General features: G+C 68.0%; 51 protein-coding genes and 2 tRNA genes (2 of these 53 only partly in view). 22 read left to right on the forward strand and 31 right to left on the reverse strand.

Annotated elements, in window-relative coordinates:
• The 3 genes from AB7P10_RS02870 to AB7P10_RS02880 form a co-directional block, all read left to right on the forward strand.
• On the forward strand, positions 1-957 hold the 3' portion of the coding sequence (locus tag AB7P10_RS02870) for a PdxA family dehydrogenase (protein ID WP_428292336.1). Its footprint begins 18 nt before the window's first position; the window shows 957 of its 975 coding nt (coding positions 19-975); the start codon falls outside the window, past its left edge; it ends in the stop codon at positions 955-957.
• The gene (locus AB7P10_RS02875; RefSeq protein ID WP_428292337.1) at positions 954-1,961 is read left to right on the forward strand and encodes a 2Fe-2S iron-sulfur cluster-binding protein; all 1,008 of its coding nucleotides are present in this window, start codon (positions 954-956) and stop codon (positions 1,959-1,961) included. Before AB7P10_RS02870 ends, AB7P10_RS02875 begins: the two co-directional genes overlap by 4 nt.
• A gap of 54 nt (positions 1,962-2,015) precedes the next feature.
• Positions 2,016-2,090, forward strand: a tRNA-Arg gene (locus tag AB7P10_RS02880).
• A gap of 13 nt (positions 2,091-2,103) precedes the next feature.
• Here the strand turns inward: AB7P10_RS02880 and AB7P10_RS02885 are convergent.
• A complete protein-coding gene (locus AB7P10_RS02885; protein WP_428292338.1) occupies positions 2,104-3,357 on the reverse strand; it encodes a nucleoside recognition domain-containing protein in 1,254 nt (417 codons plus the stop codon).
• A gap of 144 nt (positions 3,358-3,501) precedes the next feature.
• Between AB7P10_RS02885 and AB7P10_RS02890 the strand changes: the two genes are divergently transcribed.
• Positions 3,502-3,933, forward strand: a complete 432-nt coding sequence (locus tag AB7P10_RS02890) for a VOC family protein (RefSeq protein WP_428292339.1) — start codon at positions 3,502-3,504, stop codon at positions 3,931-3,933.
• 18 nt (positions 3,934-3,951) lie between these two features.
• Here AB7P10_RS02890 and AB7P10_RS02895 read toward each other — a convergent pair whose 3' ends face one another.
• The 3 genes from AB7P10_RS02895 to AB7P10_RS02905 form a co-directional block, all read right to left on the reverse strand.
• Entirely contained in the window at positions 3,952-4,506 is a 555-nt protein-coding gene (locus AB7P10_RS02895) for a glycine zipper 2TM domain-containing protein (RefSeq protein ID WP_428292340.1), read from the reverse strand.
• A gap of 82 nt (positions 4,507-4,588) precedes the next feature.
• Positions 4,589-5,044, reverse strand: a complete 456-nt coding sequence (locus AB7P10_RS02900; RefSeq protein ID WP_428292341.1) for a twin-arginine translocation signal domain-containing protein — start codon at positions 5,042-5,044, stop codon at positions 4,589-4,591.
• 52 nt (positions 5,045-5,096) lie between these two features.
• Positions 5,097-6,704: an ABC transporter permease gene (locus AB7P10_RS02905; RefSeq protein WP_428292342.1), complete on the reverse strand. Its 1,608-nt coding sequence runs from the start codon at positions 6,702-6,704 to the stop codon at positions 5,097-5,099.
• Between the two features lie 80 nt (positions 6,705-6,784).
• Here AB7P10_RS02905 and AB7P10_RS02910 point away from each other — a divergent pair, with 80 nt between their 5' ends.
• A complete protein-coding gene (locus tag AB7P10_RS02910) occupies positions 6,785-7,900 on the forward strand; it encodes an ABC transporter ATP-binding protein (RefSeq protein WP_428292343.1) in 1,116 nt (371 codons plus the stop codon).
• Here the strand turns inward: AB7P10_RS02910 and AB7P10_RS02915 are convergent, their stop codons facing one another.
• The 3 genes from AB7P10_RS02915 to AB7P10_RS02925 all read right to left on the reverse strand — a co-directional run bounded on the left by AB7P10_RS02915 (position 7,901) and on the right by AB7P10_RS02925 (position 10,353).
• A complete protein-coding gene (locus AB7P10_RS02915; protein WP_428292344.1) occupies positions 7,901-9,316 on the reverse strand; it encodes a PepSY-associated TM helix domain-containing protein in 1,416 nt (471 codons plus the stop codon).
• A 10-nt stretch (positions 9,317-9,326) separates the two neighbouring features.
• A complete protein-coding gene (locus AB7P10_RS02920) occupies positions 9,327-9,824 on the reverse strand; it encodes a copper chaperone PCu(A)C (protein ID WP_428292345.1) in 498 nt (165 codons plus the stop codon).
• Positions 9,825-9,960: 136 nt separating this feature from the next.
• Positions 9,961-10,353: a DUF2946 domain-containing protein gene (locus AB7P10_RS02925; protein ID WP_428292346.1), complete on the reverse strand. Its 393-nt coding sequence runs from the start codon at positions 10,351-10,353 to the stop codon at positions 9,961-9,963.
• Between the two features lie 103 nt (positions 10,354-10,456).
• Here AB7P10_RS02925 and AB7P10_RS02930 point away from each other — a divergent pair, with 103 nt between their 5' ends.
• Positions 10,457-11,101: a glutathione S-transferase gene (locus tag AB7P10_RS02930; RefSeq protein ID WP_428292347.1), complete on the forward strand. Its 645-nt coding sequence runs from the start codon at positions 10,457-10,459 to the stop codon at positions 11,099-11,101.
• 4 nt (positions 11,102-11,105) lie between these two features.
• Here AB7P10_RS02930 and AB7P10_RS02935 read toward each other — a convergent pair whose 3' ends face one another.
• Complete coding sequence (locus AB7P10_RS02935) at positions 11,106-13,262, reverse strand: TonB-dependent receptor family protein (protein WP_428292348.1); 2,157 nt, start codon at positions 13,260-13,262, stop codon at positions 11,106-11,108.
• Positions 13,240-15,372 (reverse strand): PQQ-dependent dehydrogenase, methanol/ethanol family, encoded by a 2,133-nt coding sequence (locus tag AB7P10_RS02940; protein WP_428292349.1) that lies wholly within the window; start codon positions 15,370-15,372, stop codon positions 13,240-13,242. Before AB7P10_RS02940 ends, AB7P10_RS02935 begins: the two co-directional genes overlap by 23 nt.
• 241 nt (positions 15,373-15,613) lie before the next feature.
• On the opposite strand from AB7P10_RS02940, the gene AB7P10_RS02945 reads away from it, so the two are divergent.
• Complete coding sequence (locus AB7P10_RS02945; RefSeq protein ID WP_428292350.1) at positions 15,614-16,846, forward strand: helix-turn-helix domain-containing protein; 1,233 nt, start codon at positions 15,614-15,616, stop codon at positions 16,844-16,846.
• A 16-nt stretch (positions 16,847-16,862) separates the two neighbouring features.
• On the opposite strand, the gene AB7P10_RS02950 is transcribed toward AB7P10_RS02945, so the two are convergent.
• The 6 genes from AB7P10_RS02950 to AB7P10_RS02975 are packed head-to-tail and all read right to left on the reverse strand — an operon-like array spanning position 16,863 to position 21,463.
• Positions 16,863-17,591 (reverse strand): lysophospholipid acyltransferase family protein, encoded by a 729-nt coding sequence (locus tag AB7P10_RS02950; protein WP_428292518.1) that lies wholly within the window; start codon positions 17,589-17,591, stop codon positions 16,863-16,865.
• A gap of 5 nt (positions 17,592-17,596) precedes the next feature.
• Complete coding sequence (locus tag AB7P10_RS02955; protein WP_428292351.1) at positions 17,597-18,922, reverse strand: dihydroorotase; 1,326 nt, start codon at positions 18,920-18,922, stop codon at positions 17,597-17,599.
• Between the two features lie 3 nt (positions 18,923-18,925).
• Positions 18,926-19,888 (reverse strand): aspartate carbamoyltransferase catalytic subunit, encoded by a 963-nt coding sequence (locus AB7P10_RS02960; RefSeq protein ID WP_428292519.1) that lies wholly within the window; start codon positions 19,886-19,888, stop codon positions 18,926-18,928.
• On the reverse strand, positions 19,885-20,403 hold the full coding sequence (gene pyrR, locus AB7P10_RS02965) for a bifunctional pyr operon transcriptional regulator/uracil phosphoribosyltransferase PyrR (RefSeq protein ID WP_428292352.1): 519 nt from the start codon (positions 20,401-20,403) through the stop codon (positions 19,885-19,887). Before pyrR ends, AB7P10_RS02960 begins: the two co-directional genes overlap by 4 nt.
• Positions 20,400-20,879, reverse strand: coding sequence for a Holliday junction resolvase RuvX (gene ruvX / locus AB7P10_RS02970; protein WP_428292353.1), 480 nt, complete (start codon positions 20,877-20,879; stop codon positions 20,400-20,402). The genes pyrR and ruvX overlap by 4 nt, the downstream gene beginning before the upstream one ends.
• The gene (locus AB7P10_RS02975) at positions 20,876-21,463 is read right to left on the reverse strand and encodes a YqgE/AlgH family protein (RefSeq protein ID WP_428292354.1); all 588 of its coding nucleotides are present in this window, start codon (positions 21,461-21,463) and stop codon (positions 20,876-20,878) included. Before AB7P10_RS02975 ends, ruvX begins: the two co-directional genes overlap by 4 nt.
• A 63-nt stretch (positions 21,464-21,526) precedes the next feature.
• Here AB7P10_RS02975 and AB7P10_RS02980 point away from each other — a divergent pair, with 63 nt between their 5' ends.
• The gene (locus tag AB7P10_RS02980) at positions 21,527-23,026 is read left to right on the forward strand and encodes a cryptochrome/photolyase family protein (protein ID WP_428292355.1); all 1,500 of its coding nucleotides are present in this window, start codon (positions 21,527-21,529) and stop codon (positions 23,024-23,026) included.
• Between the two features lie 3 nt (positions 23,027-23,029).
• Here the strand turns inward: AB7P10_RS02980 and AB7P10_RS02985 are convergent, their stop codons facing one another.
• The 6 genes from AB7P10_RS02985 to AB7P10_RS03010 form a co-directional block, all read right to left on the reverse strand.
• The gene (locus AB7P10_RS02985; RefSeq protein ID WP_428292356.1) at positions 23,030-28,999 is read right to left on the reverse strand and encodes an Hpt domain-containing protein; all 5,970 of its coding nucleotides are present in this window, start codon (positions 28,997-28,999) and stop codon (positions 23,030-23,032) included.
• Between the two features lie 47 nt (positions 29,000-29,046).
• Entirely contained in the window at positions 29,047-31,299 is a 2,253-nt protein-coding gene (locus AB7P10_RS02990; protein ID WP_428292357.1) for a methyl-accepting chemotaxis protein, read from the reverse strand.
• A 63-nt stretch (positions 31,300-31,362) separates the two neighbouring features.
• Positions 31,363-31,899 (reverse strand): chemotaxis protein CheW, encoded by a 537-nt coding sequence (locus AB7P10_RS02995; RefSeq protein ID WP_428292358.1) that lies wholly within the window; start codon positions 31,897-31,899, stop codon positions 31,363-31,365.
• A gap of 30 nt (positions 31,900-31,929) precedes the next feature.
• Positions 31,930-32,295: a response regulator gene (locus AB7P10_RS03000; protein WP_297657047.1), complete on the reverse strand. Its 366-nt coding sequence runs from the start codon at positions 32,293-32,295 to the stop codon at positions 31,930-31,932.
• The gene (locus tag AB7P10_RS03005) at positions 32,295-32,690 is read right to left on the reverse strand and encodes a response regulator (RefSeq protein WP_137919986.1); all 396 of its coding nucleotides are present in this window, start codon (positions 32,688-32,690) and stop codon (positions 32,295-32,297) included. Before AB7P10_RS03005 ends, AB7P10_RS03000 begins: the two co-directional genes overlap by 1 nt.
• Before the next feature lie 100 nt (positions 32,691-32,790).
• Positions 32,791-32,964, reverse strand: a complete 174-nt coding sequence (locus AB7P10_RS03010; RefSeq protein ID WP_066266800.1) for a rubredoxin — start codon at positions 32,962-32,964, stop codon at positions 32,791-32,793.
• A 166-nt stretch (positions 32,965-33,130) separates the two neighbouring features.
• On the opposite strand from AB7P10_RS03010, the gene thiD reads away from it, so the two are divergent.
• Complete coding sequence (thiD, locus tag AB7P10_RS03015) at positions 33,131-34,072, forward strand: bifunctional hydroxymethylpyrimidine kinase/phosphomethylpyrimidine kinase (RefSeq protein ID WP_428292359.1); 942 nt, start codon at positions 33,131-33,133, stop codon at positions 34,070-34,072.
• 10 nt (positions 34,073-34,082) lie between these two features.
• Positions 34,083-35,390, forward strand: coding sequence for a glutamate-1-semialdehyde 2,1-aminomutase (gene hemL, locus AB7P10_RS03020; RefSeq protein WP_428292360.1), 1,308 nt, complete (start codon positions 34,083-34,085; stop codon positions 35,388-35,390).
• 63 nt (positions 35,391-35,453) lie between these two features.
• Here the strand turns inward: hemL and purH are convergent, their stop codons facing one another.
• The 3 genes from purH to dusB form a co-directional block, all read right to left on the reverse strand.
• A complete protein-coding gene (gene purH, locus AB7P10_RS03025) occupies positions 35,454-37,040 on the reverse strand; it encodes a bifunctional phosphoribosylaminoimidazolecarboxamide formyltransferase/IMP cyclohydrolase (protein ID WP_428292361.1) in 1,587 nt (528 codons plus the stop codon).
• 91 nt (positions 37,041-37,131) lie between these two features.
• Positions 37,132-37,365 (reverse strand): helix-turn-helix domain-containing protein, encoded by a 234-nt coding sequence (locus AB7P10_RS03030; protein ID WP_428292362.1) that lies wholly within the window; start codon positions 37,363-37,365, stop codon positions 37,132-37,134.
• Complete coding sequence (gene dusB / locus AB7P10_RS03035; RefSeq protein WP_428292363.1) at positions 37,362-38,393, reverse strand: tRNA dihydrouridine synthase DusB; 1,032 nt, start codon at positions 38,391-38,393, stop codon at positions 37,362-37,364. The genes AB7P10_RS03030 and dusB overlap by 4 nt, the downstream gene beginning before the upstream one ends.
• Before the next feature lie 179 nt (positions 38,394-38,572).
• On the opposite strand from dusB, the gene AB7P10_RS03040 reads away from it, so the two are divergent.
• Positions 38,573-39,055 carry a YqaA family protein gene (locus AB7P10_RS03040; RefSeq protein WP_428292364.1) on the forward strand — a complete coding sequence of 161 codons (483 nt, stop codon included), beginning with the start codon at positions 38,573-38,575 and terminating at the stop codon, positions 39,053-39,055.
• Positions 39,052-40,230 carry an MFS transporter gene (locus AB7P10_RS03045; RefSeq protein WP_428292365.1) on the forward strand — a complete coding sequence of 393 codons (1,179 nt, stop codon included), beginning with the start codon at positions 39,052-39,054 and terminating at the stop codon, positions 40,228-40,230. The genes AB7P10_RS03040 and AB7P10_RS03045 overlap by 4 nt, the downstream gene beginning before the upstream one ends.
• Here the strand turns inward: AB7P10_RS03045 and AB7P10_RS03050 are convergent.
• Entirely contained in the window at positions 40,203-40,961 is a 759-nt protein-coding gene (locus tag AB7P10_RS03050; RefSeq protein WP_428292366.1) for an RNA-binding protein, read from the reverse strand. The two genes, AB7P10_RS03045 and AB7P10_RS03050, sit on opposite strands and share 28 nt — an antisense overlap.
• The gene (gene ychF, locus AB7P10_RS03055) at positions 40,961-42,052 is read right to left on the reverse strand and encodes a redox-regulated ATPase YchF (protein WP_428292367.1); all 1,092 of its coding nucleotides are present in this window, start codon (positions 42,050-42,052) and stop codon (positions 40,961-40,963) included. Before ychF ends, AB7P10_RS03050 begins: the two co-directional genes overlap by 1 nt.
• 137 nt (positions 42,053-42,189) lie before the next feature.
• On the opposite strand from ychF, the gene AB7P10_RS03060 reads away from it, so the two are divergent.
• From AB7P10_RS03060 to AB7P10_RS03070, 3 genes are read left to right on the forward strand one after another with little or no spacing between them, the layout of a single operon-like run.
• On the forward strand, positions 42,190-42,660 hold the full coding sequence (locus AB7P10_RS03060) for a (2Fe-2S)-binding protein (RefSeq protein WP_428292368.1): 471 nt from the start codon (positions 42,190-42,192) through the stop codon (positions 42,658-42,660).
• Positions 42,657-44,723 carry a molybdopterin cofactor-binding domain-containing protein gene (locus AB7P10_RS03065; protein WP_428292369.1) on the forward strand — a complete coding sequence of 689 codons (2,067 nt, stop codon included), beginning with the start codon at positions 42,657-42,659 and terminating at the stop codon, positions 44,721-44,723. Before AB7P10_RS03060 ends, AB7P10_RS03065 begins: the two co-directional genes overlap by 4 nt.
• A complete protein-coding gene (locus AB7P10_RS03070) occupies positions 44,720-45,640 on the forward strand; it encodes a helix-turn-helix transcriptional regulator (protein ID WP_428292370.1) in 921 nt (306 codons plus the stop codon). Before AB7P10_RS03065 ends, AB7P10_RS03070 begins: the two co-directional genes overlap by 4 nt.
• Positions 45,641-45,671: 31 nt before the next feature.
• On the opposite strand, the gene AB7P10_RS03075 is transcribed toward AB7P10_RS03070, so the two are convergent.
• Complete coding sequence (locus AB7P10_RS03075; protein WP_428292371.1) at positions 45,672-46,574, reverse strand: MOSC domain-containing protein; 903 nt, start codon at positions 46,572-46,574, stop codon at positions 45,672-45,674.
• Between the two features lie 129 nt (positions 46,575-46,703).
• Between AB7P10_RS03075 and AB7P10_RS03080 the strand changes: the two genes are divergently transcribed.
• The 3 genes from AB7P10_RS03080 (at position 46,704) to AB7P10_RS03090 (ending at position 50,463) form a co-directional block, all read left to right on the forward strand.
• Positions 46,704-47,885, forward strand: a complete 1,182-nt coding sequence (locus AB7P10_RS03080) for an FAD-dependent monooxygenase (RefSeq protein ID WP_428292372.1) — start codon at positions 46,704-46,706, stop codon at positions 47,883-47,885.
• Between the two features lie 62 nt (positions 47,886-47,947).
• Positions 47,948-48,664, forward strand: a complete 717-nt coding sequence (locus AB7P10_RS03085) for a DsbC family protein (RefSeq protein WP_428292373.1) — start codon at positions 47,948-47,950, stop codon at positions 48,662-48,664.
• A gap of 29 nt (positions 48,665-48,693) precedes the next feature.
• Positions 48,694-50,463 carry a M61 family metallopeptidase gene (locus tag AB7P10_RS03090; protein WP_428292374.1) on the forward strand — a complete coding sequence of 590 codons (1,770 nt, stop codon included), beginning with the start codon at positions 48,694-48,696 and terminating at the stop codon, positions 50,461-50,463.
• A gap of 15 nt (positions 50,464-50,478) precedes the next feature.
• Here AB7P10_RS03090 and AB7P10_RS03095 read toward each other — a convergent pair whose 3' ends face one another.
• The 4 genes from AB7P10_RS03095 to AB7P10_RS03110 all read right to left on the reverse strand — a co-directional run bounded on the left by AB7P10_RS03095 (position 50,479) and on the right by AB7P10_RS03110 (position 53,679).
• Positions 50,479-51,048, reverse strand: coding sequence for a hypothetical protein (locus tag AB7P10_RS03095; RefSeq protein WP_428292375.1), 570 nt, complete (start codon positions 51,046-51,048; stop codon positions 50,479-50,481).
• A 110-nt stretch (positions 51,049-51,158) separates the two neighbouring features.
• Positions 51,159-52,454, reverse strand: a complete 1,296-nt coding sequence (paaK, locus tag AB7P10_RS03100; RefSeq protein ID WP_428292376.1) for a phenylacetate--CoA ligase PaaK — start codon at positions 52,452-52,454, stop codon at positions 51,159-51,161.
• A complete protein-coding gene (paaI, locus tag AB7P10_RS03105) occupies positions 52,451-52,885 on the reverse strand; it encodes a hydroxyphenylacetyl-CoA thioesterase PaaI (RefSeq protein ID WP_428292520.1) in 435 nt (144 codons plus the stop codon). Before paaI ends, paaK begins: the two co-directional genes overlap by 4 nt.
• A complete protein-coding gene (locus tag AB7P10_RS03110; RefSeq protein WP_428292377.1) occupies positions 52,885-53,679 on the reverse strand; it encodes an enoyl-CoA hydratase-related protein in 795 nt (264 codons plus the stop codon). Before AB7P10_RS03110 ends, paaI begins: the two co-directional genes overlap by 1 nt.
• A 138-nt stretch (positions 53,680-53,817) precedes the next feature.
• Here AB7P10_RS03110 and AB7P10_RS03115 point away from each other — a divergent pair, with 138 nt between their 5' ends.
• The 4 genes from AB7P10_RS03115 to AB7P10_RS03130 form a co-directional block, all read left to right on the forward strand.
• A complete protein-coding gene (locus AB7P10_RS03115; RefSeq protein WP_428292378.1) occupies positions 53,818-54,606 on the forward strand; it encodes an enoyl-CoA hydratase in 789 nt (262 codons plus the stop codon).
• 37 nt (positions 54,607-54,643) lie between these two features.
• A tRNA-Met gene (locus AB7P10_RS03120) sits at positions 54,644-54,720 on the forward strand.
• A gap of 59 nt (positions 54,721-54,779) precedes the next feature.
• Positions 54,780-55,340 carry a YaeQ family protein gene (locus AB7P10_RS03125; protein WP_428292379.1) on the forward strand — a complete coding sequence of 187 codons (561 nt, stop codon included), beginning with the start codon at positions 54,780-54,782 and terminating at the stop codon, positions 55,338-55,340.
• A 23-nt stretch (positions 55,341-55,363) separates the two neighbouring features.
• Positions 55,364-55,490 carry the start of a class I SAM-dependent methyltransferase gene (locus AB7P10_RS03130; RefSeq protein ID WP_428292380.1) on the forward strand. Its footprint extends 515 nt past the window's final position, so the window shows 127 of its 642 coding nt (coding positions 1-127); it begins with the start codon at positions 55,364-55,366; the stop codon falls past the right edge of the window.

Genomic DNA, 55,490 nt, shown 5'->3' on the forward strand with positions numbered 1-55,490 from the left:
CCGCGTCGCCTGGCTCTGTCAGCGGGAGACCCCAACGGCATCGGCCCCGAGATCGCGCTCAAGGCGCTGGCCACGCTCGAGCAGGACCAGCGCGACCGCATCACCCTGTTCGGGCCCGCCGCGGTGCTGCAGCGGGCCGCTGCCGTCTGCGGGCTGTCGGCGCTGCTATCGCAGATCCGGCACGTCGAGGCTGGCTCGTTGCCCGACAGTGCGGCCGTGCCCGGCCGCATCGACGCCGCCGGCGGCGCATCCACGGTGGCATCGGCCACTGCTGCGCTGCAGGCCGTGCGTGCGGGGGACTTCGACGCGGTGATCGCTTGCCCACACCACGAGACCGCCATCCACCAGGCCGGTATCGCCTTCAGCGGCTACCCCTCGCTGGTGGCGCGCGTCTGCGGCATGCCGCAGGACGAGGTGTTCCTGATGCTGGTGGGCGGTGGCCTGCGCATCGTGCACGTGACATTGCACGAGAGCGTGCGCACGGCACTGAACCGCATGACGCCGACGCTCGTCGAGCAGGCGGTGCGGGCCGGCGTGCGCGCCTGCGCCCTGCTGGGCGTGAACGACCCGAGCATCGGCGTGTTCGGCATCAACCCGCACGCCTCGGAAGGCACGCTGTTCGGCCCCGAGGATCAGCAGATCGTGGTCCCCGCCATGGCCACCCTGCGCGCAGAGGGCCACCGCGTGGAGGGTCCGCATGGTGCCGACATGGTGCTGTCGCAGCGCCGGCACGACCTGTACGTGGCCATGCTGCACGACCAGGGCCACATCCCCATCAAGCTGCTCGCGCCCAACGCCGCCAGCGCCCTGAGCATCGGCGGTGACGCCCTGCTCTCCAGCGTGGGCCATGGCAGCGCCATGGACATCGCGGGCCGCGGCATCGCCGACCCCACCGCGCTGTTGCGCACGATCGCCCTGCTGTCGGGCGAGGCACGAACGCACGACCCAACGTCATGAGCCACACCATTGCCATCCAGGCGACCAACGTCGCCTTCGACAACCCGCCCGGCCAGAGCCTGCTCGACGCGGCCCTGCACGCCGGCATCGAGCTGCCCTATTCCTGCCGCAAGGGTGTGTGCGGCAGTTGCGCGGGCGGCATTGCATCGGGTGAGGTGCGCGGGTTGAACGGCGCGGCCATCCGCAACGACACCTGCGGCCCGGACCAGGTGCTCTACTGCCTGTGCGAACCCGTCACCGACGTGGTGCTGCAACCGGTGTCCTGGCAACGCATCGACCCCGCCGCGCGCAAGACCTTGACCGCCAGGGTGTACAGCAACCAGCTGGTCGCGGCCGATGTGTCGTTGCTGCGCTTGCGCCTGCCCGCCGGGCAACGCGCGAAGTTCCAGGCCGGCCAGTACCTGCAGGTCCGCCTGGAAGACGGCAGCGCGCGGTGCTATTCCATGGCCAACCCGCCGCACGAGAGCGATGGCGCCACCCTGCACATCCGCCACGTGGCCGGCGGCCAGTTCAGCGCCCGCGTGGCGCAACTTGCACCGGGCGACCTGCTCCAGATCGAACTGCCGTTCGGCAACGTGGCCCTGGCAGCCGAAGACACGCGCCCGATCGTGTTCGTGGCCGGTGGCACCGGCTTCGCACCGGTCAAGTCCATCCTGGACGACATGATGAAAAAACGCGTGCAGCGCGACATCACCCTGATCTGGGGCGCGCGCGACCTAGAAGGCCTGTATCTGCGCCCGGCGGTGGCGCGTTGGCAGAAGCAGTGGCCCGGCATGCGCTTCATCGCGGCGCTGAGCGCGGCTCCATCGGATGGCGCGTTCCCGGGTCGGGTGGACGCGGCACTGCGCAGCACCTGTGGTTCGCTGGCCGGTCATGTCGTCTACTGCTGCGGCTCGCCACCCATGGTGGCCGCCGTGCGCGCCGCGGCCACCGACAAGGGCCTGGCCCACGAAGACTTCCACGCCGACGTGTTCGTGCCGGGCCCCTCTTCCGCGCCCTCATAGCCGGAACGCGCGGTGCCCGCCCCGGGCGCGCCCGTACAATGCGGGCTCGTTTTCGCCGCCATAGTTCAATGGATAGAACGAGCGCCTCCTAAGCGCTAGATACAGGTTCGATTCCTGTTGGTGGTACCACCTGCAGGCCCGCTCAGCGCAGCATCGCGTAGCCCACGCCGATCGCCGCCGCCAGACCCACCACATCCGCGAACAGCGCGCACGCCAGTGCGTGGCGCGCGTGCTTCACGCCCACGCTGCCGAAGTACACCGCCAGCACGTAGAAGGTGGTCTCGGTCGAGCCCTGCACGATGGCCGCCAGGCGCCCGGGGAAGGAGTCCACGCCGTGGGTCTGCATCACGTCGATCATCAGGCCGCGCGCACCCGAGCCCGAGAGGATCTTCATCAGGCCCACAGGCAAGGCCGGCAGGAAGTCGGTGTTCCAGCCCATCGCGGCCACGGCCGCGCCGATGCCCGACATCAGGAAATCCATGCAGCCAGCCGCGCGGAACACGGCGATGGCGATCAGGATGGCGATGAGGTAGGGCACGATGTGGATCGCCACGCCAAAGCCCTCTTTCGCGCCGTCGATGAAAGCGTCGTAGACGTTCACACGCTGCCACGCACCAGCCAGCAGGAACAGCGCGACCACGCCCAGGATGACGCCCGCGCCCGTGGCGCCGGCCACGCGCGCCGCGTCCTCCGCGGGCAGCTGCGCCAGCGCGGTCACCGCCCAGGCCAGCACGCCCCCCACGGCCAGCACCGGCAGCAGGAAGCGCGGGCGCCACAGGGGCAGGCGCTGGCACACGGCCACCGCGAGCACACCGGCCAGCAGCGCGATGAAGGTCACGAGCAGCACGGGCAGGAAGATGTCGGCCGCGTTGAAGCCCGGGCCCAGCCCCTGCTTGAGCGCGATGCTCTGGCGGATGGCGATCACCGAGGTCGGTATCAGCGTGAGCCCGGCGGTGTTCATCACCACGAACATGATCTGCGCATTGCTCGCGGTGCCGGGCTTCTCGGTGTTGAGCGTCTGCAGCTCGCGCATGGCGGTGAGCCCCAGCGGCGTGGCCGCGTTGTCCAGGCCCAGCAGGTTGGCCGAGACGTTCATGGTGATCGCGCCCTGCGCCGGGTGGCCCTGCGGCACGCCCGGGAACAGGCGCCGCAGCAGCGGACCCGCGAGGCGGGCCAGCAGTTCGATCATGCCGGCGCGCTCGCCCACTTTCATGAGACCCAGCCAGAGCGCCATCACGCCCGCCAGGCCCAGGGAAATCTCGAAGCCCGAGCGCGCGCCGTCGAACAGGGCGGTGAGCAGCGCCTGCAGGATGCCGTCCTCGCCCAGCACCCAGCGCACCAGGGCGGTGGCGAAGGCCACGAGGAAAAGACCGATCCAGACCCAGTTGAGCGCCATGAGCAGCGATGGTAGCCGCTGATCACGGGGCGCCGCGCCGCAGGGCATGTCGAAATGGCCGCGTCCCGTTCGTCGTCCGTGTGGCAGCCAGCACACCGGGCCAGCACACCCGGGATTCATTCACCCCTTTTTCAGGAGATTCCCATGACGACGCAACTCTGCGCCTACCTGTCCTACGACGGCAACTGTGCCGAAGCCATGCGGTTCTATGCCCAGGTGCTTGGCGCGAAGCTCGAAGCGCTGATCACCTACGGCGAGATGCCCGGTGGCGACCCGGTGCCGCCCGAGCATGCCGGGCGCATCATGCACGCCTACCTGGTGCACAAGGACTTCGCCCTCATGGCCGGCGACGCGCCACCGGGCGTGCCGTTCTCGGGCATCCAGGGCTGCATGATGGCCATCACCTTCCCCACGGTGGCCGAGGCCACGCGCGTGTTCAACGCCCTCGCCGAAGGCGGCAAGGTGGGCATGCCGCTGGCCGAGACGTTCTGGGCCGACATCTTCGGCATGGTGACGGACCGCTTCGGCACGCCCTGGGGCGTGAACGGAGGGCCGCGCGACATGCCCAAGGGCTGAAGGCGACGCGCGAGGCGGCTACGACTTCGCGTCGGCGGGTGGTGGTGTCGTCACCACCTTGCCGTCTTTCACCGGCAGCGTGGCACCGGGTTTGAACGACATGCGCACCGTGCTCTCCTGCCCGTCGAGGCGGTAGGTGACGTTGTAGCCGCTGAGCTTCTGCGACTTGTCGTTCACGGTCCGGCAGCGGCGCTCGGTCGTCGTAACGACGTCCTTCTGCTGCATGTTCTTCTGCACCTGGTTGCCGGCGTAGCCGCCGGCGGCCGCGCCGGCCACGGTGGCCAGCGTCTTGCCGCTGCCGCCACCAATGGTGCTGCCCAGCAGACCACCGGCCACGCCACCGATCACGGTGCCGGCAATGCGGTTCGAGTCCTTCACCGGCGCCTGCCTCTGCACCGCCACATCCTCGCACAGCTCGCGCGGGGTCACCACCGTCTGCATGACCTCCTTGACGGCAATCACTTCGGCGGTGGCCGGCTTCGACAACGCCTGGTAGCCCGTGACACCACCGGCCCCCAGCACCACCATCGCCAGGCCCCCGACGGCGATGCCCTTCATCATTGACTTGTCCATGTGCATGCTCCTTTCGCAGGGCCCCAATCTAGCGGGGGCCTGTGTCGGGCATGCAGCCGGGTCTGTTACGGAAGGTAAGAGTTCACAACTGCCCCTCGGTCAGCGTGTCGAGCTGGAAGCGCCCGCTGCGGTCCCACAGCCAGGTGTCGACGTACTGCACCCGCCCGAAGCCGGGGGGCGAGGGAAACGGCGCGGCCAGCCGCACCAGCCGCACGATCTCGCTCATGACCTCCGGCGCATGGCTGGGCCCGCGCAGCCAGCGCAACGAACCCACGCGCCCGCCCTGATCAATCTCCGTCTCCAGCACCCCGATGGCATACAACATCGGTGGCAGCTGGCCGCGGTAGATGCGATCCGGGTACTTGCGGTAGAGATGGGTCGCGGCCTCGCGGCGGTAGGCCGCACTGGCGGGGGCCTGGCCGGGCAAGGGCCGCGAGAACGGGGCACAGCCGGCCACCAGAGCGGCGGCACCAGCGGCCGTGGCCAGCACCATGAAGTGGCGGCGTTGTTCTTTAATGGGTGGCAGGGGCAGCGGCATGGACGCATTGGAGCAGCGCAGGCCTTGCCGCACAAGCCGCCGCAACACCTGCTTACCGCTGTCGCAAAGTCCGGCTCAGCAGGATGACCGGCACCAGACCCACCAGCACCAGCGTGAGCGCCGGCAGCGCCGCCTCGCCCAGGCGCTCGTCGCGCGCGAGCTGGTAGGTCACCACGGCGAGCGTGTCGCTGTTGAAAGGGCGCAGCACCAGGGTGGCGGGCAGCTCCTTCATCACATCCACGAACACCAGCAGCAGCGCAGCGGCGGTGGAGCGCTTCAGCAGCGGCCAGTGCACGCGCGCGGCCAGGCCCAGGCCGGTGGTGCCGAGCATGCGGGCAGAGTCGTCCAGACTGGCCGGCATGCGGGCATAACCGCTCTGCACCGACTGCAGCGCCACCGCCGTGAAGCGCACCAGGTAGGCCCAGACGATGCCGAGCGCGGTCGCGGTCACCCAGTAGCCCACGCTGGACTCGGGCCGCACGGCCTGCACCCAGCCGACCGGGAGCAGCAGGCCGACCACGATCACCGCGCCGGGCACGGCGTAGCCCAGGCTGACCAGTTGCACCACGCCGCGGGTGACCTGCCCCGGGCGCGCCCGTTGCGCAAACGCCAGCGCCAGCGCGATCGCGGTCGCCAGCAAGGCCCCCAGGCTGGCCAGCCACAGGCTGTTGCGCGTCCACTGCACGAAGGCGGTCCAGGGCAGTTCGTCCCATCCACCAATGAGCGGGCGCAGCATGAACAGCACGGGCAGCACGAAGCCGAAAGCAATGGGCAGCGCGCACGCCGCCACGGCCAGCGCCGCGCGCCCCCCACGCAGGCGCACGGGCTGCGCTTCGGCGCTGCCGGCGCGCTGGCCGCGCAGCGTGGCAAAACGCATGCGGCGCTGCGCGCGGTGTTCCAGCCAGAGCAGCAGCGCCACCGTGGCCAGCAGCACGGTGGCCAGTTGCGCGGCAGCGAGGCGGTTGTCCATGGCCAGCCAGGCCTTGTACACGCCAGCGGTGAAGGTCTGGATGCCGAAGTAGCTGGCCACGCCAAAGTCGGCCAGCGTCTCCATCAGCGCCAGCGCCACGCCAGCGGCCACGGCCGGACGCGCCAGCGGCAGCGCCACCTCGCGGATGCGCCGCGCCAGCGGCGCACCCAGCAGACGGGCCGCTTCCATCAGCTGCGCGGCGCGCTCCGACAGCGCGGTGCGCGCCAACAGGTACACATAGGGATAGAGAGAGAAGGTGAACACCCAGACCGCGCCGCCGGTGCTGCGCACCTCGGGCAGCAGCCGCCCGCGCAGCCCGAAACTCTCGCGCAGCCACACCTGCAGCGGGCCGCTGAACTGCAGGAAGTCGGTGTAGGCGTAAGCCACCACATAGGCCGGCATGGCCAGCGGCAGCAGCAGCGCCCACTCGAACACGCGCCGGCCGGGGAAGTCGAACAGGGTGACGGCGCTTGCCGTGGCCATGCCGACCAGCGCCACGCCCAACGCCACGCTCGCGCACAGCACCAGTGTGGTTAGCATGTATTCGGGCAGCACGGTCTGCGCCATCTGGCCCAGCACGTCCCGCGCCGCGGCATCGAACTGCAACCACGACGCCCCCAGCGACAGCACCGGCAGCGTGAGCAACAGGGCCAGCAGGATCAACAGGGCCGGGGCAAGCCAACGCAGCATGGTCAAGGAATTCCGGGTGAAAGGGCCGTTGACCCGCGTCAACACAAATGAGAATTGTAGTTATCTACAATGAGCCTCCCATGTTTCTCGACATCTCCCAACTCAGCGTGCGCTACCCCGGTCTGCCCCATGCGGCGGTTGACGGCGTCACGCTCGGCTTGCGCGCGGGTGACATCGGCGTGCTCATCGGCCCTTCCGGCTGTGGCAAGACGACCTTGCTGCGCGCCGTGGCGGGCCTGGAGCGCGCCAGTGGGGGCAGCATCACGCTCGATGGCGAAACGGTGAGCGACGACCGGCACCACATGCCGGCCGAGCAGCGCCGCATCGGCATGGTGTTCCAGGACTACGCCCTGTTTCCGCACCTGGACGTGGGCCAGAACATTGCCTTCGGCATCCACCGCCTGCCGCGCGCCGAGCGCGACGCGCGCGTGGCCGAGGTGCTGCAGCTGGTGGGCCTGACCGGGATGCAGGCACGGTTTCCGCACGAACTCTCGGGCGGGCAGCAGCAGCGTGTGGCGCTGGCCCGCGCGCTGGCGCCGCGCCCGCGCCTGTTGCTGCTGGACGAACCCTTCTCCAACCTGGACGTGGACCTGCGCGAGCGCCTGGCGCACGAGGTGCGCGGCATCCTGAAAGCCGCTGGCGCCACCGCCCTGTTCGTCACGCACGACCAGCTCGAAGCGTTTGCCATTGGCGACCTGATCGGCGTGATGCACGAAGGCCACCTGCACCAGTGGGAAGACGCCTACGCGCTGTACCACCGCCCGGCCACGCGCTTCGTGGCCGAGTTCATCGGCCACGGCGTGTTCACGCCCGCGCAGATCCGCATGCAGGGCAACGACGTCTCGGTGCAGACACCGTTGGGCCTGCTGCACGACGTGGAGGAATGCCCCCTGCCCACTGCCTATGAAGCCGGGCTGTGCGACGTGCTGCTGCGGGCCGACGACATCGTGCATGACGACGACGCGCCGGTGAAGGCGCAGATCCTGCGCAAGGCCTTCCGCGGCTCGGAATTCCTCTACACACTGCGCCTGGCCAGTGGCGAGCTGCTGATGACGCACGTGCCCTCGCACCACAACCACGCCGTGGGCGAGTGGATCGGCATCCGCGCCGAGGTGGATCATGTGGTCACCTTCGAGCGCGGCTCCGGCGCGAGCTCGCCGCCCGCGCCGGGCGTGGCACGGGTTCCGCCAGCCTGATCAGCGCAGCGCGGCGCGCAACGCCGGCAGGCGCGAGACCACCAGCCCATCCAGCACCAGCACCGCCAGCAGCACCGCCCCCGTGAGCGGGAACGCCAGCGCCACCGCGCACATCACCAGCGCGCCCCCCTTCCACAAGGGCAGGTCCCGCGGCAGGGGTGGCGCCGCCAGGCGCGCGCTGCCACGCGGGCGGCGCTTCCACCACATCACCACACCGCTGACGCACAGGAACACGATGGCCAGGCAGAACAACAGGTTGAGCGCGGCGTTCCACAGCCCCAGGTCGCCCTGGTGCAGCGCGATGCCCACCGCCATGGCCTTGGCCAGCAGCGGGTAGTCGGCGTAGGCGGCTTGCGCCAGCACGCGGCCGCTGTAGCGGTCCACATGCACGGTGCGGTCCTGCGTGGGGTTCTTCAGATCGCCGCTCATGGTGTCGGCCGAGATGGTGAACACGCCCGTGGCACCCTGCGGCAGCTGGATGTGGTGCTGCCCCACGAAGCCAAGCCGCATCGCGAGCGCTGCCACCGTGTCCAGGTTCACGGGCTGGCCGCTCGGCACACCCGCGGCGCCCGCAGCCGACCCCGATGCCGGCAGCGGGGTCTGCTCCAGACCCCAGGGCACTTCGTGCTGACCCGGCGGGTTGAGCGAACCATGCGCGACACCGGACTGGATGGCATCGCCCCATTTCTCCGCAGGAAAGGAGCCCCAGGGTTGTACGAACTGGCCGCCCCACACACCGGACCAGGCCAGGCCTGAGAGCAGGAAGGTGAGCAGCACCGCGCTGATCCAGAAGCCCACGCTGGCGTGCAGCGAGCGCCACCAGAGCCGGCCCTGCAGGCGCAGGTCGGGCAGCAGCACCTGCGCCCAGCGGGTGCCACCGCGCGGCCACCAGAGGTAGAGGCCGGTCGCGATCATCACCACGCCAAAGCCGGCGGCGACCTCGATCAGGCGATCCCCCACGTCGCCGAGCAGCAGCGTGCCGTGGATCTTCTCGGCCCAGGAGAAGACGGTGTTGTCCTTGTCCACCAGCGTCAGCACCCGGGCCGTGTACGGGTCCACCGCAACGGCTTCGGTGACGCCGTCGCGCGCGACCACGAACCAGCTGGCGCGCCCGGGCGCGGTCGGCGCGATGTACTCGCGCAGCAGCGCACCCGCACGCAGTTCGAGCGCGGCCTCCGCCTGCGCGCCCACCGGCAGCGGCGCCTGGCCCGCCGGCACCGCCACCGTCACGACCGGCCCGAGGCGGGTCTGGAAGCCGGTGAAAAACACCATCACGGCGCCGGTGAGCGCCAGCATGAGCAGAAACGGCACCACATAGAGGCCGGCGTAGAAGTGCCAGCGCCAGGCCACAGCCTGAAACCGGGTCGCACCCGTGCCCGCGTCCGCGGCGGACGCGCCTTGTGCTTGAGCGGTCATCGTGACCGCCTCAGTGCTTGTGCTTGCCGTGCGCTTCGGCGGGCGCTGCGGCGGCCGAAGGCGCCTTGGCATTGAGGGCACGCGCGGTCGCCTTGACTTCCAGCGTCGAGCGCTGGCCGTCCTTGCCCTCGAGCACCAGCGTCACGGGCACCACGTCGCCGGCCTTCACCTGGCCCTTGAGGTCCATCAGCATCACGTGGTAGCCACCCGGCTTGAGCTCGACCGGCTTGCCCGCGGGCAGGGGCAGGCCGGTGCTGAGTTCGCGCATGCGCATCACATCCTTGTCCATGGCCATTTCGTGGATCTGCACCACGCCGGCAATGGGGGAACTGACTTCGACGACGCGGGTGTCGGTGCGGGCGGTGAGTTGCATGAAGGCGCCGGTGGCCTTTTGTTGCGCGACGGTGGCGCGCACCCAGGCGTCCTTCACGTCGACATGGGCGGCGGGCGCTTGCGCCCAGGCGCCGGCGGTGACGGCCAGCAGGGTGGAGATGAGCAGTTGTTTCATGGAAGCAGCCCTTGAAAGGGAAAGACAGGATTCGGGGGTTGCCCGGTCCGGCCACATCGGGGCGCGAACGCGAGGCGGGGAAACGGGACGGCCGCGCACCACCGGGTGGGGTGGCCAGGCGAACCGCAGAGAGGAATCAGGCCAGCGGCGGCGCGCGCGAGGGCGCTGCGGGCCAGTGCGTGGACGGTGTGGGCGCGCCAGCGCGTGCCTGCGGCCGCTCGGTGCGGGACTCCAGGGCCACGGGTTGCGAAGGGAGTGCGGGCGGCAGGCCAGCCGCTCCCTGCAGGCTGCACCATGGGCAGTGGCGCGAGGCGTCGGCCATGGGTTTCTGGCCATCGGCGTCAACCTGCGCCTCAAGCGCATCGGCCTGCACCCAGACCATGCCGCTGGCGCTGCACACCTGCACCCAGCCCTGGCCGCCCTGGGACACGACGACCGCCTGCGCCACCGTGGGCGCGAGCGCACCCAGCAGCATGGCGAACAGGGCCAGCCAGGCAGCAAGACGGTGGGTGGCGCGAGACAGGGACATGGCGGCCGATTTTACCCACCGGGCCGCGTCAACTGCGGGACGCCCGGCGGCCCGTCCCCGCGACTACGATGGCGCCACAACCCTTTCCATGGAGACACACCACATGCTCACACTCTGCGGCTTCTCGGCCAGCAACTACTACAACAAGGTCAAGCTCGCCCTGCTGGAGAAGGGCCTGCCGTTCGAGGAAGAACTGGCCTGGGTGGGCGAAACCGACAAGGCCTGCAGCCCACTGGGCAAGGTGCCCTACCTCAAGACCGACACCGGCGCCATGTCCGAATCGACCGTGATCCTGGACTACCTGGAATCGGCCTACCCGCAGCACCCGCTGATTCCGGCCGACCCGTTCGAAGCCGCCAAGGTGCGCGAACTGGTGCGTTACCTGGAGCTGCACCTGGAGCTGGTGGCGCGCAACCTCTACCCAGAGGCCTTCTTCGGCGGCAAGGTGAGCGACAGCGCCAAGGAGAAGATCGCGCCGCAGCTGGAGAAGAACATCGCGGCGTTCGCGAAGCTGGCGAAGTTCTCCCCCTTCCTGGCAGGCGAGGCGTTCACGCTCGCCGACTGCGCGGGCGCGGTGCACCTGCCGCTGGTCAGCAGCGCGACCAAGATCATCTACGGCCGCGATTTCCTGGCCGATCTACCGGTGCGCGACTACCTGAAGAAACTGGCCGAGCGGCCCACGGTGCAGAAGGTCAACGCGGACCGCAAGGTGAACACCGAGCTGATGCTCAGCAGGTCCAAGGGCTGAGCACTCAGCGAAACCGTCGCACCAGTTCCACCCCCAGGTAGACGGAGCGCCGCGCGCCCGGCTCGTAGTAACGGCCATTGCCTTCGTTGACGATCACCGAGCCGGCGTAAGCGCGGTCGGTGAGGTTGTCGACGCGCAGGAATTCGCGCCAGGTCCAGTCGCCGCGGTTCTGCTCGAAACGCACGCCGAGGTTGAACACGGTGCTGGCGGCGGCGAACTCGGTGTTGCGGTCGTTGACCGCCATGCGCCCGGTGTGCAGGGCCTCGAGCGTGAACACACTGCCTGCCCAGCCCGGCTCCCAGGCCAGTTGCAGGTAGGCCTGCTGGCGCGCCAGGCCCGGCATGCGGTTGCCGGCCGCCACCGGCACGGTGGGCGCGGCGCAAGGCGTGCCCGCGCAAGTGAGAAAGCCGTCGCGGTAGCGCGCATCCATCCAGGTGAAGGCCGGCGTCACCGTGAGCCTGCCCCACTGCAGCAGGCCCGCGACCTCCAGCCCGTGGCGGCGCGTGCGCCCCGCGTTCTGGAAGGTGGAGCGCCCGCCGCTGTTGGACAGCACCACGATCTCGTCGCGCGTGCGCGTCTCGAACAGCGTGGCGCTCCAGCTGCCCCAGCCCTGCCGGCCGCGCAGGCCGGCTTCGGCGCTCAGGCTGCGCGAGGCGTTCAGCGCGGGGTTCAGGCCGCTCAGGCCCGAGGCGCGGTACGCCACCTCGTTGAGCGTGGGCGTCTCCAGCCCGCGACCCACGCTGGCGAAGGCCTGCAGCTGCGGCGTGATTTCGCGCCGCAGGCCCAGCACCGGGCTGAAGCCGGAGAACGTCACCTCGCCGCTGTCGTCGGGATTGCCCGCAACGATGTAACGATCATCCGACGAGAAGCGCACGCGCGAATGCCGCAGGCCGGCCATGAGCGTGGTGGCCTCGGTGCGCCACTCGGCCTGCACATAGGGGTCGAGCGTGCTGGCGCGGTTGGTCTCGTCGCGCCGCAGGTTGCCCTGCACGCCCAGCGTGCCGCCGACGAAGTTCTCGTAGCCCAGGCGGTCTTCGGACTGCCGGTCGGATGCGAGGCCCGCGGCCACGGTGAGCCGGCCGCTGTCGTAGCGCCGGTCGAGCCGCCAGCGTGCGTTCAGGCCCCAGTAGTCGCGCGCGAGGTCGATCACGCCACCGCCACTGCCGGCCGGTATCTGCGCGCCCGTGGGCACGGCCAGGAACTGGCGCACCTGGCGCTGTCCGCCATAGCCCATGAGCTCGATGCGGTGGCCATCGCCCAGTGCCTGCTCCCAGGCCAGGCCCAGCTGCGTCTGCGACACGCTCTTGCGCGTGTTGAACTGCGTGGCCGCGGCCGTGGTCTGGCCCGGGTCGGCCTCGAACTCGGCGCGCGTGAGGCCGAGCGGGTCCTGCGCCACGCTGCTCTGGCGGTTGAACACGAGCACGGTGCGCCCGCCCTCGTGCGCCCGGGCCAGCTTGAGGTTGCCGGTGCTGCGCGAGGCGGCCGATTGCGCGCGCTCGCCCTCGGTGGCGAACTTGCCGGCGTCCAGCGTGTACGACCAGCCGGGCCGCTCGGCTGGCCCCGTCTGCCCGCTCAGTTGGGTGGACAGGCGCCACAGCCCATTGGCGCCGGCGGCCAGGCCGCTGCGCCACTCGGTGGGGCGCTGGCCGTCCTGCGTGTAGAGCGCGATCACGCCTCCGGCCGAGGTGCCGTACAAGGCGGAAAATGGGCCGCGAATGACCTCGATGCGGTCGGCGCTGCCGATGGGAAAGTTGGCCGCCTGGCCCTGCCCGTCGGGCGCGCTGGCGGGTATGCCGTCCACGTACAGGCGCACGCCACGCACGCCGAAGGGCGCGCGTGCGCCGTGACCGCGCATGGAGATCTGCAGGTCCTGCGCGAAGTTCTGGCGGTTGCGCACCACCAGGCCGGGCACGCGGCCCAGGCCCTCTGACAAGTTGATCTGCAACTGGCCGGCGCGCAGTTCCTCGCCGTCGACCACCTCGACCGAGCCGGGCGCCAGCCAGCGCCGCTGCCACGCACCGTCCCCGCTGACCACCACCGGCGCGAGCGCGCCGGCCGTGTCCTCGCGCTCGGTTGGCGTTTGTGAGAAGGCGATGCCGCTGGCCAGCAGCAGGCTGCCGCTGGCCAGCAGCCGCAGATCAGTTCTTCGGCCGAATGGCATCGGCCGTACCCTGGATGAATGCCTTGATCTTCTGCACATCGTCCGGGCTGAGTTTGCCCGTGAAGTCGGGCATGCCGCGCGCACCGGCCGGGCCGTTGAAGACGAACTTGTCGAGGTTCTCGATGTAGGACGCGTCCATGTAGCCCAGGTTGGGGATGTTGCCGCCGCGGTCCACCCCGGGCACGCCATGGCAGAAGACGCAGTTGCTCACGTACAGCGCGGTACCGGCGGGCACGTGGGCGGGGTCGTACTTGACGCCCGCCACCAGCTTGCCGAGCTGGTACTTCACGAAGGCCGGCGGCTCGGCCTTGCCGCCCACGGCAAAGGTGTAGACCGTGCCCGGGCCCTGGCGGTCGGTGGCGCGCTGGGCCAGGCCGTACACGCCGCCCCAGCCGACCGCGATCGACACGTACTGCTTGCCATCGACCAGGTAGGTCGAGGGTGCGGCGATCACCCCGGTGCCGGTGGGCGTTTCCCACAGCTTCTCGCCACTGGTCGCGTTGTAGGCGATGAACCGCCCGTCGGCCGTGCCCTGGAACACCAGGTTGCCGGCGGTGGTGAGCGTGCCGCCGTTCCAGGGCGAGATCTGCTCCTGCGTCCAGGCGGCCTTCTGCTTCACCGGGTCCCAGGCCACCAGGCGACCGAAGGGTTTGCTGGTGGGCGGTTCCACGTTGGCGAAGGTCGCCAGGTTCCAGCCCATGCCGCTGTGCGGCTCGCCCGGGCGCTCGGCGTTGAACTTCCAGTCCTTGTTGTCCATCAGGGTGATGGGCACCCCCTGCACCGGCATGTAAACCAGGCCGGTGGCGGGGTTGAACGACATGGAGTGCCAGTTGCGCGCGCCGAAGGCGCTGGGGATGATCTCGCGCGGGCGGTCGGCCACGCGGGCCATGGGTGTCTCGATCGGGCGGCCATTCTTGTCGTAGCCGGTGGCCCAGTTCACGTCGACGAAGTTCTTCGCGGAGATGAACTGGCCATTGGTGCGGTCGATGACGAAGAAGAAGCCGTTCTTCGGCGCGTGCAGGATCACCTTGCGTTTCTTGCCGTCCAGCGTGAGGTCGGCCAGGATCATGGGCTGGGTGGACGTGAAGTCCCAGTTGTCACCCGGGGTCTCCTGGTAGTGCCAGACGTACTTGCCGGTGTCGGGGTTGAGCGCGACGATGGAGGCGAGATACAGGTTGTCGCCGCCGGCCGGGCTGCGCTTGCTGCGCGCCCAGGGCGAGCCATTGCCGGTGCCGATGTACATCAGGTTGAGCTCGGGATCGAAGGCCATGGCGTCCCAGGCCGTGCCACCGCCGCCCGCCTCCCACCATTTGCCGGCCGGGTCCCAGGTCTTGGCCGCCTTCTCCATCGACGCGTCCTCGAAGGGCTTGCTGGGGTCGCCCGGCACGGTGAACCAGCGCCACTTCTGATCGCCGGTCTTCGCGTCGTAGGCGGTGATGTAGCCGCGCACGCCGTACTCGGCACCGCCATTGCCGATGATGACCTTGCCCTTGAAGACGCGCGGTGCACCGGTGATGGTGTAGCTGAACTTGCGGTCGATGATGGTGTCCTTCTCCCACACCTTGGCACCGGTGGCCGCGTCCAGCGCAATCAGGCGCCCGTCGTAGGCGGCGACGAACACCATGCCCTCGTGCAGCGCCACGCCGCGGTTGACCACGTCGCAACAGCCCTTGTAGCCGGCCTCGCGCGGCACCTTGGGATCAAAGGTCCAAATCGCCTTGCCGGTGCGCGCGTCCACCGCGTGCACGATGCTCCAGGAGGCGGTGACGTACATGATGCCGTCGACCACCAGCGGTGTGGATTCCACGCCGCGCTTCGATTCCAGGTTGTAGGACCAGACCAGGCCGAGATCTTTCACATTGGCGGTGGTGATCTGGTTCAGTTTCGAGTGGCGCGTCTCGGCGTAGTCCAGGCCGTAGCTGGGCCAGTCGGGCGTCTGCTTCGCGTTGCCCTTCATGAACGCCGCGTTGACCTTGCCGACCGCAGCCTTGATGTGCTGCGGGGAGCCCTTGGCGGGCGACTGCGCGACCGCGGCACCGCAAAGCGCCAGCGCGGTGATCAGACAGGCGGCCGCGCGGCACCTGGCTGAGGCGAGGGGTGTCGGTTTCATGGTGTCTCCTTGTATGACCTGCCCGTTGCAGGACCGTTGTGGGGCAGCCGCGCCAGACGCACGCCGGTACAGCTTCTGCATCTTCTTCCTCCGCGCGCCGCCGTTCACCTTCGGGATTTCCCTGTGCCCGATGTGTTCCAGCGTGGAACACCTGGCCGCCGGTCGGGCGAGGGCATACCCCCATGCCGCTCGCGCCGCGAGGGCCGGATACTGATCGGGAGACGCTTCGCAGGACGAGAACATGCCCCACGCAACCACCGGGCAGGCGAGCACGCCGCGCCAGCTTTTCTTTCAGACCACCGAACAGCGCACCGCGCTGGCACGGCAGCTTTTTTTTGACGAAGGCACACGCCCCTCGGGCCTGGTGGGCGAGGCGGTGATCCAGTCCTGGCTGCGATGCACCACGGCGCAGCGCCGGCCGACCGACACGGTGAGCTTCGAGCAGGTCTCGCGCAGCCGCGCCCACGCCAGCCTGAACCGCAACCGCCAGCTGCTGCAGGCCGGCAACCTCGAACTCAACAACATGGAGGCCGCGCTCGCCGGCACCGACTGCCGCGTGCTGCTCACCGACGCACAGGGCGTGGTGATCCACGCGACGCAGTTGCCGCAGGTCAGCCAGCAGCCGCTGCTGCGGACGGCTTCGCGCGTGGGCGTGAACATCGCCGAAGGCCAGATCGGCACCAACGCGCCGGGCGTCGTGGTGCGCACCGGCGAGGCCTGCACCGTCACCGGCGCCGAGCACTTCTTCCAGTGCCTGCAGTCGGTGCACTGCGCCGCCGCGCCGATCCGCGACATCCATGGGCATCTGGCGGGCGTGCTCGATGTGTCGATCGAAGCCGGGCGCTTTCACTTCGATGCCGCTTCGGTGGTGGGCATGTACGCCACCACGATCGAGAACCGCCTGCTGCAGCTGCAATCGGTCGAACACCTCGTGCTGCATTTCCAGGCCAGCCCCGCCTTGCTCGGCACACCCATGGAGGCGCTCGCCGGCATCGACAGCCATGGCCGGGTGCTCTGGCTCAATGGCGCGGGCCGCCGCCTCACCGGCTGCCGCATGGAGGGCAGCCCCAGCGTGGAAGAGGTGTTCGGGGCGCCGCTGCAGCACCTGCTTGCGCTGCCGCGACGGGACGAAGTGCAGACCCGGCATCTGCCCAACGGCCTTGGCGTGTGGATGAAGGCCACGCTCACCGCCCGCGACGGCACCGACTTCCGGCACGCGGTGGTGATGTCGCCTCCGGCGCAACCGGCCAGCGTGACCGACCTGCTGCGGGCCGATGCGCCTGGGCACGCAGCGGCCCTCACCACGGCGCCCGTGGCCGAGGCCGCGCCCGAAGCCACCCAGGCCACGCTGCTCGATCACAAGCAGCGGCTGATCGAATCCACGATTGCAGCGTGCGGCGGCAACATCGCCAAGGCTGCGCGCGCACTCGGCGTGTCGCGCGGCATGCTGTACCGGCGCCTGCAGAAGACCTGAAACGCCTAGCAGGCTGCTAGGGCTGGCGCAGCCGATCGACCTCGGCGCGCAGGTCGGTGGCCCAGGTGCGGCGGTCGCGGCCATGGTCCGCTTGCGGCTCGCCGTAGTGCACCACCGCGCGCAGGTGTTCGGCGTTGAGCGTGGCCCAGATGGAGCCGATCAGCCAGGTGTCGCCCACGAACACGGGCGCCGGGTGCGGTTCACCGCTATGGCTGTTCAGGAAACACAACCCCACCGGCAACACCGGCGCCCTGGCCGCGATGGCGGCCTGCAACAAATTGGCGTGAAACGGGAGCAGCGCGCTGCCGTCACCCGTGGTGCCTTCGGGAAACACCGACAGGATGTCGCCGCATTCCAGTCGCTCGGCCATGTGGTGCACCATGCGCATGGCGGCACGGCGGTTGCCGCGTTCGATGTAGAGCGTGCCCGCGCCGGTGATGAGCGAGCCCAGCAACGGCCAGTGCCGGGCATCGGACTTGGAGACGAAGCGGCTGGGCCGCGCGGCGTTCATGACGAGGATGTCCAGCCAGGACATGTGGTTGGCCACCTGCAGCAACGGCCCATGCTCGGGCGGCGTGCCCCGCACCACCAGGTCCACGCCCAGGATCACCAGCATGCGCCGCGTCCATTCGCGCACCAGGAACTGGGTCTGGGACGGCGTGAGCCGGCCAAACTCGGTGCGAATGATCCACAGGCCGCGCACGACGTGGGCGATGGCGCGCACGGCGCGCGAGAGCGCGCGCATCAGCTTCACGCGTGGGCGGCCTGTTCGCTGGCGTCCGCCTGGTAGGCCAGTTGCCCGCCCACAAGGGTGGCGCGCACGTACACCGGCAACTCGTGGCCGCCAAAGGGTGTGTGCTTGCCCTGGCTGCGCAGCGCATCGGGCCGCACCGTCCAGCCTGCGCGGGTGTCGAAGATGCAGAGATCGGCCACGCCGCCCACCGCGATGCGCCCGACGCTGGCCTGCAGCGTGCCCAGGCTGGCGCCCAGCACGGCTTGCGGGCCGCTGGTGAGCACGGCGAGCGCCTGCATCAGGCCCAGACCGTCCTGCTGCGCCCAGGTACAGGCCAGGCCCAGCAGCAGTTCGACCGCGGTGGCACCGGGTTCGGCCTCCGCGAAGGGCAGCGTCTTGGCATCGCTGTCCACCGGGTTGTGGTCGGACACCAGCGCGTCGATGGTGCCATCGGCCAGGCCGGCGCGCAGCGCATCGCGGTCGCGCTGCTGGCGCACCGGCGGCTGCAGGCGCAGGCGGCTGTCGTAGAAACCGATGTCCACGTCCGTCAGGTGCAGGTTGTGCACGCTCACGTCGCAGGTCACAGGCAGGCCCTCGGCCTTGGCCTGGCGCACCAGCGCCAGGCCGGCCGCGCTGCTGATGCGGCACAGGTGCACGCGCGCCTTGCCCTGAGCGCCGCGCATGAGTTCGAACAGGGTGTGCAGCGCAATGGTCTCGGCCGCGGCGGGAATACCGGCCAGGCCCAGGCGCGTGGCCAGCGGACCGCTGGCCGCCACACCCTTGCCGAGCCAGAAGTCCTGCGGGCGCAGCCACACCGTGTAGCCGAAAGTGGCCGCGTACTGCAGGGCGCGCTGCAGCACCTGTGCGTTGACGATGGGCACCTCGGCCTGGCCGAAACCGATGCAGCCGGATTCCGTGAGCTCGGCCATCTCGGTCAGCACCTCGCCCTGCAGGCCGCGCGTGAGCGCACCCAGCGGGAACACACGCGCCAGGTGCAGCTTCTCGGCCCGGAACTTGAGCATGTCGACCAGGCCGGGCTCGTCGAGCACTGGATCGGTGTCGGGCGGGCACACCAGCGAGGTGACACCACCGGCCACGGCCGCCGCCATTTCGCTCTCGAGCATGCCCGCGTGTTCCTGCCCGGGTTCGCGCAGGCGCACGGCCAGGTCCACCAGGCCGGGTGCGACCACGCAACCCGTGGCATCGATCATGCGGCTGGCGTGGAAATCGGGCGCCACGTTGCCGATGGCAATGACGCGCCCGGCGGCGATCGCCACATCGGCCATCTCGTCGCGTCCGGTGGCCGGGTCCATCACGCGACCGTTCTGAATGAGTATCTTCATGGTTCAGGCCTCATTGCTGGCGACGATGGACATCACGGCCATGCGCACCGCGATGCCATAGGTCACTTGCGGAAGGATCACGCTCTGCGGGCCATCGACCACGGCCGAGTCGATCTCCACACCCCGGTTGATCGGGCCCGGGTGCATGACGATGGCATCGGGTTTGGCCCAGCGCAGGCGCTCGGGCGTGAGGCCGAAGCTCTTGAAGTACTCCTGGCTCGACGGCAGCAGCGCGCCACTCATGCGTTCGTTCTGCAACCGCAATGTGATGACCACGTCGCAGTCCTTGATGCCCTCTTCCAGCGTATGGCACACACGCACACCCATGTGCGAAAGGTCGCCCGGCACCAGCGTGCGCGGGCCGACCACGCGCACATCTGGACAGCCCAGGGTGGTGAGGGCGTGGATGTCCGAACGCGCCACGCGCGAGTGCAGCACATCGCCCACGATGGCCACCGACAGATTCGTGAAATCCTGCTTGTAGTGCCTGATCGTGTACATGTCGAGCAGCGCCTGCGTGGGATGCGCGTGGCGGCCGTCGCCGGCATTGACCACATGCACGTGTGGCGCCACATGCTGCGCGATCAGGTAGGGCGCACCCGACTCGCTGTGGCGCACGACGAAGATGTCGGCCGCCATGGCGCTCAGGTTGGCGATGGTGTCGAGCAGCGACTCACCCTTGGCGGTGGAGCTGCGCGCGATGTCGAGGTTGATCACGTCGGCGGAGAGGCGCGTGGCCGCGATCTCGAACGTGGTTCGCGTGCGCGTGCTGTTCTCGAAGAACAGGTTGAACACGCTCTTGCCGCGCAGCAGCGGAACCTTCTTGACCTCGCGGCTGCTCACGCTCGTGAAGTTGGCCGCCGTGTCCAGGATCTGCGTGAGGATGTCGCGCGAGAGGCCCTCGGTGGAGAGCAGGTGAATGAGTTCGCCGTTCTTGTTGAGCTGGGGATTGCGTGGCACGGTCAGGCTTCCTTGTTTTCCAGCACGAAGCTCAGGCGGCCGCTGGTTTCGTCGCGCGCGAGCTCCAGCGAACTGCCATCGGGCACCGTCAGGCGCGCGGCACACACGTTGGCCTCGATCGGCAGCTCGCGTCCGCCACGGTCCACGAGCACCGCCAGGCGCACACTGGCCGGTCGGCCGTAGTCGAAGAGTTCGTTGATCACCGCGCGCAGCGTGCGCCCGGTGTGCAGCACGTCGTCGACAAGCAGGACATGCGCGCCATTCACGTCGAAGGGCAGCACGGTCTGCGCACTTGAGGCCAGGCCGCGCTGCGCGAAGTCGTCGCGGTGCATGCTCGACGAGATCACGCCGGCCGGACCGGGCAGCCCCAGGTCGCGCTGCAGGCGCTCGCCCAGCCAGGCACCGCCGGAGGTGATGCCCGCGAGCACCACCGGTTCGGGCGAGGTCGCCAGCAACGTCTGCACCCCGCGCAAGAGTTCGGCATAAAGCGACTCGGCGTCGGGCAATGGATCGGGCGTCAAGGCAGGCTCCTCAAGAACTGTTCCAGGATGATGCAGGCCGATGCGGCATCGGCGTCTTTCGCGCCCAGGCTGTGTGCCTCGGTCGTGCTGTAGCGTTCGTCGACTTCGAACACCGGCAAGCCATGGCGGCCGCGCAGCTGTCGCGCGAACTTCTGGGCACGTACGGTGTTCTCGTGGGCGGCACCGTCCGGGTGGAAAGGCACGCCCACCACCAGAGCATCGGGCTGCCATTCCTTCAGGCGCAATGCGATCTGCGCGAAGCGCGCGTCTCCCTCTGCCACGATGGTGGGTTGTGGTGTGGCGCTGCGGGTAAGCCGGTTTCCCGTGGCCACGCCAGTGCGCTTGAGGCCGTAATCGAATGCGAGAAATGTCTGGCAACTCGCCGGGACATCGGGCGCAGGGACATGTACTGGAATACCTTCGCCCTGCTGGCCGCGGTGCGAGCTTGCTTGGGAGCAGCCCGGCGCGGCGCTCATGCATGCCCCGCGTCGGGCGACAGCATCCAGGGCTGCAGGCCCAGCAGGGCCATGGCGCGCTCGTAGCGCTCGGCCACCGGCGTGTCGAAGATCAGGGCGGGGTCGGCTTCCACCGTGAGCCAGCTGTTCTCGGTGATTTCCGATTCGAGCTGCCCCTGCCCCCAGGACGCATAGCCCAGCGACACAAACACCCGGCGCGGCCCCGCGCCCGAGGCCATCGCCTCCAGAACGTCCTTGGAGGTGGTCATCTCCAGTCCCCCCGGGATCGACAGGGTGGACGCATACACCGATTCACCCTCGCCGGAGACCGCTTCATGCAACACGAAACCGCGTTCGGTCTGCACCGGGCCGCCCTGGAACACGGGAAGCTGCGCCAGATCGTCGCGGCCCATGGGCAGGTCAACTTTTTCAAACAGGCGGGAGAGCTGGATGTCACTGGGCTTGTTGATCACCAACCCCAGGGCGCCACGCTCGCTGTGCTCGCACATGAACACCACGCTGCGGCCGAAAAGCTCGTCGCTGAGGCCGGGCATCGCAATCAGGAAATGATTGGTCAGGTTGATGGAGGCAGAATCAGCGGACATGGCGCGATTTTAAGCCGCCGACTCTGCTGGCCTTCTCCCGGCAGGGGGAAACCCGCCCTGCCCATGAACAGCTACGACAAAGGTCTGATGTGGTTCCGCCGCGACCTGCGCTCGCAGGACAACGCGGCGCTGTACCACGCGCTCAAGGCGTGCCGGCAGGTGTGGTGCGTGTTCGTCTTCGACACCGACATCCTGAATCCACTGCTGGCACGCGGTCTCAAGGCCGACCGACGGGTCGAGTTCATCCGAGAATCCCTGGTGGAGCTTGATGGGCGGCTGCGCGAGCTGGGCCGGGAGCACGGCGTGGACGGCGCGGGCCTGATCGTGCTGCACGCGGCGGCGATGCAGGCGGTTCCCGCGCTGGCGCAGCGCCTGGGCGTGCAAGCGGTGTTCGCCAACCACGACGACGAGCCCGCCGCGGTGGCGCGCGACGCCAAGGTGTTTGGCGACCTGGCGCACGCCGGCATCATGCTGCACAGCCACAAGGACCATGTCATCTTCGAGCGGCGTGAAGTGCTCACGCAGGCCGGTCATGCATTTGGCGTGTTCACGCCTTACAAGAACGCCTGGCTCAAGGCGATCACGCCCTTCCACCTCAAGGGTTACCCCGTGGCGACGTACGCGGCGGCGCTGGCCGCCGTTCCAGCCGCACATGCGCGGCCCGTCCCGGCACTTTCCGACATCGGTTTCGAACGCAGCAATCTCGCGCAACTGCCCGTGCCCCTGGGCGCCCGCGGAGCGCACCAGCTGTTCGATGACTTTGTGGAGCGGATCGACCGCTACGACGAGGCGCGCAACTTCCCCGCCATCAAGGGGCCGAGCTACCTGAGCGTGCACCTGCGTTTCGGCACCATATCGATCCGCCAGATCGCCTCGGTGGCGTACCAGATGCACCTGCAGGGCATCGCCGGCGCGAGCACCTGGCTGTCCGAACTCATCTGGCGCGACTTCTACCACCAGGTGCTGGCCAATTTCCCGCACGTGGTGGACAAGGCGTTCAAGCCCGAATACGACCACATCAAGTTCGAGCACGGCAAACACGCCAAGGCACTGTTCGCTGCGTGGTGCGAGGGCCGCACCGGCTACCCGCTGGTGGATGCGGCGATGACCCAGATCAACCAGACCGGCTACATGCACAACCGCCTGCGCATGGTCGTGGCGAGCTTCCTCGTGAAAGACCTCGGCATCCACTGGCAATGGGGCGAACGCTACTTCGCCGACCACCTGATCGACTTCGATCTCGCAGCCAACAACGGTGGCTGGCAATGGGCAAGCTCCAGCGGCTGCGACGCGCAACCCTGGTTCCGCATCTTCAACCCGGTCACGCAGAGCGAGAAGTTCGACCCGGGTGGCAAATTCATCCGCCGCTACCTGCCCCAGCTTGCCGGCTTGCCCGATGCCGCCATCCACGCGCCCTGGAAGGCCAACGAGATCGAACTCGCGGCCGCCGGCGTGGTGCTGGGGACGAACTACCCGCGTCCGGTCATCGATCACGCCGAGGCGCGCGAGCGCACGTTGCAACGCTACGCGGTGGTGAAGTCCCCGGGCCGCACGCCCGGTTGACGTTCAGGCCTCCGCAGCGGCCTTGGCGTAGTGCCCGATCAGGGCCAGCAACTCGTCTTCCGCGTAGGGCTTGCCGAGGTAGTGGTCCACCCCGAGTTCGCGCGCGTGTTCGCGGTGCTTCTCCGCGATGCGCGAGGTGATCATGATCACGGGCAGATCAGACAGGCGCGCGTCGCTGCGGATGTTGCGCACCAGGTCGAACCCGTCCATGCGCGGCATCTCGATGTCGGAGAGCACCACCGTGGGCCGTTCCGACTGCAGCTTCTCCAGCGCCTGCAAACCGTCCGCGGCGAGCGTGACCCGGTAGCCCTCGCGCTGCAACAGGCGCTGCGTCACGCGGCGCACGGTGATGGAGTCGTCCACCACCAGCACCAGCGGCACGGCGCTCACTTCCAGCGCGTTCTGCGCCATCAATGCGTCACCCGAAGCGGCTTGCGGCGCCTGACTCTGCTGACTGGCCACCCATTCGGGCACCTGCGCTCCGTACACCGTGGCCAGCGCAACCGGGTTGTAGATCAGCGCCACAGCACCCGATGCCAGCACCGACATGCCCGCCAGACCGGGCAGCCGCGAGAGCTGCGACCCGAGGTTCTTGACCACCACTTCCTGGTTGCCCAGCACTTCGTCCACATGCATGGCCACGCGCTGCGCGGCGCTTCGGAAGATCACGACCGGTTGGGTTCGGCCTTGTGCCTCGGTCGACTGGGCCGATGACTGAAGCAGCGCGCCGGCCCAGTAGAACGGCACGTCCTCGCCGGCCACGTTGAGATGGCCAGTGGCATAGGCCTTGGCCAGGTCGTCGTTGCTCAGGCGGCGCACCACTTCGACCAGGTTGGACGGCACGCCCAGCGTGAGCGCGCCGGCGCGCAGCATCACCACCTGCGTGACAGCGGTGGTCAGCGGCAGCACCAGCTTGAAGCTGCTGCCTTGCCCGGCTTTCGTGGCGGTTTCAATCCGGCCACCCAGCGCAACAACGTCATTGCGCACCACGTCCATGCCGATGCCGCGACCAGCGAGTTCCGAGACCTCGCGCGCCGTGCTCAGCCCGGGCTCAAAGACGAGCTGCGCGGCTTCCTCGTCGCTCAGATCGCCGTCGGCTGGAATGAGGCCCTGCGCACGGCCCTTTTCCCGCAGGCGCGCCAGATCCAGGCCGCCACCGTCGTCGGTGAACACCAGCGACACGTCGTTGAGCTCATGGCCAAGCACGATCTCGATCTGGCCCTCTGCGGGCTTGCCCAGTTGCTGGCGCACTTCGGGCGACTCGATTCCGTGCACCACGCTGTTGCGCAACAGGTGCTCGAAGGCGCCCGTCATGCGGTCCAGCACGCCCCGGTCCATTTCGATGTTGCCGGTGATGTCCAGCCGCACCTGCTTGCCGGTTTCCTTGGACGCCTGCCGCACCACGCGATAGAGGCGCTCGGAAATGCCTTCGAATTCCACCATGCGCGTGCGCAGCAGGTCGCGCTGCAGTTCGCGCGTCTGGCGCGCCTGGGCGACCAGACTGTCCTCGGTGGACTCCACGGCGCGCTGCAGGTTGCGCTGCACGGTCGCCACGTCGTTGACCGACTCGGCCATCATGCGCGTGAGTTCCTGCACCCGGGTGAAGCGGTCGAACTCCAGCGGGTCGAAAGACTGGTCGGCGTCGCGCGCCTGAGCCAGGCGCGACTGCATCTGCGTCTCGGCCTGCAACTCGATGTCGCGCAACTGGCCGCGCAGGCGGTCCAGGTTGCCCGTGAGGTCCTTGAGCGAGCCCCGCAGGGTCACAAGTTCGGACTCCATGCGCGCACGCGTGATCATCACCTCGCCGGTCTGGTTGACCAGGCGGTCCAGCAGTTCCGGACGCACACGCACTGCGGCACCCGCGCGCGCCTGCACCGCGGTGGGTGCGGCGGGCAAGGTCAAGCCGGCCAGACCGGGGGCATCGGCCGTGGCCGGCGCCTCGACCGGCGTTACGGGCTGCGCAACCTCCATGGCCGGTACCGGCGCCATCACAACGGGTGCCACTGCCAGTTCGGGAGCGGTCTGCAGGACGTCCTCGATGCGGGCGTCGGCGTTGCGCAACTGATCGAAGCGCGCGCTGATCGCGTCGAACGCGCTCTGCAGGGGTTCGAGGTCGGTGCCTCGCTGCACGTCCGAGCCCAGCCGCTCGGCCGTGGTCTCCATGCGGTGCGCCATTTCACCCAATCGCAAGGCTCCGGCCAGCCGCGCGCTGCCCTTGAGTGTGTGCAGATTGCGCAGCACTTCGGCGCGGGCACTGGCGTTGTCAGGGCGCGCCACCCACTGGCGCAGCGCGCTGCCCAGTTGCGGCATCAACTCCTGCGCTTCCTCCGCGAAGATCGGGAACAGGTCCACGTCGATCGTGTCCAGCACGTCAATGTCGTCGTCGATGTCCTGCACCGGCGTGTGCACGCGGCTGGTATCGGCGTGTGGCGCCATGAAGGCGGTCGTGTGCTCGGGCTGCGCGGGCACTTCGAAACCGGTCAGCGGCAAAACGGGCGCCGCGATTTCGGCCTGCTGCAACCCGGCATCCGGCGGTGAGGGCTCAGTCTCCGTCTCGATTTCGACCGGTGCTGAAACGTCCGGCGCACTGATGTCGCCCTGCACACCCGTACCCTCGGGCAACGGGTCGTGCACCACGCGGTACAGCGCGGTCATCAGTTCGGGGTTGGCTTCCTTGAGGAAGCCGGCGGCGAACTGATGCAGCAGGCGGCGGATGTCCTCGGACGCGTCGACAAACAACTGAGCCTGCGCAGCCGTGGCCGGCTGGCCCGCCTGCTGGTGAAGGCCGACGGATTCCAACGCATGTTCCAACGCACGGGCAATATTCGACAACGACTCGAAACCGACCGTGGCGGAACTGCCTGCGAGCGAGTGCGCCAGCGCCTCGGCCTGCTCCGGCACGGGTTCGTGGCGTTCAAGCGACCATTCCGCGAGCACCGTGCTCAAGCGTCGCGACCATTCATCGGCTTCGTTGAGATAGACGTTGTAGAGCTTGAGCGCGATGCGCAGAGGGCCGATGACACGGGTCTGCTCATCTGGCGTTGCCTCGGAATCGCTTGCGGAAGGGGTCTCCGGGCCGGACGCAGGCACATCGGGCAACGTCTCAGGCACAGGAGCGTCGGCAATGGCCTCCTCGTCTGGCGTGGCAGCGGTGCTCGCCACCGACTCCACCAGTTCGGTGGGTTCCACCGGAGCTGCCGCCTCCACTTCAGAGACAGGCACGGCGCTCGTGGAAAGCGCTTCGAGGCTGCTGAAATCGATGTCAGCCAGCAGTGGCTCGCCAGACAAGGCTTGCATGGAGGAAGGCTCAACAGCCTCCTCCAGCAGTGGGAGCGCATTGGTGTTCACAAAATCGGTGGGCGGTAGCGCCTCCAAGTCGCTGTCCGCCAGCACGTCATCGGCCGAGGTTTGCGGTTCCGGATCGACGGTGGGTTCGATCTGCGCCTGCGCCGGTTCGTCCGCTGGCGGTGACACCTCGGTCAGGGAAGTTGGGCCGGACGGCACCAATGGCAAGTACTGACCCTGGTCGCGCAGCGCCTCTGCGCTGGTGCGGAAGGGTTGCGCGCGCCAGGCGTCGGCGCGGTGTGCGGCAATGTCGTCCACCCAGCGTGCAAGCTCCTGCATCGCTTCGCCCGCCAGTGTCAGCAGTGGCGGGCTCGCGGGTCGCTGTTCGGCCAGCACGGTGTTGAGCAGTTGCTCCATCGACCAAGCCGCCTCGCCAAACTCGTCCAGACCGACCATGCGCGAACTGCCTTTGAGCGTGTGGAACGCGCGCCGCAGCGTCGTGAGATGCTCGAGATCGCTCGGCTGGACCTGCAGGTGCGACACCGCCTCCTGCCCGTTGGCCACGACTTCGCGGGCTTCTTCCAGGAAGATATCGAGCAGGTCGTCTTCGTCCGTGTCCTCGTCGCTCGCAGCCTGTGGCTCCACGCTGCGCCCCGGACCCGATGACTCGGAAAGGCCCACCAGCGCCTGCGCACCGGCTGCGGCATCGTCCTTGACCACGGCCTCGGCGGCCTCGCGCGCGGCGCGCGCCACGCCCGACTGTTCGGCCAGCGAAGCCTGATCAGCCAGGGACCCAAGCTGCTCGCTCAGGTCGACCAGGCTCAGCCCTCCCTGCACACCGTCGACCACGCGTTGCACGCCCTCACTGATGGCCTGCGCCTCGTCGCGCGATGGCTGGTGCGGCGCCGTCGCGCCCACGGTACGACCCATGAGGGGGAGCAACTCGCCCTTCTCCTCATCGAACACAAACAGCTTCTTGGCCAGCGCGGGCTGGTAATTGAGCATGTCCACCAGGAAGCTCATCGCGCTGAGGTTGTTGCCCAACTGCTGGAACGTGCCGGCCTCGCGGGCCATGGCCTCGTCCACCTCGGTGTCGAGGATCTGGTCCACCGTGTTGCGCATGCGCGCAACCGCGCTCACGGCCTGATCCAGACCCAGCACCGACAGCACGCCGCGCATCTGGCCGAGTTGGGACACCGCCACATGCAGGCCGGCTTTTTCCTGCGGGGATCGGAAGAACTGGTCGAGCGACTTTTCCACTTCGCCCAGGGAAACTTTGAGCTCGCCCACCACGCTGCCCATGGTCTGGCGGTCGCTCACGCGGCGATAGAGCTGCTCCATCCATGCATCCAGCGGCCGTGCGGGCTGACCTGCGAGCACACCTTCAAGCCGTTTGGCCAGGGCCAATGTGCGCTCGGTCAGTTCGGGGGCGCTGGGGTCAAAGTCCTCGAAAGCAGCCTCCAGGTACAAGGTGGTGGTGGCGACTTCCATGGCCAGTTCGGGGCGCACCCCACCCGGTTCGTGCACCGCCTGGTCGGCGGCTTTCACCAGCGCCTGCGCCAGCGCCGTGCTGGCCGGGTGCAACTTGAGCAGGGAGTCTCCGATCAGGCTGAACTGATCCGCCACTTGCCGCGCGCGGCTGGCATCGCCACCAGCGTACAGCGACCACACCTCCTTGGCGGCATGGATGCGTTTGCGGGCCTGCGCCAGCACGGCCGGGTCGTAGCGGCCCAGCGTGGCCTGGTGGTAGTCCACCGGTGGCAGACTGCCCAAGCCGAAGGCCGCGCGCACCGCAGCCAGGTGGGGCGTTGTCGCCTCGGACACACTGACAGGTTGTGCGCAGAAAAAGAGCAGATCGTGCAGCAGGGTTTCGGAAATCTGGGGCTTGCCCTGGGCCAGATTGACGAACTGCAGCAGGATGCGGGAGGTGGCGCGCTTGACATACACGTCCGGCGGCAGGAGGCGATGCGCCACCGCCTCGAAGTAACCGGCAGCTATGCGCCAGAAGGTGCGTGCACGCGCTTCGGTCGCTCCTGCCGACAGGCCTGCGCTGAGTTTGGCCAGCTGCGTTGCCGCGGCCACGCTCTGTGTCTTGACCACCAGCAACACGAGCCGGTCGAACAGCGAGCGGATCGCCGCATTGCACTCCAACGGGGACGACCCCACCGGCGCCGCCACTTCCAGACCGCGGTGTTCGAAGGGCCAGAGGTCGGCCGGGTGGACCCGCTCGGCCGCAGCAAGCTCCTGCACATCACGGTACTGGGAGAACAGCGCCACCGGTTGCACCGGCTTGTTGTTCAACACCGATTCGAGGTATTCGACCAGCGCAAAACTGGCGCGCTCGACCTTGCCCGCCGCCTCCTCGGTGCAGGTGTTGGGCCGCTGCACGAAGCGCTGCACCGCCGCCTCCATCGCGCGCAACACCTGTGCGGGCGCACCCAAACCCACCATCTCAAGGGCCCCCACGGCCTGATGCAACTGCTGGCGCGCCAGCCGCAGGGAGCCCGGATCCACCGCCTCAAGATCGTTGTTGCGCGACTGCTCGGTTTCGCGCACGAAGCGCCTGATGGCCTTGTTGGCGCCATCGAGCGACTTGCGCAGTTCTTCAAAGACCCACGCCAGCGGGCCAAGATCGGCGACCGGCGCGTCCGTGTTCAGGCTGTCGGTGTCGGTGGCGGTGTCGAGCATGGTCTTCCAGTGGGTTTGCGCAGACAGACAGGCGCGGACCGGTTGGTTTACGCGATCTTGAATCGCGCCACGGACTGGCGCAGTTCTTCGGCCATCGCGGAGAGTTCACGCACCTGCTGGGCGGTCGAGCGCGTGCCTTCCCCGGTCTGCTCGGTCACGGCAAAGATGTGCTGGATGTTGCCAGCCACTTCGTTGGCCGAGTCGGCTTCGCGGGATGCGGCATTGGAAATCTGTTCAATCAGTTCAGCCAGTCGGCGCGACACCCGATCGATCTCAGACAGCGCAGTACCGGCGTTGTCGGACAGCTTGGCACCCTCGACCACACCCTGCGTGGAACGTTCCATGGCGGCCACGGCGTCCTGCGTGTCGGTCTGAATCGCCTTCACCAGCGCAGAAATCTGGCGTGTGGCATCGGCGGAGCGTTCAGCCAGCCGCTGAACCTCTTCCGCCACCACCGAGAAGCCGCGGCCGGCTTCACCGGCAGAAGCGGCCTGAATGGCGGCGTTGAGCGCCAGCACGTTCGTCTGCTCGGTAATGTCGGAAATCAGTTCCGTGATTTCACCAATCTCCTGCGACGACTCACCCAGCCGCTTGATGCGCTTGGAGGTCTCCTGGATCTGGTCGCGGATGGCGTTCATGCCGCCGATGGCATCCTGCACCGCCTGCAGACCCGACTCGGCGGCTTGCAGCGATGCACGCGCCACTGTCGCCGATTCCTGCGCCTGGCCCGACACCTCGTTGATGCGCTGTGCCATGTCCAGCACCGATTGGCCGGTTTCGCGGATCTCGCGCAGCTGTTCTGTGGAGGCGGCCAACAGTTCGGTGGAGGTGCTCTCCACCGCGGAAGTCGTTTGCGCCACGCGGGTGGCCGTGGCCTGCACGTTGCCCACCAGCGAACGCAGTTCTTCCACCGTGTAGTTCACCGAGTCGGCAATGGCGCCGGTAATGTCTTCCGTCACCGTGGCTTCCTGCGTCAGGTCGCCTTCGGCCACCGTCTGCAGTTCGTTCATCAAGCGCAGAATGGCGGCCTGGTTGGCGTCGTTGACGCGCTTGGCGTCCTGCTCCAGGGATTCGGCGGCAAGCCGCTGCGATTCCGCCGTCAGCTGGCGCTGGCGGCTGTCCTGCAGCTGCACATAGGCAAGGCCGGCCGCGCACAGCAGGGCGAACAAGGCAGAGAACAGCAACGCAAGGAACTCGCCGCCACCCAGGCCCGATCGCGAGGACAGATCGCCCTGCAGCTTTTCCAGACCCAGACGCAATGGCTCGCTGTCGGCAATGATGCCGGCTTGCGCCTCGCGCGCCGAAACCAGGCCTTGCAGGTTGCCCAGAATCGCCCCCGCCTCCACACGCGTGGCTTCGTAGAGCTTGAGCAAGGCGTCCAGGCGTTCGCGCACCTGCGGATCGCGCGCCGCGGCCAGTCGCAGTTCTTCGCTGCCGTTGAGCAGACCCTCGGAGATTTCCTTGAACGTGTTCAAGTCCTTGCCCAGCAGGAACACGGCCTCTGGGCTCACGCCTTCCATGGTCAGGAATTCGTTGGCGGACTTGCCGATGCGCTGGGTCAGCATCACGAGCTGGCCCGACGCAGAGATCTCGGCCGCCGGGGCGTTCTGCTGCAGTTTCAGCGACGAGATGGTTTCTGCAATCTCGAGCAGGTCCGAGGACTGACGGTTGATGGTGCGCAAGGCGTCACCCACCTGGGTCAGGATCTTCTGTTGCGCCAGCACCGCCGACGCATTGCGCTCGGCCTCATCGATCTTGGGCAGCAGCTCGTCGAGCTGGCCAGCGTAGGCCGGACCCAAGGCATTGAGCGACATCTCGGCGTCGCCCTGCTTGAGTCCGCGCAAGGCACGGGCCATCACGTCAGAGCTGTCGCGCACCTCGGGGAAGGCCTCGGGACTGCCGATCAACGCCTGCGACACGCTCTTGGCCAGACGCTGCGACTGCATCAGCGCCTGACCGCTGGCGGCCACCTGCTGCCCGACCCGTTCCGTCTGGCTCAATGCAAAGAAAGTCACCGCGCCGAGCACGACGAGGCCGAAGGCCAGCAACACCGCCAGCGAACGCTGGTGTTGATCCGCGGGACGACGCCCCAGCAGGGGCAGGGACACGAGGCCCGCCTGCGCGGCGCTGTCCTCGTCATCCTCCACCATCGGACTACCACCGTATCCGTCCACCGCGGGGTCGGGCGCCAGCCTGGCCGCAGCGATCTCCGCCACATCCTGGTCGGTGGCGTTGGAAAGGTCGGGTTCGTCGCCGGCTTTTTTCTTGAAGAGACCCTGGAATCGATCAAGCATAGCCATGTAATAACCTTCCAACTGAAAACAGAATGACAAATGGACCCATACGGTCCGCGGGTTCAACCTTCAGGCTGCAATCGCCAGAAACTCGGGCTCTGCCACGAGCGATTGCAAGTCCAGTTCCTGCCAGGTCTGACCCTGCAGGTCCACCAGAGTACGGGTGAAATAGGAAGGCGCGCCGTCAGGGTTGGCCCCGACAGCGGAAAACATGGCCGGGTTGCGCAAGCCCAGCAACCGGTCGATCCAGATCACGGCGTTCACGCCCAGGGCGGCATGCAGGCTGATCAGGCGCGATTCGGATGTCACCCGCTCGGAAGGCAAGGCAGGCGCACCGGTGGCCGTGTCAACCAGCCGTGCAAGATCGATCACGCCATGCAGTCCGCCTCGCAGACTGGCCACGCCGGCATACCAGGGCTTGGTATAGGGCACGCGCTGCAGCGGCGACCAAGGAAAGATCTCGCCCGACTGAACCAGAGGAAGCAGGTAGGGCCGACCATTGGCTTCCACGGCCAGCCAGGTCGCGGTGACGGCTTCGGTCTTGGCGGCCGTCAAGCGCTGAGCCAATCGCTCCTGGAGTTCCTTGAGTGACTGACGTTTGGCCATGCTCGATGCGTTTGAGGTCTCTTGCTGCGATCAGCCCAGCGCCCGGATCTTCGACAGAAGCTCTTCGGCGTCCACCGGCTTGGTGACGTAGTCACGAGCGCCCTGGCGCATGCCCCAGACGCGATCGGTTTCCAGGTTTTTGCTTGTGCACATGACGATGGGAATGCTCGAATACTGAGGGTCCCGCGTGATGGCACGCGTGAGCTGAAACCCATTCTGACCGGGCATCACAACGTCCATCAGGATCAGGTCGGGCTTTTCCTCGCCAAGGCGACGAAAGGCCTCGTCCGCATTCTCAGCGGTGCTCACCGTGTAGCCGTTTTTACTCAGCAGGTCGGACAGGACCATCAGCTCGGTTTTCGAGTCATCGACGACAAGGATTTTCCGGATGGGCATCACACGGCTCCAGTTAGGTTGGCGCCAAACTGCTGCACCGCGTGCAGCAACTGGTCTTTGGTGAAAGGTTTGGTGAGGTAGTCCTGCGAACCCACCATGCGCCCGCGGGCCTTGTCAAACACACCGTCCTTGGACGACAGCATGACCACGGGGATGTTGGCGAAGCGCGCATTGCGCTTGATGATTGCGCAGGTCTGGTACCCGTCCAGACGTGGCATGAGGATGTCGCAGAACACCAGATCAGGCTGATAGTCATTGATCTTGGCCAGCGCATCGAAACCATCGTCGGCCAGCAGGACTTCGTGCCCACCCTGCTTGAGGAAGATCTCGGCACTGCGCCGGATGGTATTGCTGTCGTCGACCACCAGGACTTTGAGGGCAGGCGTTGTGCTCACGGTTCACTAGCTCCAGAGGGTGGGGCAGAACAGGGAATGCGAGCCCCGCGGATACAACAGCAGGGTTCGCAACGAGACCATCAGGTGCACCGTCTCAGCATCAGATCTGCACCATTTCAAAATCTTCCTTGCGCGCGCCGCATTCAGGACACGTCCAGTTCATCGGTACTTCAGCCCAAGGGGTCCCCGCTGCCACACCATGCTCGGGAGCGCCTTCGGCTTCGTCGTAAATCCAGCCGCAAATCAGGCACATCCAAGTCTTGGTTTCGGTCATGGTTATAGGGGGCATTGTCTTAGAATGCAAGCATTGTATCGAGCCATTTGCGCAGCCCTGCACCGCTCCGCAAGCCAGTGACACCGGCTGTCGACCCTGCCGCACACCACGCCCGCACCTTTGCCCCGAACGACCGCGGCGCAACACTTATTCCCCACCTTACGACATGCCCGATACACCCGAACCCTCCGCGCGCAATGCAGTGGAGCGCCCAGGCGAGGCTTCTCTTCCCTGCGTGATGAGTTTCAACGCCAGCGACCCCAGCGGTGCGGGTGGACTGAGCGCGGACATCACCGCCATGTCCAGCGCGTCAACGCATGTGCTGGCCGTCGTGACCGGTGCGTACGTGCGTGACACCTCCGACATCCACGACCACATCGCGTTCGACGAGGAGGCAGTGGCCGACCAGGCCCGCTGCGCGCTCGAGGACATGCCAGTGCAGGCCTTCAAGGTCGGCTTCGTCGGCAGTCCGGAGAACCTCAGCGCCATTGCCGAGATCACCACCGACTACGCCGAAGTGCCGGTGATCACCTACATGCCCGACCTGTCCTGGTGGGACGAGCTCGCCATTGAGACCTACCTCGATGCATGCGCCGAACTGTTGCTGCCCCAGACCACGGTGTTGGTCGGCAACCACAGCACACTGTGCCGCTGGCTGTTGCCGGAATGGGAAGGCGACCGCCCCCCAAGCCCGCGCGAAGTGGCAAAAGCGGCGGCGGTGCACGGTGTGCCCTATACCCTGGTCACCGGTTTCAATGCCGCCGACCAGTTTCTGGAGAGCCACCTGACATCACCCGAAACGGTGCTGGCCACAGCACGCTACGAGCGATTCGAGGCCACCTTCACCGGCGCTGGCGACACGCTGTCGGCCGCGCTGTGCGCGCTGATCGCGGGCGGCAGTGACCTTCAGTCCGCCTGCGCGGAGGCACTGACCTATCTGGACCAGTGTCTGGACGCGGGATTCCAGCCGGGCATGGGGCATGCGGTTCCAGACCGCCTGTTCTGGGCGCACGACGAGGAAGGTGGCGAGGAAGAGCCTGCCGGCGAAGACGCCACCGACAGCCTGCTCGACGCTGATGACTTCCCGCTGGACACCACACGGCATTGAACACCCGACCATGACCACCATCGATCACAACCAGCGACTGTTCGACCGCGCCCGCGCGCTGATTCCCGGTGGCGTCAATTCCCCCGTGCGCGCATTCCGCGCCGTGGGTGGAACGCCACGCTTCGTGCAGCGCGCGCAGGGTGCCCACTTCTGGGACGCCAATGGCCAGCGCTATATCGACTACATCGGCTCGTGGGGGCCGATGATCCTGGGCCACGGCCATCCGGCCGTGGTCGAGGCCGTGCAGCGCGCCGTGCTTGAGGGCTTCTCCTATGGCGCGCCCACGGAGCGCGAGGTGGAACTGGCCGAGGCGATCATCGAACTTGTGCCCAGCATCGACATGGTGCGACTGGTAAGTTCAGGCACCGAGGCCGGCATGAGCGCGATCCGTCTCGCGCGTGGTGCCACGGGGCGCAAGAAGATTGTCAAGTTTGAAGGCTGCTACCACGGTCATGCGGACGCCCTGCTGGTCAAGGCGGGATCCGGGCTGGCCACGTTCGGCAATCCGACCAGCGCCGGGGTGCCACCCGAGGTGGTGCAGCACACGCTGGTTCTCGAATACAACAATGTGGCCCAGCTCGAAGCCGCGTTTGCCGAGCACGGTGCCGAGATCGCCTGCCTGATCATCGAACCGATCGCGGGCAACATGAACTTTGTGCGCGCCAGCGTGCCGTTCATGACGCGTTGCCGCAAGCTGTGCACGCAGCACGGCGCACTGCTCGCCTTCGACGAGGTCATGACCGGTTTTCGCGTCGCGCTCGGCGGCGCGCAGAGCGTCTACGCGCAACTGATTCCCGGCTTCGAACCCGACATGACGGTCCTGGGCAAGGTCATCGGTGGCGGCATGCCGCTGGCGGCGTTTGGCGCCAAGCGCGCGGTCATGGAGCAGCTCGCCCCCCTGGGCGGCGTGTACCAGGCCGGCACCCTGTCCGGCAACCCGGTGGCCACCGCCTGTGGTCTGGCCACGTTGCGCGAGATCCGCAAGCCCGGCTTCTTCGAAGCGCTGTCGGCCACCACGCGTTCGCTGGTCGACGGCCTCAAGGCTGCCGCGGCCGCCCAAGGCGTGGCCCTGTGCGGCGACAGCGAAGGCGGCATGTTCGGCTTCTTCCTGTTCGACGAACTGCCACAGAACTACGCCAAGGTCATGACCACCGACGGCCCGCGCTTCAACACGCTGTTTCATGGCCTGCTGGAGCGCGGCGTGTACATCGCGCCCGCCCTGTACGAAGCCGGCTTCGTGAGCGCGGCGCACACCGCACAGGACATCGAGACGACGGTGGCCGCAGCCCGTGACGTATTCAGGCAACTGGCAGGCTGAAACTGTTTCCATCAAAAAAGGCCGGTGACATCACCGGCCTTTTTTATTGCGTGATTGCGCCGCTCAATGCCTGAAGTGGCGAACGCCGCTGTAGACCATCACCACGCCGCGCTCATTGGCTGCGTCGATGACCTCCTGGTCGCGCATCGAGCCACCCGGCTGGATCACGCAGGTGGCGCCCGCGTCCACCACCACGTCCAGTCCGTCGCGGAACGGGAAAAAAGCGTCGCTGGCCACCGCCGTGCCCTGGAGCGACAGCTTGGCGTGACCTGCCTTGATGCTGGCGATGCGCGCCGAATCCAGCCGGCTCATCTGGCCCGCGCCCACGCCCATGGTCATGCCGTCCTTACAGAAAACGATGGCGTTGGACTTCACGAACTTCGCGACCTTCCAAGCAAACAGCAGGTCATCGATCTGCTGCTCCGTTGGCTGCAACTTGCTCACCACTTTCAGGTCAGCGCGCTGCAACACGTGGTTATCGGCGGTCTGCATGAGCAGGCCCGAGCCCACGCGCTTCACATCCATGAGGTTGAGGCCCTTGTCCCAGGCGGTGGGGCCGCCAGGAGGCAAGTCGATCTGCAACACGCGCACATTGGCCTTGGCCTTGAACACCTCCAGCGCCTCGTCCGTGTAGCCCGGCGCCATCAGCACCTCGACGAACTGCTTGCTGATCGCCTGCGCGCCCGCACCGTCGAGGGTGCGGTTGAGCGCGATGATGCCGCCGAAGGCGCTGGTGGGATCGGTCTGGAAGGCCTTGCTGTAGGCGTCGAGCGCACCCGTGCCCACCGCGACGCCACATGGGTTGGCGTGCTTGACGATCACGCAGGCGGGCGCATCGAAGCTCTTGACGCACTCCCAGGCCGCGTCGGCGTCGGCGATGTTGTTGTAGCTCAGCTCCTTACCCTGCAACTGCTTTGCCGTGACCAGCGAGCCGGGCGCTGGGTACAGGTCGCGGTAGAACGCGGCGCTCTGGTGCGGGTTCTCGCCGTAGCGCAGGTCCTGCAGCTTGACAAAGCGGCCGTTGGACTGCCCGGCGAACAGACCGCGTTGCGGCACACTCGCGCTGGCTTCGAACGCGATGCTCGAGAGGTAGTCACTGATGGCGGCATCGTAGTTGCTGATGCGGTTGAACGCGGCCACCGACAGCGCAAAGCGGGTCTCGTCGCTGAGCCGACCACCAGCCTTGAGCTCATCGATCACCGCCGGATACTGGGCCGCGTCCGTCAACACCGCGACGTCCTTCCAGTTCTTCGCGGCGCTGCGCACCATGGCCGGGCCACCGATATCGATGTTCTCGATGGCGTCCTCCAGCGTGCAGCCAACCCGGGCCACAGTGGCCTCGAACGGGTAGAGGTTGACGACCAGCAGGTCGATGGTGTCGATGCCATGGGCCTTGAGCGCGCTCATGTGCTCGGGCAGGTCGCGGCGCGCCAGCAAACCACCGTGTACTTTGGGGTGCAGGGTCTTGACACGGCCGTCGAGCATTTCGGGGAAACCAGTGACTTCCGCCACCTCGGTCACGGGCAAGCCGTTGTCCGCGAGCAGTTTGGCGGTGCCACCGGTGGAGAGCAGTGTCACGCCGAGGTCGTGCAGTGCCTGGGCAAGTTCGACGATGCCAGTCTTGTCGGAGACGGAAATAAGTGCGCGCATGGGAGGTTGGGCGTTGAACGTTGGCGAAAGGGAAGGTGCGGCGGCATGAGGAAAGGGTTCGCGCTGAACACGCAACGCCGAACGCCCCGCCTCAAAGCAGTTTGTGTTCGAGAAGTTTCTTGCGCAGCGTGTTGCGGTTCAGCCCCAGCCACTGCGCAGCGCGCGACTGGTTGTGCTGCGCCTGTTCCATCACCACTTCGAGCAGCGGCTTCTCGACCGCTTTGACCAGCATGTCGTGCAGGTTGGACGGGTCGGTGCCGTTGAGGTCGCGAAAGAAGTCTTCCATGCTGGCACGCACGCAGTCGTGCAGTTTGTTCTGTTTCATGCGGCCAGTTTCCAGTTGTCGCTTGAGGGGGGGGCGGCGCCGGCGGACCATTCGTCCAGGCTGTCGCTCACGCAGCGCAGTTGCGCCTCCACGGTGTTGAGCGCATTGACGCGCGAGCGGAACAGCGCCGCCGCGCCGGGTGGCAGCGGCAACGACTGGGCGTACCACCCCAGGTGCTTGCGCGCGCTGCGCACGCCGGTGTCCTCGCCATACAGGCTGTAATGGTCGTGCAGGTGGTCAAGCAGCCAGGCCCTGACCTCGCCCAGTGTGGGGGGAGGCAGGTGCTCACCTGTGGCGAGGTAGTGGGCGATCTCGCGAAAGATCCAGGGGCGGCCCTGCGCCGCGCGGCCAATCATGATGGCGTCCGCGCCGGTGGCGCGGAGCACATCGCGCGCTCGCTCAGGACTGTCGATGTCGCCGTTGGCCACCACGGGGATGCGCACACAGCTCTTGATGTGGGCCACGGTGTCATGCTCGGCCAGACCCTTGTAGCCCTGCTCGCGCGTGCGGCCATGCACGGTGAGCATCCGCACGCCCGCGGCTTCGGCGGCCAGCGCCAGCGTGGGCGCGTTGCGCACGCTGGCGCACCAGCCGGTGCGCATCTTGAGCGTGACGGGCACACCCCGCGGCTCGCACGCGGCCACCACAGCCTGCACGATCTCGATGGCGAGCGCCTCGTCCTGCATCAGCGCCGAGCCGGCCCACTTGTTGCAGACCTTCTTGGCCGGGCAGCCCATGTTGATGTCGATGATCTGGGCGCCGCGATCGATGTTGTAGCGCGCGGCGTCGGCCATCATCTGCGCGTCGGTGCCGGCGATCTGCACTGCAATGGGTGCGGCTTCGCCTTCGTGGTTGGCGCGGCGTGAGGTCTTCAGACTGTCGCGCAGGTCGGGGCGCGAGGTGACCATCTCGCTGACCGCATAGCCTGCCCCGAGGCGTTTGCACAACTTGCGGAATGGCCGGTCCGTCACCCCCGCCATGGGCGCGACGAACAGGGCATTGGGCAAGGTGAAAGCCCCGAGTTGCATGGCGGTGGGAGAATCGGTGTCGAGCGGTTGGACTGCCGCGATCCCGGCAAACGCGGGGCGCGAAGGAATGCGATTGTATCTGCCTGTTTTTTCAGCAGACGATATGCAGCCGCGCATCGAGCGCACGTCCAACCACCCCCCTCACCCGCCGGCCGCCGGCACCGCGCCCTTCTCCGCTCATGCCTGACTGGTCGACCCATCTGTTGCAACTGCTGGCCCTGCCCGAGTACGGCCTGAGCACAGTGTTCGTCGTCGCCTTCGTCTCTGCCACGCTATTGCCCATGGGATCGGAGCCGGCGGTATTCGGTCTGATCAAGCTCAACCCCGAACTCTTCTGGCCCGCCATCCTGGTGGCCACGGCAGGCAACACCCTCGGCGGCGCATTGAGCTGGGCCATGGGCCTGGGCACGCACAAGGTGGTGGACCGCGCACGCGGCAGTGCCACTGAGCTGCGCGCGCTGCGCTGGCTGGAGCGCTTCGGCCCCAGGGCCTGCCTGCTGGCCTGGTTGCCGGTGGTGGGTGACCCGCTGTGCGCGGTGGCCGGCTGGATGCGGTTTCCCTTCTGGCCCTGCGTGGCCTACATGGCCCTGGGCAAGTTCGCCCGCTACACCACCATGACGGCAGCGCTGCTGTGGTTCTTCCCCGGCACACTGCATCCATGAACACCACAAGCACCGCTTTGCCCCGCGCCCTCTGGGCGCTGATGGTCGGCAATTTCGTGATCGGCACCGGCGTGATGGTGGTGCCCGGCACGCTAAATGACATCAGCGCCTCGCTGGGCGTATCGATCCCGCAGGCCGGACAGCTCATCACCGCCGCGGCCATCCTCATGGGACTGGGTGCGCCCGTGTTCGCCAGTCTGGTCGCGGGCTGGGACCGCCGCCGTCTGCTCGCGCTCTCGCTGGTCTGGTACGGCGTGCTCACCGCGGCCTGCGCAATCGCGCCGAACTATGCGGCACTGTTGCCGCTGCGCGTGCTGGCCGTGATCGCGCCAGCGGTGTTCACGCCGCAGGCGGCGGCCAGCGTGGGCTTGCTGGTGGACCCGGCGCAGCGCGGGCGCGCCATTACCTTCGTGTTCCTCGGCTGGTCCGTGGCATCGGTGATGGGCATGCCCCTCTCGGCCTGGATCAGCGGCGAACTCGGCTGGCGCTGGGCCTTCGGCCTGGTGGCGGCGATGTCCTTCGCCAGCGGCGCCTGGGTCTGGCGCGAGATGCCCGACGGCATCAAGCCCGCCGCGCTCTCCCGCGAGGCCTGGGGCCGCACCATAGGCTCCGCGACGCTGATGATGGCCGTTGGCGTGACCCTGCTCTCGGCCTTCGGTCAGTTCACGCTGTTCTCGTACTTCGCGCCCTATTTCGCACAGACCCTGGGCGCGGGCGGCGCGGCCCTGTCGCTGATGTTCCTGTGGTTCGGTGTCTTCGGGCTCGCGGGCAACGTGGCCGTGACGCGCTTCATCGACCGCATCGGCACGCCCATGGCGGTGCTCGTCACCCTGGGGGCGATGGCCTTGAGCCTGCTGCTCTGGCCGCTCGGACGCCATGGCTTCTGGGCCCAGGCGCTGGTCATCATCCCGTGGGCGTTGGGCTGCTTCGCCAGCAATTCAGCGCAGCAGGCGCGGCTGGTGCAGCTCTCGCCCGTGCTGGCACCCGCCACCGTGGCCCTCAACACCTCGGCCATGTACGGTGGTCAGGCGCTGGGCGCTGCGCTCGGCGGCGTGATGATCGCGCAGGGCCGCATGCTGGACCTGCACGAGGTGGGCCTGGTGGTGATGCTGGCCGCCATGGCCTTGAGCGTGTGGGCCACGCGGCGTCAGAAGCGCTCGTGCGCGGCCACGTAGCGCCACGATCCAGCCGGCATGCCATCGAGGCCGAGGCGGCCCAGGCGCTGGCGCTTGACGGCGGCGAGCCGCAGGCCGGCGCGCTCGGTCAGGTGCGCCACCTGCCCTGGCCGCGAACCCTTGATCGCCAGCCGCAGGCGCCGCTCGCTCTGCCAGCTCGCGCGCGCCGAGGGCACCGCCCAGCCATCGAAGAACAAGGCCTTGCCCAGCGACTGCAGCACCGCCTCGCGGCGCGCGGCGTCCTCCAGCGCGGGATCGTCCTGCACCTCCACCAGCCACTCGTGCTCCAGCGGAGAAGAGGCATCGTTGATCTTGCGCGCCACGCCTGGATTCTGGGTGAACACCATCAGCCCGCTGGACGCGACCTCCAGCGGCGCCAGTGGCAGCAACTTGTGACGGTGCGCCTTCAGCGGCCGGATGCCGGAGCGGTCGCCCGTGAAGCGCGAGGCCGGTGCGAACCAGCGCGCGGCCAGCTCGTCGGGCAAGGCCGAGGCCTCGGGCAGCGCCTGATCGGCAGGCTTGTGCCAGATCAGCGTCACGGGCAGCAGCGGTTCCAGCCGGGCCTTGGGGTCGAGCGTCACGGCCTGTTCGTCGCTGACGCGGGCCATGGGCTCCTCCACCACAACACCTTCCACGCGCACCCAGCCGCCGGCAATGTAGTTTTCGGCGTCGCTGCGCGAGCACGGCAGCTGGGCCGCCAGGCGTTTGGCCAGGCGCTGGGGTTCGCCCATCAGCTGCTGAACAGGAAGTTCATCACGTCGCCGTCCTTGACGACGTAGTCCTTGCCTTCGGCGCGCATCTTGCCCGCGTCCTTCGCTCCCTGCTCGCCCTTGAAGGCGATGTAGTCGTCGAAGCCAATGGTCTGGGCGCGGATGTAGCCCTTCTCGAAATCGGTGTGGATCACGCCCGCCGCCTGCGGGCCGGTGTCACCGACGTGGATGGTCCAGGCCCGCACTTCCTTCACGCCGGCGGTGAAGTAGGTCTGCAGGCCCAGCAGCTGGTAAGCCGCGCGAATCAGCCGGTTCAGGCCGGGTTCGTCCTGGCCCAGTTCCTTGAGAAATTCGAGCCGGTCGGCGTCGTCCATCTCGGAGAGTTCGGCTTCGATCTTGGCGCAGATCGCGACCACAGGCGCGTTCTGCTTGCTGGCAAACTCGCGCAGGCGGTCCAGGTAGGGGTTGTTCTCGAATCCGTCCTCGGACACGTTGGCCACGAACATCGCGGGCTTGGCCGTGATCAGGAAAAACTGCTTGAGCTGGGCGCGTTCTTCCTTGCTGAAATCGATGGTGCGCACCGGCTGGGTGTCGTTGAGCGCGGTCTGGCACTTCTCCAGGATGGCCAGTTGCTTGATGGACTCCTTGTCGCCCGAGCGCGCGGTCTTGCTCACACGGTGAATGGCCTTCTCCACCGCGGCCAGATCGGCCAGGCATAGCTCGGTCTGGATGACCTCAATGTCGGCGATCGGGTCGACCTTGTTGGCGACATGAATCACATTCGGGTCTTCAAAGCAACGCACCACATTGACGATCGCGTCCGTCTCGCGGATGTGGGCCAGGAACTTGTTGCCCAGGCCTTCGCCCGTGCTCGCGCCCGCCACCAGGCCGGCAATGTCCACGAACTCCACAATGGCCGGCACGATGCGCTCGGGCTTGACGATCTCGGCGAGCTGCTGCAGGCGCGGATCGGGCACTTCCACAACACCGGTGTTGGGCTCGATGGTGCAGAAGGGGTAGTTCTCGGCTGCGATGCCGGCTTTGGTAAGGGCGTTGAAAAGGGTGGACTTGCCGACGTTGGGCAGGCCCACGATGCCGCATTGGAGACTCATGGAATACCTCGAAAAACAGCCGTGCAGTGTATGCGATGCCTGTTTTTTGCTGGTGTTGACGGGGTGGCGCGAATCTTCAAGACCGGGACGTCCTTCGCTGCGAAAGTGCGTTCCCGAACCCACCACGGAGCCTCGCCATGCACATCCTCGTGAACCGCCAGCGGCTGCCCGTCGCCCCCGAATGGCGGGATGAAACCCTGCTCAATGTCCTGCGAGAACACCTGGGCCTGACCGGCACGAAGTTCGGCTGCGGCGCAGGTCAGTGCGGAGCCTGCACCGTGCTGGTCGACGGCCACGCACAACGCAGCTGCCTGCTGCCGGTGAATGCCGTGGGCCAGCAGGCGGTGGAGACCATCGAAGGGCTGGCCGGTGCCGATGGCCATCTGCACCCGGTGCAACAGGCCTGGCTGGACGAGCGGGTGCCGCAGTGCGGCTACTGCCAGGCCGGCCAGATCATGGCCACCGTGGCGCTGCTGCGCCAGGATCCGGCGCCGGGCCCAGCGCGCATCGACGAGGCGCTGGCGGGCAACCTGTGTCGCTGTGGCACGCAGCAGCGCATCCGCGCCGGCGTGCAGCGCGCGGCCACGCTGACGAGGAAGCCGGCATGAAGCGGCGCGCCTTCCTGCAGACCAGCGCCGTGCTGGGTGTGAGCTTCGTCGCCGGGTGCAGCCTGCCCGTGATCCCGAAGCGGCCCGCGGCGCAGTATGAAGACGCGTTGGGCTGGATCCGCCACAGCGAGGGGCGCTGCGAGTTGCTGCTGCCGCGCGTGGAAATGGGCCAGAACATCGCCACCGCGCTCAAGCAGGTGGCCTGCGCCGAGCTCGGCATCGAATGGGAAGCCCTCACCGTGCGCCTGCCGCACACCGGCGAAATGGGTCGTGTGCGGGCCACGGTGGGCAGCGAATCGGTGAGGGATTTCGCCGTGCCGCTGGCCCAGGCCTGCGCCACCTTGCGCGATGCGCTCGCCGCCGGCCACACCCAGGGTGATCGCCAGGCCGAGCCACGGCCCTTGTCCGAACTGCGCGCCTTCCAGCCCGGTGCGCGCCATGTCGGCCGCGCCGCAGCCATCGAGCAGGCGCATGCCATCGTCACCGGCGCACCGCTCTACGTGGCCGACGTGCGCCTGCCGGGCATGCTGTTCGGTCGCGTGCTGCATGCACCCGCTTCGCCCGAGCGGACATCGACCCTCGCGTCGATCAACGAGGACGCGGCGCGGCAGGTGCCGGGCTGGGTCGCGACCGTGCGCGACGAGCGCCTGCGCCTGGGGCAAAGCGAGGGTGTGGGCATCGTGGCGCGCACGCCGGGCGCGCTCGACCGCATCGAGGCCGCGCTCGACGCGCGCTGGCATTCGCAGGGCGGCTTCACCCAGGCCGACATCGACCAGGCCGTGGACGTCGACCGCCACCTGGCGGGCGATGGCTTCAGGTACACGGTGCACGACGACGCCATCGACGCGGCGGAAGACTGGGACGTGGACCTGCGCATCGACGTGCCGCTGGCCGCGCACGCACCGATCCAGCCGCGCGCGGCCGTGGCCGCATTCGACGGCGCGGGCGCGCTGGACCTCTGGGTTGGATCGCAGGACGTGTACTACCAGCGCGACGTGGTCTGCAAGCACCTCGGCCTGGACGAGGCACAGGTGCGCGTGCACGGCCACCGCGTGGGCGGGGCCTTCGGCGGCAAGACCTTGTGCACCGTCGAACTGGAGGCCGCCGTGCTGGCCCGGGCGGTGCGCCAGCCGGTGAAGCTGCAGTGGACCCGCGCGCAAGAGTTTCGCCAGGGCTTTCACCGCCCGCCATCGAGCCACCGCATCCGGGCGCGCCTGCGCGAAGGCCGGCTCGAACAGTGGTGGCACGTGTTCGCCAGCAGCCACATCCTATTCACCAACGCCGGTCTGCCCGCGTGGATGCAGCGCATCACCGACTTCGTCAGCGACGCTGGCGTGGCACGCGGTGCACAACTGCCCTACCGCTGCGGGCACAGGCGCGCCGAATTCGCGCTGCGCCGTCTGCCGGTGTTCACCGGACCCTGGCGCGGCCTGGGCGCAGGGCCGAACGGCCTAGCCATGGAGTCCGCCATCGACGAGTGCGCGCGCCACGTCGGCGCCGACCCGCTGGCCTTTCGCCTGCAGCACGCCGAAGACCCCCGACTGGCGCGCGTGCTGCATGCGGCGGCCGACCGCGCCGGCGCCCGGCCCCACACCATCGCCGCCGGCGTGCGGCGCGGGCGCGGCGTGGCCTGCGGCATCTACAAGCAGACCAGCTATGCCGCCGTGGTGGCCGAGGTCGAGGTGGCGGCCAGCGGCCTGGTGAAGGTGACGCGCCTGGTCTGCGCGCACGACTGCGGCACCGTGATCAACCCCGACCAGGTGCGCGCGCAGTGCGAAGGCAACCTGGTCTGGGGGCTGGGCATGGCGCTGAGCGACCGGCTCGGCGTGGCCCACGCGCGCATCGCCGCCGGCAGTTTTGCCGAAGCACCGATACCATCGCTGGACCGGGTTCCGCCGCTGGAGGTGGTGCTGGTGGAGGACGGCGGCGCGCCCTCGGGTGCGGGCGAAACCGCCATCGTGGCCGCGGCTGCGGCCATCGCCAACGCCGTGCGCGACGCCACCGGTGTGCGCATCCAGCGCTTCCCGATCGATCCCGCTCTGCTCAAGGCACAGCCCGCATGAACGACTTCGCTTCCGCCGCCATGCTCAGGGTCGTGCGCGCCGGCCTGCGCATGCAGGGACTGGCCGACGACGGCCCACCCCCGGCACAGCAGGCCCATGTGCCGCTGGCGGACAAGCGCGCCTGGCTGGAACGGCTGTGGCAGGCGCATGGCGCCGACGTGGTCGTGCGCCTGGGCGAGGCGGTGCATGGCATGGACGAGGAACCGCTGCTCTTGGCCCTGTCGCCGGCGCGCGACCCGGCCGACCTGCTGCAGCGCTGGCAGCGCCTGGAGCGTTTCGTGCATTCGCGCCACCGCATGCGGGTCGGTCAGGCTGAACCCGGCCTTCTGCGCATCCGGCACGTCTCGCTCGACCCCGAGCGGCCGCCGGCACCGGTTGAAGACCTGCTGGTGTTCGGCCTGCTGGTGGCGTTGTGCGAGCGCCTGGACATGCCAGGCGTGCGGGCCCGCCCAGTCGGTATCGAAGGCTGGAGCCGCTTGCAGCGCACCTGGCGCACCCACGCCTGGCCCGACGACGTGTCGAGCTGGGAACTGCGCTGGCAGCCGCAACCCGCGCGCACCCTGGCTGACGCCGGGCACGCCGACGTGGACCGCTGGATCGCGCAGTTGCAGACCCACCTGGCCAGCGACCCGGGACGCGCCTGGACGGTGGATTTGCTGGCGCGGGAGGCCGGGGCTTCCGGGCGCACGCTGCAGCGGCAGCTCGCACACCGCGGACTGAGCTTCACCCAACTGCTTTGCGCCGCGCGGCTCACGGGCGCGGCCCGGCTGCTCATGGCGGGCGCCATGTCCACGGCCGAGGTGGGCTATGTGTGCGGCTTTGCCGACCAGGCCCACTTCACGCGCCAGTTCAAGCGCCACACGGCCATGACACCAGCCCTGTACCGCAGCGAATTCGCGCAGGCGACGGGCCGCTGAGCGCCGGCTCCGCCAGCCCCTTCTTCCATCTTCAGTCGAACTTCCAGTCCGCCGTCACCCGCTGGCCCACGCGCAGCATCTGCCCGTCGCCTTCGAGCACGATGGCGTTCATGCCGAAGGTGATGGCGCCGTTCAGGCGCGGGTCCTGGCGGTAGGCCTGCAGCGCATCGCTCACCTCGGGGCTGGACGCCGCGGTGGACGGATCGATGTTGGGGATCGGGCAGCGCCCGCAGGGCTTGACGGGTTCGATGCGCGCGCCGCTTTCGGTGGCGATGTGCATCGCGCCCACCCGATCCTCGTCGTGCGCTTCCACGCCGTCGAGCACGATGTTGGGCCGGAAGCGCTCCATGCCCACCGGCCCATGGCCTGCCGCCACCAGCCGCTCATTGAGGCCCGCCAGCGAGGCGGTGCTGGTCACCAGCAGGCTGAAGCCGTCGGCGAATTGCGTGGTGGCCTCGCGGCCGCCGGTCCACTTGACGCTGCTCACGCGCCGCACCTCGGGATCGAAGCGCGCCAGGCGCAGGTGCTTGAGGTTTGCCGGTGCGTCCGGCCCGAGAAAATCGCTGAACCACTGCGCCGCGATGTCGCCCATGTCGCAGGCCATCACCTCGTCGTCCCACACCCGCACTTTCAGCGGTCCCTCGGCGGCGTCCAGCGCCAGGTGCAGCGCCAGCATGCCGGGCGCGCGCAGCACCAGCTGCCCCATCCTGAACGCGGGCTGGATCAGTGCCATGCGCGGCAACTCGCGCTGGGTCACGAACTCGCCCTCGGCATCCACCACCATCCAGGCGCGGTCGTACAGCAGGCCGGTGTCGGTCAGCTCGGCCTCGGTCAGCGCGATGCCGGCGCAGGACTTGACCGGATAGACACAGAGCTGGGCGATGGTGGCCTGCACGTCGGCGGAGTCGGTGGGATGGCTTCGGTCTGCGTTCATGGCTTGGCGGTGGTGCGTGGTGCGCCGTCCAGCGGGGCGCCGGGCGCGGCTGTCGGGCAAAGTCGGCAAAGGGGGCGGGGGTATCGCCTGGCGAAGGCCCGGATTGTGCCCTGCTCCTAAAATCGCCGCATGAACGCCCCCCGCCCCCAACCCGCCCCCACCCGGCGCTTTGACGTCGTCATCCGCGGGGCCGGCGTGGTGGGCCAGACCCTGGCGCTGCTGCTGGCGCGCGATCGCCTGCGCGTAGGCCTGGTGGGCGCGCCGCGCGGCGCGGCCCCGGGCATACCCGATGTGCGTGCCTACGCGATCAACAAGGCTTCGCGCGACCTGCTGCGTTCGGTGCGCGCCTGGCCGGAAGGGAGTCCCCAGAGCGACCCGCGCACACCGCCCGTCACACCGGTGAGCGCCATGCAGGTCTGGGGCGACGACGGCGGCGAGCTGCAGTTCTCGGCCGACGAACAGGGCGCGGACGCGCTGACCTGGATCGTCGACGTGCCCGCGCTGGAACAGCGCCTGGCCGAGGCCATCGGTTTCCAGGCCGGCATCGAGTGTCTCGATGAGACGACGCCCGTCACCGCCCCCCTCACCGTGGTCTGCGAGGGCAAGCGCAGCCGCACGCGCGAGGAACTCGGGCTGGAATTCGAGGTGCAGCCCTACCCCCACAAGGCGGTGGCCGCGCGCCTGCGCTGCGAACAGCCGCACGGCGGCATCGCCCGGCAGTGGTTTGCCGACGGCGAGGTGATGGCGCTGCTGCCACTGGGCGGGGAGCAAGGGAACTCCGTGGCGCTGGTGTGGTCAGTTCCCTCTCAGCAGGCCGACACCTGGCTGCAAGCCGACCCCACCACTATCACCCAGGCCGTGCAGGCGCGCTGCGCCCAGGCCCTGGGCCACATGCACATGGAAAGCCCTGCCCAGGCCTGGCCTCTCGAACGCTCGCGCGCAACGCGCTGGATCACCCGCACCGCCCAGGGCGGCGTGGCGCTGGCCGGCGACGCGGCGCATGCCCTGCATCCGCTGGCTGGCCAGGGCCTCAACGTCGGCCTGGCCGACGTGGCCGAGTTGGCGCGCGTGCTGCAGGCGCGCGAGTACTGGCGCGAGCTGGGCGACCTCAAGTTGTTGCGCCGCTACGAGCGCGCGCGCGCCGCCGAGGTCGCTGCCATGGGCTGGGTCACCGACGGGCTCTTCGGCCTGTTCGCCCACACGGACTCGCGCGTGCAGGCCTTGCGCAACTGGGGCCTCAACGGCTTCGACCGCAGCGGACCGCTCAAGCACTGGATCGCACGGCAGGCCATGGGCCAGTCGGCCGCCTGAACGGCGCATGCGCGCACCCACTTTCCCCCGATGACACCGAACGCCACCCGATGGCCCCCACGATGAAACCGATCAAATCCCTCCTGCTCGCGGTGCTCGCCACCCTGTCGCTGACCGCCGCCCTGGCGCAGGACGCGACCATTCGCAAGAACCTGGCCGAGCGCCTGCCCAACCTGCCTCCGATCGACGAGATCAGCAAGACGCCCATGCCCGGTGTGTTCGAGGTGCGCTTCAACCAGACCGAGATCTTCTACACCGACGCCGAAGGCAATTACGTGCTGCAGGGTTCGATGATCGACACCAAGGCGCGCGTGGACCTGACCGAGCAGCGCCTGGACAAACTCACGGCGATTGCCTTCAAGGACCTGCCGCTCAAGGACGCCTTCACCATCGTGCGTGGCAACGGCAAACGCAAGATGGCCGTGTTCGAGGACCCCAACTGCGGCTACTGCAAGCGCTTCGAGCGCGATCTGATGCAGATCGACAACGTGACCGTGCACGTTTTTCTCTACCCCATCCTCAGCGCGGACTCGGGCGAGAAATCGCGCCACATCTGGTGCGCCCAGGACAAGGGCAAGACCTTTCTGGACTGGATGGTGCGCGACGTGACACCGCCCGCGGCCACCTGCGACGCCTCCGCCGTGGCCCGCAACTTTGAATTCGGCAAGAAGGCGCGCATCACCGGCACGCCCACCATCTTCTTTGCCGACGGTTCGCGCGTGCCCGGAGCCATCGGCGCCGACCGCATCGAAAAAATGCTCGCCAGCGCCAAGCCTTGAGCCCGCGGCGAGCCCCTCCCCCCGCCGGCGTGCGCTACACCGTCTCGGTGCTGGACGCGCACGCCCACCTGTTCGAGGTCGCGCTGCAGGTGGCGCAGCCCGCGAAGAACCAGCGCCTGAGCCTGCCGGTGTGGATACCGGGCAGCTATCTCGTGCGCGAGTTCTCGCAGCACCTGCAACAGCTGCGTGCCTGGCAGAACGACCAGCCGGTACCCGTGAAGCAGCTCGACAAGCACCGCTGGCAGGTGCGGGCCGAGGCCGGTGCACCGCTGGAATTGCGCTACCAGATCTACGCATTTGACGCCTCGGTGCGCACCGCCTTCCTGGACGCCTCGCGCGGCTTCTTCAACGCCACCAGCCTGTGCCTGCGGGTGCTGGGCCAGGAGGATGTGGCACATGCGCTGGAGATCGCGCCCGGCACGGCGACCGTGGGCTGGCAGGTCGCCACCGGCCTGACACCGCTGAAGGTGGATGCGGCCGGATTCGGCCACTACCTGGCCGAGAACTACGACGAACTCGCCGACTGCCCAGTGGAGATGGGGCGTTTCTGGAGCGCGCGTTTCACCGCGGGCGGTGTCGAGCACCGCTTCGTCATCAGTGGCGCGGGTGAATGGCTCGATGGCGAACGGCTGATCGAGGACACGCGCAGGATCTGCGAGACACAAATCGCCTTCTGGCACGGCCAGCAACCGCCGCCGTTCTCGCGCTACGTCTTCATGCTGCACGCCAGCGCCGACGGCTACGGCGGCCTGGAGCACCGCAATTCCACCGCGCTGATCTGCCAGCGCGCCGACCTGCCGCGCCCGCCAGCGCCGGGCGAGAAGCCCGCGGCCCTGAAGGCCACCGACGGCTACACGACGCTGCTGGGCCTGATCAGCCACGAGTACTTCCACACCTGGAACGTCAAGCGCCTGCGCCCGGCCGAATTCACGCGCTACGACTACGACCGCGAGAACCACACCGAACTGCTGTGGTTCTTCGAAGGCTTCACCAGCTACTACGACGACCTGATGCTGCGCCGTGCCGGCCTGATCGACGACGCCACCTACCTGCAGCTGGTGGCCAAGGCGATCAACCAGGTGCAGCAGACACCCGGTCGCCTGGTGCAGACTGTGGCCGAGGCCAGTTTCGACGCCTGGGTGAAGTACTACCGCGTGAACGAGAACACGCCCAACGCCACGGTGAGCTACTACACCAAGGGCGCGCTCGTCGCCCTGTGCCTTGACCTGACCCTGCGCGCTGAGGGTCACGGTTCGCTCGATGCGGTGATGCGCGAACTCTGGCAGCGCTGCGAGGGCGGCCCGATGCGCGAGGCCGACCTGCTGCGCGCGCTCAAACGCCTGGGCCAGCGCAGCTACGAAGGCGAGATCGCGGCCTGGGTGCACAGCACCGATGAGCTGCCGCTCTCATCGCTCTTGCAAGGCCTGGGCGCGAAGGTCGCGCACGACAAGGCACCGCTGGCACAGCAACTGGGCGTGCGGGTCAGCGAGACCGGTGGCGCGCTCGTGGTCAAGACCGTGCTGCGGGGTGGTGCCGCAGAGGCCGCAGGCATGGCCGCGGGGGACGAATGGCTGGGCGTGGAGTTCGCCTCATCGGCATCCGATGCGCCGCCCGAGGCATGGCGCATCCACAAGCTCGACGAGATCCCGGCGCTGCGCGCGCGCAGGGTGCAACTCACCGCCCTGCTGTCGCGCGACAAGCGCCTCGTGCGCTGTGTGCTGACCTGGCCCACCGCGTCGCATGCAGTTCGTCTCGGCGTCGAGGACGCGACACGCCTGGCCACCTGGCTGGCGGCCTGACCCGGTCGCAAGAGGTCAGACCTTCGGCAGGCGCGCGGCGAGTTCGTCGTCGAAACGCTGCACCGTGGCCGAATTCTTGAAGTTCTTCAGACCATCGCGGATGCGCGGCAAAGCCGCCTGCAGATCGGACGGCGTCTTGCAGGCCTCGATGCGCATGGCCAATGGCTCGCCCATGGGACCCAACTGATCGTTGATGAAGCGCACCACCAGGCGGCGCGCCTCGCTGAAGGGCAAGGTCGGGACGGGCGCGGGCGCGTGGGCAGCGGGCGGCAGGGAAGTTGCATCGGCGGACACGGAGGCCGTTGGCTGCGGGTCGCTCGCCGCCGACGTCTCACCACCCTCCATGGCGTGCAGCACCGGGTGCCCCGCGGCATCGACCTGGGCGATCCATCCGGCCGCTTGCAACTGTTCCAGCAGTGGCGCGGCCAGCCCGTCGCCCCCCAGCAGCTTGTCCAGTTCGGCCACCGCACGCTTGCCGTCGATCATGATCAGCAGCGAGCGCAGGCGTGGCCCCAGTTCTGGCGGACGGGTGCTCAGGGCATCACGGCCCAGATCCGTCTTGGCAAACAATGTGTTCTTGTCCATGGCATCCCAAACGTTGCAGAAATGTAAGGCCCGTGCTGGCATGTGCCAACCGGGTAGACCCGACGACACCGCCGCATTCTGCGAAAGCTGTCACGTTTGGGTCAATGCCCTCATGACTTTCTCAGGTCGAGCACACGCTTGGCCTTGCCCTGGCTGCGCTCGACGCCGCCCTCGGGCTTGAGCTGGACATCCACGCTGCTGCCGATGAAGACCTTGATGTCGTGTTGCAGCAGGCGCGCCGCGGCGCGCGCTTCCTCGCTATCGGGAGCGAGGCCGGCGCGGGTCTCCACCACCACCGCCAGGTCGTCCATCGGCCCCTTGCGGGAGAGCACGCACTGGTAGTGGGCGCTGAGTTCGGCGCGCTTGAGGATGAGTTCCTCGATCTGCGTGGGGAACACATTGACGCCGCGCACGATCATCATGTCGTCGCTGCGACCCGTGATCTTTTCCATGCGGCGCATGCTGCGCGCCGTGCCGGGCAACAGGCGCGTGAGGTCGCGGGTGCGGTAGCGGATGATGGGCAGCGCTTCCTTGGTCAGGCTGGTGAACACCAGTTCGCCCAGTTCGCCATCGGGCAGCGACTCGCCGGTCTCGGGGTGGATGATCTCGGGAAAGAAGTGGTCCTCCCAGATCGTCGGGCCGTCCTTGGTCTCGATGCATTCGTTGGCCACGCCGGGGCCCATCACCTCGGACAGCCCGTAGATGTCGACCGCGTCGATCCCCATGCGTGCCTCGATCGCCACGCGCATGTCGTTCGTCCACGGTTCAGCACCAAAGATGCCGATGCGCAGGCTGCTCTCGCGCGGGTCCAGACCAAGGCGCTCGAACTCGTCGGCAATCGCCAGCATGTAGCTGGGCGTGACCATGATGATGTCGGGCCGGAAATCCTGCATCAGCTGCACCTGGCGCTCGGTCTGGCCCCCGCCGAAGGGCACCACGGTCAGGCCCAGTTTCTCGGCCCCGTAGTGCGCGCCCAGGCCACCGGTGAACAGGCCATAGCCGTAGCTCACGTGCACCAGGTCGCCGGGGCGCGCGCCACTGGCGCGGATGCTGCGCGCCACCACGCTGGCCCAGGTGTCGATGTCCTTCAGCGTGTAGCCGACCACGGTGGGCTTGCCCGTGGTGCCGCTGCTGGCATGGATGCGCGCGCACTGCTCGCGCGGCACGGCAAACATGCCGAACGGGTAGCTCTCGCGCAGGTCGCTCTTGGTCGTGAACGGAAATTTCGCCAGGTCGGCGAGGCTGCGGCAGTCGTCCGGGTGCACACCGGCGGCATCGAACTTGGCGCGGTACACGGGTGAGTTCGCGTAGGCGTGACGCAGTGTGGCCTGCAGCCGCTTGAGCTGCAGCGCGCGCAACTCATCAAGGCTGGCTTTCTCGATCGGTTCAAGGGAAAAGTGCGTCATGCTTCCTCCGGGAAGACGGTGCCCTGAATGGTGGCGCTCTTGCCGCGGAACAGCGCCACAACCTCGCCGCGCTGGTTGCTCACGCGCATGTCGTAGATGCCGTGGCGTCCGGCCAGCGTCTGCTCGACGCCTTCACAGGTGAGCACGTCGCCCGCGTGCGCGGGGCGCAGGAATTCGATGCTGCAACCGGCAGCCACCGTGTTGCGGTTGTGGCTGTTGCACGCAAATGCAAAGGTGGAATCGGCCAGCGTGAAGATGAAGCCGCCGTGGCAGATCTGGTGGCCGTTGAGGTGCAGCGGGCGCACGGCCATGCGCATGACCGCGCGACCGGGCTCGCAGGCCAGCAACTCCATGCCCATCGTGTCCTTGCTCGCGGTGTCGACCGCGAACATCGTCTCGCCGACCTTTTTGGCCTTGTCCTGCGGACTCATCATGCGCCCTTGAATTGCGCCGGGCGCTTCTCGCGGAACGCCATCACACCTTCGATGTAGTCGTGCGTGCGGCCCAGCGCCGATTGGGTGTCGCGCTCGACATCGAGGTGCTCGTCAAGCGAGCGCGTGCTCGCGTCGCGCAGCAGCGCGCGCGTGGCCACCAGGGCCTTCGTGGGCATCATCGCCAGGCGTTCGGCCAGCGCCAGCGCGGCGCCCACGCAATCGTCCGATACGTCCCAGATCAGCCCCCATTCCCTGGCCTGCGCGGCGGGCAGCTTGTCGCCCGTCATGGCCAGCGCCATGGCGCGCGCCAGCCCCAGGCGTTCGACCAGAAACCAGCTGCCGCCTGCATCGGGCACCAGCCCGATCTTGCTGAACGCCTGGATGAAGCTTGCCCCGGTGGCGGCGATGGCGATGTCGCAGGTCATGGCCAGCGAAGCGCCTGCGCCTGCGGCCACGCCGTTTACCGCTGCGATGGTGGGCATGCGCAGGCCTTGCAGGCGGCGCACGGTGGGATTGAAGGCCTGGTCAATCACCGGACCCGGGTCGGCGCGCTGCACCAGATCCGGCCCGGGTGCGAAGTCGAACTCGGCCAGGTCTGCACCCGCACAGAAACCGCGCCCCGCACCGGTGATGACCAGGGCCCGCACCGACGGGTTGGCCTCGGCCCGGTCCAGCGCGGCCCAGAGCTCGCGGTGCATCTGGCGCGTGAAGCTGTTGAGGGCATCGGGGCGGTTGAGCGTGACCAGGGCCAGGGCCCCGCGCTCTTCGTACAACACAGTGGCTGTGCTCATGGTTGGCTTGTCTCCTGATTTCGATGGATGTCGGGACGCAATTTACCATTAACCAACCAATCGGTCGGCTAATTTTCTCCCCGGGGTGTCCCCGATATAGTGGTGGCCTTTTCATTGATCGCAGTCTGAGGAGACTTCATGACCACCGCCACCCCACCCGAATGCATCCAGGTACGCACCGAAGACCGCGTGGGCATCGTCACGCTCAACCGCCCCAAGCAGCTCAACGCGCTCAACAACCAGTTGATGGACGAACTTGGCGCCGCGCTCAAGGCCTTCGACGCCGACGACGGCATCGGCTGCATGATCGTCACCGGCAGTGAAAAGGCGTTTGCCGCCGGTGCCGACATCGGCGCCATGGCCACCTACAACTTTGCCGACGTCTACAAGGGCGACTACATCACCCGAAACTGGGAAACCATCCGCAGCGTGCGCAAGCCGGTGATCGCGGCCGTCAGCGGCTTTGCCCTGGGCGGCGGCTGCGAGCTGGCCATGATGTGCGACTTCATCATCGCGGCCGACAACGCCAAGTTCGGACAGCCCGAGATCAAGCTCGGCATCATCCCCGGCGCGGGCGGCACACAGCGGCTGCCCCGCGCGGTGGGCAAGGCCAAGACCATGGACATGGTGCTCACCAGCCGCATGATGGACGCGGTGGAGGCCGAACGTGCCGGGCTGGTCAGCCGCGTGGTGCCACTGGACAAGCTGATGGACGAGGCCCTGGGCGCTGCACTGGTCATCTGCGGCCTCTCGCTGCCCAGCGTGATGGCGGCCAAGGAAGCGGTGAACCGCTCGTTCGAAGGCACGCTCTCCGATGGCGTGATGTTCGAGCGCCGCCTGTTCCACGCCCTCTTCGCCACGGCCGACCAGAAGGAAGGCATGGACGCCTTCGTGAACAAGCGCAAGCCGGTGTTCCAGCACGGCTGAGCCCCCTCCAAAAGCTCGCTATAATGCGCGCTTCGCTGGCGATATAGCTCAGTTGGTTAGAGCGCAGCATTCATAATGCTGATGTCGGTGGTTCAAGTCCACCTATCGCCACCAGCAATTCGAAAGGCGGGTTCCGGCAACGGAGCCCGCCTTTTTCATTTCCGCGACGCCCCATGGCATTGAAATCCACCATCTTCAAGGCGAACCTGCAGATCGCCGACATCGACCACGGCTACTACGCCGACCACGCGCTCACCCTGGCCCGCCACCCCAGCGAGACCGACGAGCGCATGATGGTCCGGCTGGTGGCGCTGGCGATCCACGCGCACGAACTGCAGGACACCTGCCGCGGCGACGGCACGCTGGCCTTCGGCGCCGGTCTGTCCGACCCGGAAGATCCCGATGTGTCGCTGACCGACTTCACCGGCCGCAAGCGCCTGTGGATCGAGGTGGGACAGCCCGAGGACAAACCCCTGGCCAAGGCCTGCAGCAAGGCCGACGCGGTGGTGGTCTACGCCTTCGGCAGCGCGGCCGATGTGTGGTGGCGCGGCATCGAGGGCAAGCTCTCCCGGCTCGACCGGCTGCAGGCCTGGCGCCTGCCGACCGAGGTGGCGCCGGCGCTGGCCCAGCTCGCCGAGCGCAGCATGCAGTTGCAGGCCACGGTGCAGGAAGGCGCGCTCACGCTCTCCAGCGAGCGCGGCAGCGTGCACGTCGAGCCGCTGCGCTGGAAATAAGGCCGCCGCACCCAGCCCGCGCCATGCGCTGCCCGGTCTGCGAAGGTTCCGAGGGTCGGCCGTTCCAGGTCGTCGAAGGCCGTGCCTATGGCCGCTGCGGGCGCTGCGAAGCCACCTTCCTCCTGCCCGAACACTGGCCTTCCCCTGAGG

Source organism: Hydrogenophaga sp., from assembly GCF_050182545.1.
Taxonomy (GTDB): Bacteria; Pseudomonadota; Gammaproteobacteria; order Burkholderiales; family Burkholderiaceae_C; genus Hydrogenophaga.

Bases quoted from the DNA above. Each gene is read 5' to 3' on its own strand.
- AB7P10_RS02990 (WP_428292357.1), bottom strand. From the start codon at position 31,299: ATGGCTATGCTTGATCGATTCCAGGGTCTCTTCAAGAAAAAAGCCGGC.
- AB7P10_RS02985 (WP_428292356.1), bottom strand. From the start codon at position 28,999: ATGCTCGACACCGCCACCGACACCGACAGCCTGAACACGGACGCGCCG.
- AB7P10_RS03000 (WP_297657047.1), bottom strand. From the start codon at position 32,295: ATGCCCATCCGGAAAATCCTTGTCGTCGATGACTCGAAAACCGAGCTG.
- AB7P10_RS03080 (WP_428292372.1), top strand. From the start codon at position 46,704: ATGAACGCCCCCCGCCCCCAACCCGCCCCCACCCGGCGCTTTGACGTC.
- AB7P10_RS02885 (WP_428292338.1), bottom strand. From the start codon at position 3,357: ATGGCGCTCAACTGGGTCTGGATCGGTCTTTTCCTCGTGGCCTTCGCC.
- AB7P10_RS03115 (WP_428292378.1), top strand. From the start codon at position 53,818: ATGACCACCGCCACCCCACCCGAATGCATCCAGGTACGCACCGAAGAC.
- AB7P10_RS02995 (WP_428292358.1), bottom strand. From the start codon at position 31,899: ATGGCCAAACGTCAGTCACTCAAGGAACTCCAGGAGCGATTGGCTCAG.
- hemL (WP_428292360.1), top strand. From the start codon at position 34,083: ATGACCACCATCGATCACAACCAGCGACTGTTCGACCGCGCCCGCGCG.
- ychF (WP_428292367.1), bottom strand. From the start codon at position 42,052: ATGAGTCTCCAATGCGGCATCGTGGGCCTGCCCAACGTCGGCAAGTCC.
- AB7P10_RS02900 (WP_428292341.1), bottom strand. From the start codon at position 5,044: ATGCCGCTGCCCCTGCCACCCATTAAAGAACAACGCCGCCACTTCATG.
- AB7P10_RS02930 (WP_428292347.1), top strand. From the start codon at position 10,457: ATGCTCACACTCTGCGGCTTCTCGGCCAGCAACTACTACAACAAGGTC.
- AB7P10_RS03030 (WP_428292362.1), bottom strand. From the start codon at position 37,365: ATGAAACAGAACAAACTGCACGACTGCGTGCGTGCCAGCATGGAAGAC.
- AB7P10_RS03060 (WP_428292368.1), top strand. From the start codon at position 42,190: ATGCACATCCTCGTGAACCGCCAGCGGCTGCCCGTCGCCCCCGAATGG.
- AB7P10_RS02910 (WP_428292343.1), top strand. From the start codon at position 6,785: ATGTTTCTCGACATCTCCCAACTCAGCGTGCGCTACCCCGGTCTGCCC.
- AB7P10_RS02925 (WP_428292346.1), bottom strand. From the start codon at position 10,353: ATGTCCCTGTCTCGCGCCACCCACCGTCTTGCTGCCTGGCTGGCCCTG.
- AB7P10_RS03010 (WP_066266800.1), bottom strand. From the start codon at position 32,964: ATGACCGAAACCAAGACTTGGATGTGCCTGATTTGCGGCTGGATTTAC.
- AB7P10_RS02980 (WP_428292355.1), top strand. From the start codon at position 21,527: ATGAACAGCTACGACAAAGGTCTGATGTGGTTCCGCCGCGACCTGCGC.
- AB7P10_RS03045 (WP_428292365.1), top strand. From the start codon at position 39,052: ATGAACACCACAAGCACCGCTTTGCCCCGCGCCCTCTGGGCGCTGATG.
- AB7P10_RS03085 (WP_428292373.1), top strand. From the start codon at position 47,948: ATGAAACCGATCAAATCCCTCCTGCTCGCGGTGCTCGCCACCCTGTCG.
- AB7P10_RS02920 (WP_428292345.1), bottom strand. From the start codon at position 9,824: ATGAAACAACTGCTCATCTCCACCCTGCTGGCCGTCACCGCCGGCGCC.
- AB7P10_RS02975 (WP_428292354.1), bottom strand. From the start codon at position 21,463: ATGTCCGCTGATTCTGCCTCCATCAACCTGACCAATCATTTCCTGATT.
- ruvX (WP_428292353.1), bottom strand. From the start codon at position 20,879: ATGAGCGCCGCGCCGGGCTGCTCCCAAGCAAGCTCGCACCGCGGCCAG.
- AB7P10_RS02890 (WP_428292339.1), top strand. From the start codon at position 3,502: ATGACGACGCAACTCTGCGCCTACCTGTCCTACGACGGCAACTGTGCC.
- AB7P10_RS03075 (WP_428292371.1), bottom strand. From the start codon at position 46,574: ATGAACGCAGACCGAAGCCATCCCACCGACTCCGCCGACGTGCAGGCC.
- AB7P10_RS03095 (WP_428292375.1), bottom strand. From the start codon at position 51,048: ATGGACAAGAACACATTGTTTGCCAAGACGGATCTGGGCCGTGATGCC.
- AB7P10_RS03065 (WP_428292369.1), top strand. From the start codon at position 42,657: ATGAAGCGGCGCGCCTTCCTGCAGACCAGCGCCGTGCTGGGTGTGAGC.
- AB7P10_RS02875 (WP_428292337.1), top strand. From the start codon at position 954: ATGAGCCACACCATTGCCATCCAGGCGACCAACGTCGCCTTCGACAAC.
- AB7P10_RS02915 (WP_428292344.1), bottom strand. From the start codon at position 9,316: ATGACCGCTCAAGCACAAGGCGCGTCCGCCGCGGACGCGGGCACGGGT.
- thiD (WP_428292359.1), top strand. From the start codon at position 33,131: ATGCCCGATACACCCGAACCCTCCGCGCGCAATGCAGTGGAGCGCCCA.
- AB7P10_RS02955 (WP_428292351.1), bottom strand. From the start codon at position 18,922: ATGAAGATACTCATTCAGAACGGTCGCGTGATGGACCCGGCCACCGGA.
- AB7P10_RS03125 (WP_428292379.1), top strand. From the start codon at position 54,780: ATGGCATTGAAATCCACCATCTTCAAGGCGAACCTGCAGATCGCCGAC.
- AB7P10_RS03110 (WP_428292377.1), bottom strand. From the start codon at position 53,679: ATGAGCACAGCCACTGTGTTGTACGAAGAGCGCGGGGCCCTGGCCCTG.
- paaK (WP_428292376.1), bottom strand. From the start codon at position 52,454: ATGACGCACTTTTCCCTTGAACCGATCGAGAAAGCCAGCCTTGATGAG.
- AB7P10_RS02950 (WP_428292518.1), bottom strand. From the start codon at position 17,591: ATGCGCGCGCTCTCGCGCGCCGTGCGCGCCATCGCCCACGTCGTGCGC.
- AB7P10_RS03070 (WP_428292370.1), top strand. From the start codon at position 44,720: ATGAACGACTTCGCTTCCGCCGCCATGCTCAGGGTCGTGCGCGCCGGC.
- AB7P10_RS02905 (WP_428292342.1), bottom strand. From the start codon at position 6,704: ATGCTGCGTTGGCTTGCCCCGGCCCTGTTGATCCTGCTGGCCCTGTTG.
- AB7P10_RS03040 (WP_428292364.1), top strand. From the start codon at position 38,573: ATGCCTGACTGGTCGACCCATCTGTTGCAACTGCTGGCCCTGCCCGAG.
- dusB (WP_428292363.1), bottom strand. From the start codon at position 38,393: ATGCAACTCGGGGCTTTCACCTTGCCCAATGCCCTGTTCGTCGCGCCC.
- AB7P10_RS02945 (WP_428292350.1), top strand. From the start codon at position 15,614: ATGCCCCACGCAACCACCGGGCAGGCGAGCACGCCGCGCCAGCTTTTC.
- paaI (WP_428292520.1), bottom strand. From the start codon at position 52,885: ATGAGTCCGCAGGACAAGGCCAAAAAGGTCGGCGAGACGATGTTCGCG.
- AB7P10_RS03050 (WP_428292366.1), bottom strand. From the start codon at position 40,961: ATGGGCGAACCCCAGCGCCTGGCCAAACGCCTGGCGGCCCAGCTGCCG.
- AB7P10_RS02940 (WP_428292349.1), bottom strand. From the start codon at position 15,372: ATGAAACCGACACCCCTCGCCTCAGCCAGGTGCCGCGCGGCCGCCTGT.
- purH (WP_428292361.1), bottom strand. From the start codon at position 37,040: ATGCGCGCACTTATTTCCGTCTCCGACAAGACTGGCATCGTCGAACTT.
- AB7P10_RS02935 (WP_428292348.1), bottom strand. From the start codon at position 13,262: ATGCCATTCGGCCGAAGAACTGATCTGCGGCTGCTGGCCAGCGGCAGC.
- AB7P10_RS02895 (WP_428292340.1), bottom strand. From the start codon at position 4,506: ATGGACAAGTCAATGATGAAGGGCATCGCCGTCGGGGGCCTGGCGATG.